We start from the raw sequence: 42,740 nt of genomic DNA, 5'->3' as shown, positions 1-42,740 counted from the left end.
GGGGTCAGTCGGGGTCGGCGGTGACGAGGGGGAGGCGGCGGCGGCCGCGGGAGAGGACCTCGGCGATGTCGAGGACCTCCAGGGAGCCGTCGGGGATGACGCCGTCCTGGACCTGGTCGGCGATGCCGTCGGTCAGCATGGTGACGCAGAACGGGCACCCGGTCGCGACGATGTCGGCACCGGTGTCGATGACCTCCTTGACCCGGTTGACATTCACCCGCTCGCCGATGTCCTCCTCCATGTACATCCGCGCGCCACCAGCCCCACAGCAGAACCCACTGGCCCGCGAGCGCTCCATCTCGACGGCGTCGATCCCCGGCACGGCCGCGACGACGGCCCGCGGCTCGTCATAGACCTCGTTGTGCCGGCCGAGGTAGCAGGGGTCGTGGTAGGTCACGCGCTGGTCGAGCGTCTCGGTGCCCTCCAGCCGTCCCTCCTCCACGAGGCGTGCCAGCAGCTGGCTGTGGTGGACGACCTCGAAGTGGCCGTCGAAGTCGGGGTACTCGTTCTTGATGGCGTTGAAGCAGTGCGCGCACCGGGTGATGATCGTCTTCTTGTCGGCCCCGACCGACTTCAGGTTCTCGACGTTGGCCTCGGCCAGCATCTGGAAGATGTACTCCATCCCCAGTCGCCGGGCCGGATCGCCCGTGCAGGTCTCGTTGTTGCCCAGGATCGCGAAGGACACGCCGGCGTCGTGGAGCAGCTCGGCGGTCGCGACGGTGATCTTCTTGGAGCGGTCGTCGACCGAGCCCGAGCAGCCGACCCACAGCAGGTGGGTGACGTCGTCGTCCAGGGTCGTGCCGGGCACGGCCCGCGGGATGTCGAAGTCGAGGCCGTCGGTCCAGTCCTCGCGCCGGGCCTGGCCGACCCCCCACGGGTCGCCCGAGTTCTCGACGTTGCGCAGCATCACCCCCGCCTCCTGCGGGAACGACGACTCCATCATCGCCTTGTAGCGACGCATGTCCATGATCGTGTCGACGTGCTGGATGTCGACCGGGCACTCCTCCACACACGCCCCACAGGTCGTGCACGACCACAGCACGTCGTAGTCGATGACGCCCTCGCCACCGGGGCTGTCCGACACCAACGGCAGCGACAGCAGGTCACCGGCCTCCTCGTCGGACTCCCGTCCCAGCAGCCAGTCGCCCTTGTCGTACATGTGGTCCCGCAGGTCCATGACCAGCATCTTCGGGCTCAGCGGCTTGCCGGTGTTCCACGCCGGGCACTGGCTCTGGCAGCGGCCGCACTCGGTGCAGGTCATGAAGTCCAGGAACTTGTCGAACGTGAACTGCTCGACCGCGCCGACGCCCAGCACGGTGTCCTCGTCCATCGCCTCCATGTCGATCGGGGTCGTCGACAGCTTGCCCAGGGCCTTGTCGCGCTCGGGGTCGCGGGACAGTTCCTGGAAGGGGATGGTGAGGATGTGGAGGTGCTTGGACCGCAGCGTGAAGTTGAGGAACCACAGGACGATGGCGAGGTGGACGACGAGGTTGACCGCGGCGACCCACTCGAGCGTGGTCGGGTCGATGCCGGCCAGGGCGTCGCCGAAGGCCGACGAGACGAAGGCGGCCTGGGTGGGGGCGTGGTCCTCGGCGAAGCGGATGCCGTGGGCGGTCCAGATGGTCCAGATGACCAGGAACTCCGCGGCCAGCACCCACCAGCCCTGGCGCAGGTTCGACCCGGCGAAGCGCGAGGAGCGCCCGGTCCGGCGGGGGTCCTGCGACCAGCGGATGACGGCGAAGATCGCGATGCCCAGCACCGACAGGACACCGAACGCGTCCTGGAGGAAGCCCAGGACGTCGTAGGCGCTGATCCCCGCGACCTGGATCGATGCCAGGAACGGGAGTTGGAAGCTGGGACCGACGAACAGTTCGCCGGCCGCCTCGAGCAGGGTGGTCTGGAGGACGAAGAAGGCCCACATCACCCAGAAGTGGGCGACGCCGGGCAGTGACCAGCGCAACAGCTTGCGGTTGCCGAAGATGTTGGTGACCGCGTTGCGGACGTTGGCCGAGAAGGCGTTGCGGATGCTGCGCTCCGGCGCGGGCGCGGCGGCCCGGGTCAGCTCGTACAGCTCCTGGCCGCGGCGCAGTGCGAGGGCCCCACCGACCCCGATCACCACCAGTCCCGCAACGATGCGAAGGATCACCAGCAGTGGTTCGGAGTCCATCCTCGCCTGGCCTTTCGATGTCCGGGTGGGCCCGCGGCCGGCTGCAGGCCGACGCCTGCGGGAGTCTAGTAGCGGCCCGGTCGGCGGTCGTCGGACCGGTGGGACGACGTCGTCAGCCGCCCAGTTCGGTGAGGCCGTGGTCGAGGCCGAGGCGTTCGCAGGCGTCGTCGAGGTCGCCGCCCAGCCGGCCGGGCTCACGCGGTGCGACGACCTCGGCCGACATCGCCCAGGTCGAGGGCTCCTCGTCGGCCAGCACCTGGCTGTCGAAGCCGATGATGGTGGCGCCGCTGTCCGCGACGGCGCGGGTCACCTCGGCCAGCAGGCCGGGCTGGTCCGGTCCGTACACGCTGAGCAGGTGGGTGGCGGGCGGGGTGGGTCCGCGACCGGAGGCGGGCGCGACGCTGACCGAGATGCCCAGCGGGGCCGTGGCCGTGTCCAGGTCGGCCTGCAGCGCTTCGGGCGTGTCGGGTGTCCGGACCTGGAAGACGACGGCGACGTGACCGGCCAGGGTCGTCATCGTGGCCTCGGAGACGTTGCTGCCGTGGTCGCGCAGCACCTCGGCGATGGCCGCGACGATGCCGGGGCGGTCCGTGCCGAGGGCGGTGACGGCGACGTCGGCCATGGCGGGCTCTCACAACGGGCCGGGGGCGGTCGGACGGGTCCCAGCCTAGTGCGCGGGTCGACGAGCGCACGGGGCCGCAGGACCCGCCAGGGCGTACGCTCACCGGGCAATGACCCGTTCCGCGCTCCGCCCCACCCGCTCCCTGGCCCTCGCCGCCACGGGGCTTGCCGTCGTGCTCGGGCTGTCGGCGTGTGACGGTGGGGTGTTCGGCAGCCCGGTCAGCCCGTCACCGACCGAACCGTTGGTGGCCGACGAGGGCCAGGTCGGCGACACCGCTGCGCCGAACGAGGCGGTCTCGGTCCCGCCCCTGCACGACTCGGTCGACGACTGGCCGACGGCCAGGGTGGTGGTCGACCCCGGCGACGGGGCGGACCTGGTCGCCGTCGACGTGCTGCTGGCCGAGACCCCGGAGCGGCGACGACACGGCCTGATGGAGGTCCCGGCCGTCCCGGACGACGTCGGGATGCTGTTCGTGTACGACGAGGACCAGGACGGGGCGTTCTGGATGAAGGGGACGCTGACCGAGCTCGACATCGCGTGGATCGACGACACCGGTCGGATCGTCGACGTCGCCACGATGCAGCCGTGCACGTCCGACCCGTGCGAGACCTGGGAGCCGTCCGGGGAGTACCGGACTGCCCTGGAGGTCCGGGCGGGCTGGCTCGCCGACAACGCCGTCGAGGTGGGCGACCGCGTCATGCGGGACCGGGCCGACGGCTCCTGACGGACGCCGCACGGCTGCCGTCCGGGGCGGCTCGGTCGGCTGGCGCCTGACGGCGAGGCCCCGCGCCGACGACGCAGTCCGTGAGAACTAGGCTGGGGGCCGTCCTCCTTCCGCGAACCGGGCACACGCGCTTGACGTCGGTCACCACCACCCCGCCCACGCCCGTCGTCGCGTTCATCACCGACAACGGCCACGGGATGGGCCACATCACGCGGCTGTACGCCATCGCGCGTCGGGCCCGTGGCCGGTTCACGCCGGTGTTCATCACGATGTCCGAGGGCTACCCCGTGCTGGCCGCCGACGGCATCCCACGGGAGTACCTGCCGTCCAAGGACAAGCTCGGCGTCGCCCAGTTCGAGTGGGTGGACGCGATGGCGCCGTGGATCCTCGACGGCCTCGCGGCGACGGCCGCCGCCGCCGTGGTCGTCGACCACGTCGCTGCGCCGAAGCTCGCCGCACCCCTGCAGCCGGTGATCGGCGACACCACGCTGGTCTGGTCGCGACGCGGCATGTGGAAGCCCGGACGCAACCTCGGCAACGCCAACGAGGGTCCGGGCGTGTTCGACTCGATCGTCGAGCCGCTGGACGTCACCAGCCCGCTCGATCGTGGTGCGAGCGCCAGCCATCGCGCCAGGGTCACGGCGGTCCCCCCGATCACCCTGGTGCACCCCTCGGAGTACCTGGATCGCGACGAGGCACGGGACGCCCTGGGCCTCGAGCGCGACAGCCTCGCGATCCTCATGCAGGTGACCGGGCCCGACGCCGAGCGGATCGAGGGCATGATCGGCCGGGTCGCCGGCATCCTGCAGGACCGCGGGAGCACGGCACCGATCCAGCTGTTCGCGCCCATCCACGTCCTGCACGACGACAACCTCGAGCCCAGTCGCCCGGTGGCCGAGGGCGTCACGACCGTGCGCCGCCGGGTCTACCCGATGGCCAGGTACCTCCAGGCGTTCGATGGCGTGATCTCCACCACCGGCTACAACTCCTTCCACGAGGTGTTGCAGAGCGGCGTCCCCGGGCTGTTCGTGCCCCGCGACTCCGACACGCTGGACGACCAGCCGGCCCGGTCGCGGGTCCCCGAGCTGATCGGTGCCGGCCTGCACGCCGAGCGGCTGGGCGATCCCGACGTGCCCGACAAGCTGACCCGGCTGCTGGACCCCGTCCTGGCGGCGGGCAGTCGAGCCGCCAGCCGGACCCTGTTCAAGCGCGACGGCGCGGCCGCCTTCGCCGACCACCTCGTCGCCCTGCTCGACCGTCGACCCGACGACCCGCAGCCACCGGGAAGCCTCCGGCCCGGCCGCCCCGTCCTGTCGGCGTTCCTGCCCGGGCTGTCGCTGGTGTCGGCACTGCACGTCGACGACGCGACCCTCGAGGAGCTGTGCCGGGTCCTCGAGGACCGGGTCCCGTCCGAACGACGTCACACCGTGTTCGTGCTGGTCAACGGTGGTGACGGCCGCTCGCTGCGCCGGGTCGGGGTCGCGCAGGTCCGCGTGATGGGCCCCGACGAGTGGGCCTCGCTGGACACCGTGCAGGACTACGAGGCCTACCTCGCTCGCCGGGCCGAGGTGCTGGACGCCTGCCTCGGCCCGGTGCGGGCCGTCGCGACCACCTCGCCGGACTGGATCGACGAACTGGCAACCTGGGAGTGGGACTGAGATGAACCTGTCCAAGATCCGCCTGCGAACGGTCGCCCCGCTCGCGTTCGGCGCCTTCGTAGTGGTCGCACTCGTGCTGTGGTTGCTGGGCGAGTACGAGCTCATGCTGCTGCTGGCCATCGGCGTCGTCGCGGTGCTGCAGTTGCTGGTCGTCTTCCTGCTGCGTCGGCTCACCCGCAAGGTCGGGACCGGCCGCCTGCTTGACGCGCTGAAGCGCACGGAGCGCGCCCTGGCCGACATCGAGTCACCTCCCGAGCACGCCGAGCGGCTGCTGTTGCTCCAGGAGGCGGGGCGCGAGGCCCTGATGGCCCAGCACCGCGAGCTGATGGCCGAGGCGCGCGACGAACAGCAGCGCATGATCGCCGACGGCCAGGACGCGGTCCGGGCCAGCATCGACGGTCAGCGTGAGACCCTCGACCGTCGGGTCGCCGAGCTGGAGCACGACCTCGAGATCGAGCACCGCAAGCTCGGGGCGGGCGTCGTGCGCCAGGTGCAGGGCGTGCTCGCGCTCTACGAGGACCTGCAGCCCGGACGAGGACTCCCCAAGACCCGCCCGTGGGCAGCCACGGCGGACCTGCTGCACACGATGGTGCGGCTGGTCGTGGATCGCCGGCCCACGACCGTCCTCGAGGTGGGGGGCGGCGACAGCACTGTCCTGTTGGCGCTCGCACTGCGCCACGTCGGCCACGGCCGGATCGTGTCGTTGGAGCACGACGAGCACTACCTGGGGCTCACCCGTGCGCTGGTCGACGACTGGGGCGTGGCCGACCTCGTCGACCTGCGCCATGCGCCCCTGGTCGACGTCCAGATCGGCGACGAGTCGTGGCAGTGGTACGACCCGGCGGCACTGCCGGACGGCCCGATCGACCTGCTGTTCGTCGACGGTCCGCCCGGGGGGCTGCAGGCCCAGTCGCGCTACCCGGCCGTCCCGTTGTCGTGGAACCGGCTCGCAGCGGGCGCCACGATCGTGCTGGACGACTACGCACGTGAGCATGAGCAGGCGTTGGTCGACCGGTGGTTGGGGGAGCATCCCGAACTGTCGTTGGTGGTCGAGCCCGACACCAAGCAGACCGCCATCCTCACCCGGGACGGGACGTTGTCCTGACCGGGGCGGTCAGGCCGGAGGGTCCGTCGCCCGGTCGTCGTCGAGCCGTTCCTCGATCGCCCGGAGGCGCTGCTCGAGGACGGCCAGTCCGAACAGGACGTCGCGCTCCGTTGGCCCCGTCGAGGATGCCGGAGCTCCGTCCTTGCCGAGGTTGCGACCCGCGCGGACGGCCCGACGTGCCACGCGGCGGGCACGCTGCCACGCGAAGCGCCCGGCCAGCTTCGCGGTCTTGCCCGCCCCGGAGTACTTCAGGTGGTAGCGGGCGCTCTCCAGCGGGTCGGTCGTGGCGCTCCCCGTGTCCAGGATCCGGTTGAACGACGCGACGTTGTCCTCGCGCACCGCCTTGACGAGCGCACGGGACAACCCGCCGGTCGAGCGCTCCTGGAAGGCCTGGTCCACGGTCGCCTGGTCGTACTGGGCGAAGACCCCGCGAAGGATGTCGAACAGTTCGCGACGCAGGTCAGGCGGTGTCTGGCGAGAGATCCAGCCCATCTGCGAGATGGCCCAGCCCAGCAGGGTCGTGCGGTACTGCTCCTCGACGTCGTGGTCGACGAGCCACTGGTGGATGGTGTCGTGGTGCTGGAAGATCCTCAGCAGCCGCGCGTCCACCGTGGCCCGGGTCTGGCCCACCCGCTCGACGCGGTGGTAGCACAGCACCTCGGGGACGACGACCAGGGACTCGGCGGTCAGCACGGTGAACCAGTGGAACGGGTTGTCCTCGTAGAAGTAGTCGCCCACGGGGAAGCGGATGGCCGCGTCGTCGAGCATGGACCGACGATAGATCTTGCGCCACGGCACCGCGATGAAGGACAGGAACTGTCGGGTCGTCTCGCGGTCGAGGCGGTGGACCCGTCCGGCCAGCTGTTCCCACTGGCGTTTCTCGGGGGCCTCGGCCGTCGAGCCGTCGGTGTCGTCCAGCAGGGCGTACTTGCACATCGCGAGGTCGGCGTCGGCCTCGACGGCGGCCTGCAGCAGCTTGCCGAACATCTCGGGGTCGTACAGGTCGTCACCGTCGGCGAACCCGACGTAGTCACCGGTCGCCCGGTCCAGCCCGGCGTTGGCCGCCGTCGCGACACCGCCGACCGAGTTCTCCTCGAGCAGCACCGGCACGATCCGGGGGTCTCGGGCGGCGTAGTCGGTGATGACCCCGGGGGAACCGTCCGACGACCCGTCGTCGACGACGATGATCTCGAGGTCGTCGAGGGACTGGCCGACGATCGTGTCGAGACAGTCCTCGAGGTAGCCCTCGATGTTGTAGCTGGTGACGATCACGGAGAGACGAGCCATGCGGGGGCGTCCTTCAGGTCAAGGCCCTGGAGAGGATGGAGTCGGCCAGTGCGGGGTCGTGCTTGCAGCGGATCCGCGTGTAGTCGCCCAGGTCGATCCGCAGCAGGTGGTCCTGCAACAGGGCGTCGAAGCGCACCCGATGGCCCGAGTCCAGGCGGCCGCTGGCCCAGTCGCTGACCCGCACGACGAGGCTCCAGTAGTGGTGTGCGTAGCGGCGCCGCAGGTCAGGATGGGCCTCGAGCAGGTCGTAGGTCTCGTCGAGCGCGGCGAACAGGGTCAGCCTGGCCTCGGACCGGTCGTTGCTGATGTTGGTGCCCGACGACTCCACGACGTGGGTGCAGACCTTCTCGTCCAGCAGCACGATCGAGTCGGCGAACAGCAGGGTGTACCAGTGGCCCAGGATGTCGTTGTGGACCGGGGTGGTTCCGAAGCGCAGGCCCGCCCGTCGGTAGGTCTCGGTGCGGAGCACCTTGTTCCAGGGGTAGTTGGAGAACCCCAGCAGTCGTGGGAAGGTGGCCAGCGTGCCGACCCGTCGTCGGGTCGTGCCGACGTAGAGGGCCCAGGTCTCGTGGTCGAAGGTGTTCATGCCCGTGCGGTCGGGCTGGTCCCCACGCCGGTAGTCGTAGGGCAGGACCACGAGGTCGGCGCCCGTGTCGTCGAGCGCGCGCACCGCAGCGCCCAGGGCGGCGGGGTGGACGATGTCGTCGGCGTCGAAGAACAGCGTGTAGCGACCCTCCGCGACGTCGAAGCCGGTGTTGCGGGCGACCCCGGCACCGGCGTTGGTGTCGTGGAACAGCGCGACCACGGCGTCCTCGCGCGAGGCGAGGTCGCGCAGGACCTCCGCCGTGTCGTCCGTGGAGGCATCGTCGACCAGCACGACCTGCACCCGCAGCCCGTCGGTTGCCAGCAGGGTCTGGGCCAGGTGCTCGATGGTCGAGCCGGCGTCGTGCACCGGGATCACCACGGACAGGTCCGGCGCGGACGCGGGGGGAGGCGACGTTGCCCCGGAGCCGGAGGGGTCGTTGGAGGTCATGGGTCACTTCGTGGTGATCGGGGAGGGGCCACGACGGGCACGGATGCGTGCGGCGACACCGGTGTGGACGTCCGACACCCGCACGACCGGCAGCAGCGTCCAACCTTATCGGCTGTCAGCAGGCGATCCATGGCCGGCGGTGCACCCGCTCGGGCAGGGCGACGCCTCCCCTCGGGGCCCGACAGCGTCGCTGCTACGCTCCCGCCCGTGCCGGGCACTCGTCGTCCCCGGCCGGTCGTGTCGTGTTCGTCGCCTCCACCGGGGTCATCCGTGAGCGAATCCAGGTCCGTGCGGGCCCGCCGCCGCCTCGGCACCCGGTACGGCGTGGTGGCTCTGGTGGTCGTCGGCAACCTCGCGACCCTGCCGCTGGTCGATCGTGGGGCGTCGTTCCTGCGGGAGCCGGACGCGAACTGGCAGGTGACCGAGCGCGCCGACACGGCCGACATCGTCGAGCTCGGCGAGCGTCTGGAGAACGTCGAACAGACCCACAACGTGTTCATGGCACTCGAGCCGGTGGCGGAGGGCGCCGACGTCCACGTCCTGGGCGAGGTCGACGAGCTCGACGTCGGGGGGAAGTACCGGGATCGGCTGGTGGGCTTCGTCCGACCGAGCTCGTTGACGTTCGACCGCGACCTCGACCCGTCCGTCGCGGAGTCCGTGGTGGCCCAGCTGGACGGCACCGACCACATGTCGCGCACCGGGACGATCTGGACCGACCCGACCGGCGAGGCGGACGGCAAGCCCGGCCACCGCTGGCGTCTGTACCTGGGCAGCGACGACGTCGACGAACTGTGGATCATGACCACCACGGAGGCCGACGGGCGCCCGACCATGCACGTGGTGGATGCCTCGCTCCTGCCCGCCGAGACCCGCGGCGAGGTGCGCGGATGGTGATCGAGCTCGCCGTCGTCCTGCTGCTGCTCGCCACGGGGGTCCTGCTGCTGCAGGCGGTCGGCTGGTCGGGCTGGGCGGTCCTGCCGCTGGGCTGGCTGGTGGGCCTGGCCGTCCACGTGGCCGTGATCCACGTCCAGGCCGTGCTGCGGATCCCGACCAGCGCGCTCTTCCCGTTGGCGCTGGTCACCGCCGTGGCGGCGCTCGCGTGGCTGTTCGGCCGCCGGTCCGGGCGCGCCGTCCCGTTCGACCCGCTCGTCGTGGCGGTCACCGTGGTCGCCGTGGCAGGCGTCGTCGTGGTGGCCTGGGAGGCCAACCTGGTCCGCTACCACTACGACTCGATCCGCTACCTCGTGGCCACCTCCGTGATCGCCCAGGGCGACATCGCCTCGCTGTCGGAGAACCTGTTCATGAAGCGGCTCAGCAGTGCGAGCCTGCTCAACACCTATGCGTTCCTCGGGGACGGGTTCTACCTGCGCTCACTGATCCCGCTGACCTCGCTGTCGACCCTGGCGACGCTGTACTGGGTGCTGCAGGTCGGGCTCCCGCGGGTGACCACGGTGCGTCGCGCCGCACCGGTCGCCGGGGTGCTCGGCATCGGGTTGCTGGTGTCCAACTACGGGTACCTCTGGCACAGCTTCTATATCAACGGCCACCTGTTGTTCGCGGCCTTCGCGCTGATGGCCACGGGGGCGGCCTGGCTGCTCGCCCTGGAGGTCGCGCCACCCCGGGTCGGCCTGGTCGTGATGATGCTGGCCGGGGTGGTGGGCGCGCTGCTGTCCCGGGAGGAGGCCCCCCTGCTGGTCGCGCTCGTGCTGGTCCCGGTGCTGCTGACGCCGGCCATCGACCTGCGGGTGCGGCGGCTGCTGGCGCTGACGGCCGGCGTGACGATCCTGCTCGAACAGGCGCTCCTGGCCACCCTGCTCGGTCGCATCGACCTGCCGGTCGAGTCCGAGGTGCAGTACCTCGCCGTGCTCGGCCTGGTGCTGGTGGTCGTGGCGCCCGTCCTCGGTGCGGGTTGGGTGCGCCGTTCCTCGCGACTGCTGGTGTGGATCGCCGAGGCGGGCCTGTGGGTGGCGCTGGGCATCTACGCGGTCGCGGACGACGACGTCCTGCGCGACAGTGCCGTCGCCGAGTGGACCAACTTCGTGCTCGGGGACGGCCTGTGGGGACTGGCGATCGTCACCACGGTTGCGCTCGTCGTGTGGGCGCTGGTGCGTCCGCCGTTCCCCCACCGATCCATCCTCCGCTTCCCGGTGTCGGCGTTCCTGCCGATGGCCTTCCTGCTGGCCTACCTCCGCGAGGGCGCCTTCCGCGCCGGCCCCTACGACTCCATGAACCGCATCGTGCTGCAGGTCGTCCCGCTCGCGGTGCTGTTCGTGATGGTGGCGGTGTCGGCCGAACGGGGCGCGCCCGCCGACGACGAGCGTGGCGACCTCGACCCCGCGCCCCGGGACGTCTCGAAGGTCACTGCCTGAGCCGACCGGGGTGCGACCGGGCGGACTCGCGCCGACCGACCGCACCAGGCGGGTCGTCGGCCCGGTGGCCAGTACCCTCGACCCACGTGCTCCCCGAGGGTCCGACTCGGCCACGCCGGCTCCGCGGGCCACGGTCCCGACATCGGCCCGTCCACGAGGTTCGAGATGAAGCTGGTCGTCCAGGTTCCCTGCCTGAACGAGGAGGCCACGCTCCCGCAGGTGCTGGGGACGATCCCCCGACAGATCGACGGCATCGACGAGATCGAGGTCGTCGTCATCGACGACGGCTCCAGCGACCGGACCGTCGAGGTCGCGTTCGAGCACGGCGCCGACCACGTGGTCCACCACGTCCGCAACATGGGGCTGGCGCGGTCGTTCCGGGACGGCATCGACCATGCCCTCGCGCGTGGCGCCGACATCGTCGTCAACACCGACGGTGACAACCAGTACCCGCAGGACCGGATCCCGGACCTGGTCCGCCCGATCATCGAGGGCACCGCCGACATCGTGATCGGCGATCGCCAGACCGCGACGATCGCGCACTTCTCGGGGTTCAAGAAGCTGATGCAGCGGGTCGGCAGCCGGGTCGTCAACCGTGCGGCGCGCACCGACCTGCCCGACGCCGCCAGCGGGTTCCGGGCCTACTCGCGTGCCGCGCTGATGCGACTCAACATCGTCACGCAGTTCAGCTACTGCATGGAGACGATCATCCAGGCCGGCAACCGCCGGATGCGCATCGCCAGCATCGAGATCGAGACCAACCCCAAGACCCGCGAGTCCCGGCTGTTCAAGAACATCTGGCACCACATGTTCAAGTCGGGCATCGCGATCGTGCGCAGCTACCTGATGTTCCGGCCCTACGTCCTGCTGTTCACGCTCGGCACGATCTTCGGCCTGCTCGGCCTGATCCCGTTCGTGCGGTTCGGGTTGTTGTTCTTCCTGGAGGAGTCCGGTGGGCACGTCCAGTCGCTGATCTTCGGCTCGTCGATGCTGGTGGCGTCCTTCGTGTGCCTGGCACTGCTGGTGCTGGCGGACCTGCAACGCACGAACCGGATCCTCCTCGAGGAGACGCTCGAGCGTCAGAAGCACCTCCAGTACGACCAGGTCGGGCGCCCCTTCGACCCCGCGATGAAGGTCCCTGCCGCCGACCGCGCGATCGCCCGGGACGAGGCCGACCTGCCTCCCGTGCGGGAGCGTGTCGGGCCCACGGGCTGACGACACGACGCGTGGGCCGGCCAGGCGTGCCGTCCCTCGGCCGGTCGGCTCAGCGGTGCCACCAGACGGCGTCGTAGTCGGACCCGGGCCGGTGGAAGAAGACGTCGTCGCCCCCGCTGCCGTCGAAGTCCCCGGTGAACACGCGGTACCGCGACGTGATGCGGGGCCGGGGCTGGGGCTCGGTGAACCCGTCGGCACGGCCCAGCCACAACGGGTCGACGGCGGAGCCCGGTGCGTTCCACAGCACGTCGGTCCGTCCGTCGGCGTCGAGGTCGCCGGTCGTCGGCTCGTAGGTGCCGCGCACCGAGATGTCCCGGTCCGCGAAGGATCCTCGTCCCCGGCCGTACCACAGTCCGTCCGGGTCGTCGCCCGGCCCGTACCAGAACACGTCGCCGTGGCCGTCGCCGTCGAAGTCACCGGGCAGCGGGACGAAGTCACCACCGACGGTCACGCGGACGTGGCTGGCGAAGCGTCGTCCGGATCGTCCGGGCCAGACGTAGTCGCGTCCGCCACCCGGGGCGTACCACAGGACGTCGTCGGCCCCGTCCGCGTCGAAGTCCCCGACGACCGGGTCGTACGTGCCGACGACCGAGGTGGCCACCGAGGCGAATCCGGTGCTGGTGCCGTACCACAGCCAGTCGGGGTCGGATCCGGGTCCGTACCAGAACACGTCGTCGCGACCGTCACCGTCGAAGTCCCCGACCCGTGGGTCGTAGGTGCCCACGACGTCGATGGGGACGTAGGTGAAGTCCCCCGAGTCGCCCCGCCACAGGGCGTCGTCGTCCGATCCCGGTCCGTACCACAGGACGTCGTCGGCGCCGTCGCCGTCGAAGTCACCGGAGAGCGGGACGTAGCCGCCCGACACGGCCGTGACCTCGAGGTCCATGCCGGGGGGTGGGAGCGGGTCGCATCGTCCGACGCCGCGGGTCAGGTCGCACAGCTCGGAGCCCGTGGCCCAGGCCAGGTCGCCGTTGCGCGAGTTGCGGCCCAGCGGCAGCGACGCCCGGATGTCCCGGGAGTACCCGGTGTCGCCGCGCAGCCAGTGGCGATGCTCGCGCTGGGAGTCGCGCCAGCCCAGGAACGGGGCGGTGACCGGCGACGGGCCGAACGCGGCCACGGCGAACCCGCGGTAGCCCTGTGCCCGGGCCGGGTCGACGTACCAGCACCGGAAGGTCGAGCTCGTCCCCAGCGTGCAGGTGTGGGCCTCCATCCCGCCACGCCGGGCCACGGACGAGTCGACGTCCACGCCGACCAGCCGTCCCGAGCCGTCCACGAGCTGGTCGTAGATGGTCTTGCAGGTGTTGTTCCGACAGGCGTACCAGGGTGCCCACACGGTCGAGAAGCTGGGGCTGGTGCACCAGCGTCGCGCGATGAACGCGGTGGTGAAGTCCGCGATGAACGACGCGTCGATGCGGTCCGAGGCCGAGAACCCCTGCAGCGAGGCGTCGTCCCAGGCCCAGGCCCCGATCCCCGGATGCCAGAAGGCCTTCTGCCAGGAGGTCCGGTCGCCGTAGGAGTACAGCGCCGACTGGTCGTCCCACCGGCTCAGCGTCATGGGGGCGGGCGCCTGCGTGGTGGGGGCGCCGGTCTCGGGGAAGGACGGGGCGAGCACCAGGGCCGCGAGCTCGCCCACGGTCAGGCGGTTCGCGGGCGTCGCGCAGTCGTCGTGGTAGGTGGCAGCCGCGTCGAGGACGACGTCCAGCGGCCCGTCGCCGAAGGTCTGGTCGGCGGCCGCGGGCGCCGCGGGCAGCAACGCCACCACGGCCGCGAGGACGAGCGCGACCGGGCCCAGCGCACGCAGGGACGACCTCGGGCTGGTCATGATCCGCTCGCCCACAGGACCAGGCGGGCGTCATCGAGCGCGGCCGGACCGGACGCGGCCACCAGGAAGTCCACGGTGGCACCGGGCCCCAGGTCGCCGGCCTGCAGCTCGGCGGTGGGGTCGACCGCCAGGACCCGGCCGTCGGCGTCGATCCAGGCGGCGGCGACCACCAGTCCCTCGACCGCCTCGGCGGCCCGGGCCGAGCCCAGGGCCACGGCGGGGTGGGGGCCGGTTTCCGGATCGGTGTACAGGTAGGTGTCGACCTGCTCGGGGTCGCTGACCCCACGCTGCCAGAAGGTGCCGAGGCGGAGACCACGGGCAGGCTCGCCGGACGCGTCCGCTGCCTCGACAGCGACCTCGACGTCCGCGTCGTCGGCGAGGTCCGCCACCTCGAGCAGGAACGGCGCCGGCTCGCCAGATCGCAGCACCGGGAGCGACACCGTGGCCGTCACCCCGGCTGCCGACACGGTGACGGGACCCACCGGCCCCGACCGGCCGTTGCGGACCAGTCCCTGGACGGTGCCGTCCCGGACCGTCACCGATTCCGCCAGGACGGTCACCTCGCCGTCCAGCAGCTCGGCCCAGTCGTCTCCGGTGTAGCCCGCCACCTCGGCCACGGGGTCGGGGCTGGTCGATGGCTCGGGCACCGATCCCTCGGCGGCCGGGGACGGCGAGGGCAGGACGATCCCGTCGTCGGCCTCCGGCAGTTGCTCGGGGAGGGTGGGTGCGGGCGGGGCGGGCGCCAGGGCCGTCCCGGGAGCGGTCGCCGGGGAGGCGCAGCCCGCCAGGGACGCCACGACGACGACGACGAGGAGCCGGGCGGCGTGCCGGTGGTCAGGCATCGGTGCACGGCTCCGGTCGGCGGTCGGTGGCGATGGGGTCAGTCACCCGACACCGGGACGTAGTCACCACGCACGGTCGTGGATGCGGGGGCGAAGCCACCGGACCGGCCGTAGTAGATCCAGTCGGCCGCGCCGTTGGGCCCGTACCAGAAGATGTCGTGGCGCCCGTCGTCGTCGAAGTCGCCGGCGAACGGACGGTAGGAACTGCCGGCGATCGGCTCGGAGATCGCGCCACGCAGGGTCCCGTTGTCCGCGCCCCGGAACCAGGCGTCGGCACGCGACCCCGGCCCGTAGATGAACACGTCGTCGTTGCCGTCGCCATCGAAGTCGCCCGTGACGGGGCGGCCGTCCAGGCGGATGTCGACCGGAGCGGCACGCTGGAAGCGGTAGTCGCCACGGCCGAGCCAGACCTCGTCGTAGCCGCCGCCCGGCCCGTACCAGAGGATGTCGTCGCGTCCGTTGCCGCTGAAGTCGGCGACGGCCGGGCGATACGTGCCCTTGACGTTGACGCTGGGACCCGGCCGGAACCCGGTCGGGTAGCCGAACCAGATGTAGTCGGGCATCGAGCCCGGCCCGTACCAGAAGATGTCGTCGACGCCGTTGCCGTTGAAGTCCCCGACCAGTGGCATGTAGTCGCCGTTGACCTCGACTCGTGACGAGGTGTCGAACCGCCCACGCGTGCGCGTGCCGTTCCAGCGGTAGTCGGGTGCCGTGCCCGGGCCGTACCAGACGATGTCGTCGCGACCGTCCCCGTCGAAGTCCCCGGCGATCGGGTAGTAGGTGCCGTTGACCTCGAGACGTGCGGACACGTCGAAGGCGCTGTCGCGCCCGTACCAGATGGTGTCGTAGTCGGAACCGGGGCCGTACCACAGGACGTCGCCGTGGCCGTCGCCGTCGAAGTCGGCGTCGATCCCGGAGTGCGTGGCCCCGACCTGGTCGATGGCCTGGCCGGCGACGGTGTCGTCGCCACCGCCACCACCGCCGCCTCGCCCGACGTCGCCCGTGCAGTCCGTGGCCTCCCAGAAGCTGGTCTGGCAGCGTGCGCCCGGCCAGGTCATCGAGAAGTGCACGTGGTCGGTGTGCGGGCTCGAGCCGGTGTAGTCCCGCCAGCCGTCCTCGACGGCCCACGAGTAGATGCTCTCGCGGTTCCAGATCATGTACATGATGCCCATGCGCCGCATGCCGGCGTGGTCGTTGCCCCACGGGTCGTCACCCAGGACCCACGACGTGAAGGTGTCGCCGATGGCGCGCTCGCCGCTGTCGTAGGAGTTGAGCATCCAGTCGACCGCGCGGCCCTCCTTGTGCTCCGAGCGACCGCCGACCGAGCAGTCACGCGAGATCCCGTACCTGGTGGTGCCGTAGGTCCGGGTCAGCAGGTCGGCGAGGGCCAGCGCACCCGGCTCCTCGTCCGGGTCACAGGTGTCCTGGGGGTCGGAGCCGGACAGGGCCTCGGCCGAGCTCGGCATCCCGCTGGGCCAGCTGGGGACCGGGGGCGCGGCACTGCTGGAGGCGCTGGACGAACTGGTGATGGCGGACGAGCCGTCCAGCAGGCCTTCGGCCGCCAGCGTGTCGGACGTGTCCAGGTCCTCGGTCGTCGCGAGGGACTCGACCCGCTTGGCGCCGTCGTCCTGCGTGTCGTCGTCCGCATGGTCGGCGTGCTCGTCCTGCTCGACCAGCGGCGAGACGAAGTGGACGGTCCAACCGTCGTCGTCGAGGAAGGCGTCGAACCCGGCGATCGCGGGCGAGTCCTGGGCGCAGCGCGCGATCCCGGTGGCGCGATCGGCCTCGGCCTCGGTCGGCTCGATGAGCGGCTCGACGTAGCCACCCACCTCGAACTCGTCGACGGGGACCGCCTCGAACGTCAGCTCGACGGCCTCGACCGGGCAGGACTCGTCCGTCTCGAGGTCCAGCGGAAGTCGTCCGTCCTCGACCGCGGCGACGGCGACGGCCTCGCGCAGGTCCGGGTGCGCGGCGTCGGCGTCACCGGGGGCCGGAGAGGTGGTCGGCTCGGACTCCTGTGCGACGGCCGGTACGGCGACCACGGCGACCAGGGCGGCGGCGGCCAGGGGACGGAGCAAACGCACGATGGGCATCCGAGTGACGGGGAACGAGGCACGGGTCCGGCAACCCGGGGTGACCCGGGGCCGGGGTGACGACGTGCCCCGGAAGTTTGGTGCCGCTGAGTTGCAAAGTCAAGTGAAGTGGCGCCTGTCACCTGTATGCCATCAGTGTGATTCAGATGGCCTTGTGCTCATACGTGGACCCAAGTCGACGCAGGTGGCCCGCCGTCGTTGACGAGTTGAGCAACACCACCGCCGCGATCGGGCGTGTCGGCCCGTCCGATCGGCCATCCGGCCACGCAGGGCCGCGGAGGAGCCGACCTCGACCGACGCTGCGTGCGAGGGACGCACGGGAACCGGGGCGGGTGCAACCGCAGCCGATGGTCAGTGGTGGTCGTCGGGGTCCGGCGCGGGGCGCGGCTGGGGACGCCACGGCCGGCGGCCGGGTCGTCCGCGCGAGCTGAGCCGCTCGCGACCCCAGAAGTCGACCATCAGGGTCAGCGGGACCACGACCAGGAAGGCCAGGACGATCCACTGCCACGGTGCCATGTTCGCCTCCGGGGTCGTTCGTCCGGCCTGGGGCCATCCTAGGACGATGGCACGGCCGGTGTCGCCCGGGCCCGGATGGCGTCGGGTGACGCGCATCGCGGTGCAACGGGATCTGCATCGCCACGGGGTTGGCGATTATCTGCGTGATGTACGCGCAAGTTTTCTGTTGCGCAGGGTGTCCGCAGGTTTGAGATGGAGGCGAGCCGACGTACAGTGGGGGTCGAGCGGCGTCGCCCGCACCCCAAGGTTTCCCCACAGCGCGTCCGAGAGGATCACGATCATGGCACGAGCAGTCGGAATCGACCTCGGCACCACGAACTCCGTGGTGGCCGTCCTGGAAGGTGGCGAGGGCGAAGTCATCGCCAACGCCGAAGGATCACGCACGACGCCGTCGGTCGTGGCGTTCAAGAACGGCGAGGTGCTCGTCGGCGAGGTCGCCAAGCGCCAGGCCGTCACCAACGCCGACAACACGATCCGGTCGGTCAAGCGCCACATGGGCCAGGACTACAAGGCCGAGGCCGAGGGCAAGACCTACACCGCCCAGGAGATCTCCGCCCGCATCCTGATGAAGCTCAAGCGTGATGCCGAGGCCTACCTGGGCGAGGACGTCACCGAGGCCGTCATCACGATCCCCGCCTACTTCGACGACGCCCAGCGTCAGGCCACCAAGGAGGCCGGCGAGATCGCGGGACTGGACGTGCTGCGCCTGGTCGCCGAACCGACCGCGGCCGCGCTGGCCTACGGGCTGGAGAAGGAGGACGACCAGACGATCCTCGTCTTCGACCTCGGCGGCGGCACCTTCGACGTCTCCGTGCTGGAGATCTCCGAGGGCGTGTTCGAGGTCAAGGCCACCCACGGCGACAGCCAGCTGGGCGGTGACGACTGGGACCAGGTCCTGATCGACTGGATGCTCAAGGCCCTCAAGGACAACAACGGGGTCGACCTGTCCAGCGACAAGATGGCCCTGCAGCGGCTCAAGGAGGCCGCCGAGAAGGCCAAGATCGAGCTGTCGTCGTCGCAGCAGACCTCCATCAACCTGCCGTTCCTGACCGCCACCGACGCCGGTCCGCTGCACTTCGAGGAGACCCTCACCCGGGCGAAGTTCAACGAGCTGACCTCCGACCTGCTCGACAAGCTCAAGGGCCCGTTCGTCCAGACCATCAAGGACGCCGGCATCGACGTCGAGGGCCTCGACCACGTGATCCTGGTCGGTGGCTCGACCCGCATCCCCGCGGTCAAGGACCTGGTGAAGGACCTGACCCACGGCAAGGAGCCGCACCAGGGCGTCAACCCCGACGAGGTCGTGGCCATCGGTGCCGCGCTGCAGGCCGGGGTGCTCAAGGGCGACGTCAAGGACGTGCTCCTGCTGGACGTCACGCCGCTGAGCCTGGGCATCGAGACCAAGGGCGGGGTGACCCACAAGCTGATCGAGCGCAACACGACCATCCCGACCAAGCGCTCCGAGGTGTTCACGACCGCGGACGACAACCAGCCCGAGGTCGAGATCAAGGTGCTGCAGGGCGAGCGCGAGTTCAGCTCGGACAACAAGCTGCTCGGCAAGTTCAACCTGACCGGCATCCCCCCGGCGCCGCGTGGCATGCCCCAGATCGAGGTCACCTTCGACATCGACGCCAACGGCATCGTCCACGTCAACGCCAAGGACCTGGGCACCGGCAAGGAGCAGTCGATGACCATCACCGGTGGCTCGGCGCTGCCCAAGGACGACATCGAGCAGATGATCAAGGACGCCGAGTCCCACGCCGCCGAGGACGCCAAGCGCCGCGAGTCGGTCGAGCTTCGCAACCAGGCCGACACGCTGGTCCACCAGACCACCAAGACGCTGTCCGAGCACGGCGACAAGGTCGACGAGTCGCTGCGGGCCGAGATCGAGCAGGCCAACAGCGACCTCAAGGCCGCCCTCGACGGTGACGACGACGACGCGGTCAAGGAGAAGATGGAGCAGTTGGCCAGCACGTCCCAGCAGCTGGCGCAGGCCATCTACTCCGCCGACAACGCCCAGTCGACGACGCCGCCCGCCGACGGTGCCGCCGGTGACGACGCCCCGATGGGCGACGACGCCGACGTGGTCGACGCCGAGATCATCGACGAGGGCGACGACCAGGAGTCCGCGGGCTGACCGCGGTCACCACCCCCCGGTGGGGCCGACCGGCCCCACCCACGCACGACCCAGACCCGCATCCGGGGAGGAGGAACACCATGGCAACCATCACCCGCTTCGATCCCTTCCGCACCGCCGGCCTCCACGACGAGGTCGAGCGCATGTTCCGCGAGGTCGCGGGGCTGCAGGGCGGCGACCGTGACGCCCCGGCCACCGCCGGTGCGTTCTCGCCGGCCCTGGACGTCCGCGAGCACGCCGACGAGTACACGCTCTACGTGGAGCTGCCGGGCGTCGACGCCGACGACGTCGAGATCACCCTCGAGGAGAACGTGCTGACCATCGCCGGTGAGCGCAGCTTCTACGACGACGTCGAGACCGACGAGTTCCGTCGGGTCGAGCGTCGCTTCGGCCGCTACCACCGCGCGGTCCGCCTGCCCGACCGGGTCGACGGCACCGCCGTGTCCGCTCGCTACCGCGACGGTGTGCTCACCATCCGCGTGCCGAAGGCCGAGGAGGCCAAGCCCCGTCGCATCGCGATCGAGGCCTGAACCGTCGCACACGTCACGGCGCACGCCGCGCTCCACGCCGGCCGGTCGGGTTCGCCCCGACCGGCCGGCCGTGAGCGATCACCACGCGCCGATCGACCCCGGCCCACGACGCCATCCCGGCCCACACCGACGACGACCGACCGGTCGACCCCCAGCCGGCCGACGCCGATCGTCCCGCGCCGCGGGCCGACCAGGACACGGACGATCCCGACGGCGGCAACCACCCGGATCCGGTCGTGGCCGACGAGACCGTCCCGGACTGGGACCGGCTGGCCGACGATGATGCCCGCACCCCCGGTCAGCTCCTGGCCGCGCTCGACGCCACCGAGCGCAGCCGCGACGACTACCTCGAGTCGCTCCAGCGCAAGCAGGCCGAGTTCGAGAACTTCCGCAAGCGGATGCAGGTCCAGGGCCAGGCCCAGCGGGTCGCCGGCCATGCCGACGTCGCCGGCCGGATCCTGGAGGTGCTCGATGACTTCGACCGCACGATCGCCTCGATCGCCGACGACGTGGACGACCCCGTCCTGACCGGCATCTCCCTGGTGCGCGACAAGCTCATGAAGGCCCTCGGCGAGGTCGGCCTCGAACGGGTCGACGACCGGGGGGCGCCGTTCGACCCCAACCGCCACGAGGCCGTCCAGCAGGTCCCCGGCGACGGGATCGTGGAGCCGGGTGGCGAGCCGGTCGTGGCCGAGGTCCTGCGACCGGGCTACGTGCTGGGACCCCGGGTCCTGCGCGCCGCCATGGTGGCGGTCGCCCAGTGACCACGCCCACGTCGCGGACGTGCCGGCCCGTGGCCGGCGCACGCCGTTCCTGACCTTCCCCACGACCATCCCCGACACCCGAAGGCGAGGTGACCGATGACCCCGAAGCGCGAGTGGCTCGACACCGACTACTACGCCGTCCTCGGCGTGTCGGAGGACGCCGACCAGGACACGATCAAGAAGGCCTACCGCAAGCTCGCGCGGGCCCACCACCCCGACTCCAACCCCGACGACCCCAACGCCGAGCAGAAGTTCAAGGAGGTCGGCGAGGCCTACGCCGTCGTGGGTGACGCCGACACGCGCACCGAGTACGACGAGCTCCGCCGCCTCGGTGCCGCGGGCCTGGGTGGCCTCGGCGGGGCGGGCCGTCCCGGGGCCGGTGGGTTCGGCGGGGGTGCCGGCGACCTCAACGACCTGCTCCAGGGCCTGTTCCAGCAGGGACGCGCCGAGGGCGGCTTCCCGTCCGGCATGGGTGGGTTCGGTGGTGCGCCCCGCCGGCAGCGTCGCCAGAAGGGCCGTGACTTCGAGGCGACGGTCCAGGTCTCGTTCGGTGACGCCTTGGCCGGGGCCCGGACCCGGCTGCGCATCAACGGCGACGGACCCTGCGACACCTGCCACGGCTCCGGCGCGGCCCCCGGGACCAGCCCCACCACCTGCCCGACCTGCCACGGCAGTGGCCAGGTCACGGTCGACCAGGGGCCGTTCTCGTTCGCCCAGCCCTGTGGCACCTGCGGGGGCAACGGCCAGGTCATCGCCGACCCGTGCGCCACCTGCAGTGGCACCGGACGGGTCGTCAAGCCCCGCGAGCTGACCGTCCGGATCCCCGCCGGTGTCCGTGACGGCGCGGTGATCCGCGTCGCCGGGCGTGGTGGTCCCGGGAGCAACGGGGGACCGGCCGGCGACGTCCTCGTCACCGTCGAGGTCGAGCCCGACGACCTGTTCGGCCGCCGCGGTGACGACGTCACCCTGCGCGTCCCGCTGACCTTCGCCGAGGCCGCCCTGGGCACCAAGCTGACCGTGCCGACGCCGCAGGACGAGCAGCGCACCATCCGGATCCCGGCGGGCACCGCGTCCGGGCGCACGTTCCGCATCCGTGGGCAGGGTGCACCGCGCGGGGGCAGGAAGAGCGGCCATGGTGACCTGCTCGTCACCGTCGACGTCGAGGTGCCCGAGGAGCTCACCCGGGAACAGACCGACCTGCTCGAGCAGTTGCACCAGTTGGACGACACCAGCACCCGCGACGCACGCCTCGGTCGTGGCGCACCGACCTGACCACCGTCCCGATCCACCACGCCCCCGTCCCCCCGTCACGACCCAGCCGCCACCACCGCACGACCCGACCACCGCCCGCGCACGACGCGAAGGAGCCACCATGGCGACCCAGGAGTACATCGATTCCCAGGGGACGCCGGCCGACGAGTCCTCGTCGTCGGTGGCCCCGGCGCGCCCGTCCGGCGGGTTCGGCCAGCGCGGTCCCGACTACGACGAGCCGGTCTTCGTGATCTCGGTCGCGGCCGAGCTCGCGGACATGCATCCCCAGACCCTGCGCTCCTACGAGCGCGAGGGCCTGATCGAGCCCGCCCGCACGGCCGGCAACACGCGTCGCTACGCCCAGCGCGACATCGACCGGCTCCGGTTCATCCGTCACCTGACCCAGGACGAGGGGCTCAACCTCGCGGGGGTCCGGGTGGTGCTGGACCTGGGCGAGAAGCTCGAGGAGGCGCGACGCAAGAACCGCGAGCTCGAGGAGATGGTGCGGACCCTGGCGGCCCGCGTCCAGGGCCAGGAGCCGCCGGCGCCCCGCCACGACGTCGTGCCGGTGTCGGCCCGCGAGGTCGAGGTGCATCCCACGATGCGCCGGCGTCCGCCGCGCCAGCGGGCCGGCGCTCGCTGATCACGCGGCCTCGTCCGGACGTCGTGACGAGCGTGTCGCCCCCGGTGGCCACCGGCCGACCGGCTGGTCGGCGAGGTTTGGCCGGCACCCTTGCCTGACGTACACTTCTGGCTCCAGCACGGGTCTCCGTGCGCCGGGGCGGACAGCCACGCGGTGTCGTCGCCTCGCCCTCCCTTCTCGTCGAAGTCACCACCGTGATGCGCATCGTCGTCGCCGGCCTCGCCGGCCTGCTGGCGCTGGGTGCAGCCAGCGCCGACGTGGTGACGCGCACGGCCAGCCTGCTGATCCCGGACATGGCGCTGACGGCGCTGGGCTCGACCGACCACCCCGACGAGGCAGTCCCGGTCGCCGAGCAGCCCGTGGCCGATGGCCCGCTGCCAACCACGGTGCCCAGTGACGTCCCCGAGGTCACCGAGGTCCAGGACATCCTGCTGGTCGGCGTGGACTCGCGCGAGGGTCTGACCCACGACCAGATGGCCGAGATGGAGGCCTTCGACCACGGTGGTGCGCTGACCGACACGATCCTGTGGGTGCAGTACCTCCCCCAGACCCAGGCCGTGCGGATGCTCGCCTTCCCCCGCGACATCGCGGTGGAGACCGAGGACCACGGGCTGCAGAAGATCAATGCCCTGCACCCGCTCGACGGTGCCAACGCCCTGGTCGAGGCGGTCGAGGAGCTGGTCGGTGACGACCTCGACCACTACGTCGAGGTCGACCTCGCCGGCCTGGTGACCCTGACCGACGCGGTCGGTGGGGTCGAGGTGTGCCTCGACGAGCCCATGGACGACCCGACGGTCGGGACGATCGACGAGGGCTGCAGCGTCCTGGACGGCATCGACGCCGGCCGGTTCGTGCGTGCCCGCAAGGTCAGTGACTCGTTCGGGGCCGGCACGCTCGGTCGAGCGGCCCGCCAGCAGTACTTCCTGCGCCAGGCACTGGGCGAGGTGCTGACCGCCGGAACCCTGGCGAACCCCGCCAAGCTGCGTGCCCTGGTCGGCGTGGCGTCGCGCTCGGTCGTCGTCGACGACGGGCTGACCCTCGGCCAGATGTACGGGCTCGCGGACGTGTTCCGGTCCATCGAGCCCGAGCAGATCGAGTCCGCGATCGTGCCGGTGGTCGCCTTCAGCTCGGACGGCCTCTACTACGAGCGGCTCGACGACGGGGCCGAGGACGTCTTCGACGCCATCCGCTTCCACACCCCGTTCCCGGACGACGTGCTCAGCGACGACGCGGCCGAGACCAACGACGACGTCGAGGGTGACCTGGACGGCTTCGGCTCGTCCGGCCCGGTCACGGTTCCGTCCGACGGTGCGTCCGAGCCCGTCGGGTCGACGAGCGAGGACCCGACGTCCTCGTCGGGCGCCGACGGCGACTTCCTGCCCTGAGGCCGGCGCGCCCGAGCGATGCGATCGCGGGTGGAGGCGAACGAACTCAGGCGCGTTCCAGGACCACCCGGCCGGCCGCGACGTCGGCCTCCGCGACCCGGACGTCGATCCGGGTGCCCGGCTCGAGGCCCTGGCCGTGCACGCGCGCCCGCACGGCCGGCTCGGGGACCAGCACCAGCCCGCGGTCCCCGTCCTCGTCGACGTCGACGACCGTGGCGGAGAAGACCTGGCCCACCCGGTCCGACAACAGGGCCGCCTCGACGACGTCGACCGTGGCGCGCTCGTAGGCCGAGGCGCGCCGCGTGGTCTCGGCCATGATCTCGGGCAGGTCGTACAGCGAGGCCCGGACCCACTCGGGGACCTCCTCGCCGGCGTCCAGCGCGACACAGCAGGCCAAGCCCCAGCGGTCGACCAGGCGACGCAGCGGTGCGGTGACGTGGGCGTAGTCGGCCGCGATGCCCGCATGCTCCGCGTCCGACGGTCGTGAGCCGTCGAAGGCGCGGTAGCCAGCGCCGCGGAACGACACGGTGGCCTCGTCGAGGAACGCGGCGTGGGTCGCGACCGCCGGGTCGAGGTCGCGGACGAGGTCCGGGAACGACGTCTGGCCGGGCCAGTCCAGGTCCAGCGCGGCAGCCGCTGCCCGCAGTCGGCGGTGGGTCCGGTCGTCCGCCGGAGGGAGGGTGCGCTGGATCCCGACCCGCCCGGCGCGCATGATCCCGGCCGCCGCCATCCCGGTCAGCAGGGACAGTTGCGCGTTGTCCTCCTCGACGGGTCGGGAGCGGCGGAACTCCAGCCGGTAGCGGTCCCCGACGCGCTCGATCTCCTGGTCGGGGATCGGCAGCGCGATGCCGCCGCGGTCGCGCTCGACGTCGCGTCGCGTCGCGCCGACCAGCGGCAGCAGCGAGAGCATGTCCCCAGCCGTGCCCGCGTCGAGCTCGGCCTGGACCTGCTCGTAGGACAGCTTGGCCCGGCTGCGCACGAGTGCCCGTCGCACGCTCGTCGCCACCAGCACCCCGGCGCCGTCGAGGTCCAGTCGCCACACGATCGCGGGGCGGTCCCCGTCGGGGAGCAGGCTCGCCGCGTCCTCGCCCAGGGCGGGCGGGTGCAGGGGACTGTGGTGGTCGGGCCCGTAGTGCGTGACCCCGCGACGGCGGACCTCGTCGTCGAGGTCCGAGCCGGGTCGGACGAACGCGGGCACGTCGGCGATGGCGTAGTGGATGCGGAAGCCCTCGTCGCGTCGGGCGAGGTGGAGGGCCTGGTCGAGGTCGCGGGACTCGGGCGGGTCGATCGTCACCAGCGGCAGGTCGCGCAGGTCGTCGGGGGGCCGGGGCGGATCGGTCGCCGCCGCTTCGGCGTCGGCCAGGGCGGGGTCCGGGAACGGTCCCGGGACGTCGAGCCGCGTGCGGATCGCGGCGAAGACGTCGGCCAGGTCGGCCGCGGACGTGGTGAGGACGAGCGGTCTGCGAGGCATGTCGGCGCAGCATAGGACGCGCAGGCACCGGCACCGGTGGCCACCCGGCCGCCCGCGGCTCCCCCGTCGATCCTGCCCCGCCGAGCGTGATGGATCAGTGCGACAGTCCGCAACGGTCGGTCACGCTCGCCGGGGGTCTGGGAGGCGCAGGTTGGTGACGCGGGGCGGGCTCAGGGTTGTGCAGTGGGGAGCTGTCAGGAACGACGAATCGCTGTTCTCGTGGGCCTAGAATGGTGTTCGTTGCCGAATCGCCCCGGGTGCATTTCCCCTGGCCATCGCCGTGTCGTGGCCGCCGGGGCGTTCGGGAGGAGGATCCCATGGACATCGAGCGCTTCACGAGGATGAGCCAGCAGGCCCTGCAGCGAGCCGGGGTGCTGGCGCGTGACCGCCACCACCCCGAGATCGCCCCGGGCCACCTGCTCGCTGCCCTGCTGGAGCAGTCCGAGGGGATCGTGCTGCCGATCACCCAACGGCTGGGCGTCACCCCCACGGCGCTGCGTGCCGCCGTCAACGAGCTGCTGGACGGCATGACCGCCGCCTACGGCTCGTCCGGTGACGTCCGCCTGGGCACGAACACGGTGAAGGTGCTCGACGCCGCCGAGTCCGAGATGGACACCCTCGGCGACGAGTACGTCTCCACCGAGCACCTGCTGCTGGCGCTGGCCACCGTTCCGGGCCGGGTCGCGCACCTGCTCCAGGGTCGTGGCATCACCCACGACGCCATCCTGGCTGCCCTCCGGCAGGTCCGGGGTGCGCAGCGCGTGACCTCCCAGGACCCCGAGTCGACCTTCCAGGCCCTGGAGAAGTACGGCCGTGACCTCACCCAGATGGCACGCGACGGCAAGCTCGACCCGGTGATCGGCCGGGACGAGGAGATCCGCCGGATCATCCAGGTCCTGGTCCGGCGCACCAAGAACAACCCGGTCCTGATCGGCGAGCCGGGCGTCGGCAAGACCGCGATCGTCGAGGGCCTCGCCCGACGCATCGTCGAGGGTGACGTGCCGACGCTGTTGGCCGACAAGACCCTGGTCCAGCTCGACCTCACCGCCATGGTCGCCGGTGCCAAGTTCCGGGGCGAGTTCGAGGAGCGGCTGAAGGCCGTCATGAAGGAGATCGAGTCCTCCGACGGCCAGATGATCACCTTCATCGACGAGCTCCACACGATCGTTGGTGCCGGTCGAGCCGAGGGCTCGATGGACGCCGGCAACATCCTCAAGCCGATGCTGGCCCGGGGCCAGCTGCGCATGGTCGGCGCCACGACCCTGGACGAGTACCGCGAGATCGAGAAGGACGCGGCGCTGGAGCGACGCTTCCAGCCGGTCCGGGTCGACGAGCCCTCCGTGGCCGACACGGTCGGGATCCTGCGTGGCCTCAAGGAGCGCTACGAGGTCCACCACGGGGTCCAGGTCACCGACGACGCCCTGGTCGCCGCGGCTGCGCTGTCGGACCGCTACCTGACCGAGCGGTTCCTGCCGGACAAGGCCATCGACCTGCTCGACGAGGCCTCGGCACGACTGCGGATCGCGATCGACTCGATGCCGCCCGAGATCGACGAGGTCGACCGCCGGATCCGCCAGCTCGAGATCGAGCGGGTCAGCCTGGCGGCCGACGAGTCCGAGTCCGCCCGCGCCCGGCTGGAGGACCTGGACCGGGAGCTGGCCGAGCTGCGTGAGCAGATGGACGGCCTGACCGCCCGCTGGCAGGGCGAGAAGGACGTCATCGACCGGCTCAACGCCGCCAAGGGCGAGTTGGAGGAGGTCCGCGAGCAGACCGCGATCGCCGAGCGTGACGGTGACCTCGAGCGAGCCGCCGAGCTGCGCTACGGCCGCACCGGTGCGCTCGAGGCCGAGGTCGCCGCTGCGCAGGCCGACCTGGACGCCCTGCGGGCCGAGGGCGGGACCATGCTCGAAGAGCGGGTCACCGACACCGAGATCGCCGATGTCGTCGCCAAGTGGACCGGGATCCCGGCCGGCAGGCTGCTGGCCGAGGACGCCGAACGCCTCGTGCGACTCGAAGACCATCTCCACGAGCGCGTCATCGGCCAGGACGAGGCCGTCGAGGCGGTCGCCGACGCCGTGCGCCGGTCCCGGGCGGGGATCGCCGACCCCGACCGCCCGACCGGGTCGTTCCTGTTCCTCGGGCCGACCGGGGTCGGCAAGACCGAGCTGGCGCGGGCCTTGGCCGAGTTCCTGTTCGACGACGAGCGTGCGATGCTGCGCATCGACATGGGCGAGTACCAGGAGAAGCACACCGTCGCCCGACTGATCGGCGCGCCGCCCGGCTACGTCGGCTACGACCAGGGCGGCCAGCTGACCGAGGCCGTGCGCCGCCGTCCCTATTCGGTGGTGCTGCTCGACGAGGTCGAGAAGGCCCACGCCGACGTGTTCAACGTGCTGCTCCAGGTGCTCGACGACGGGCGCCTGACCGACGGGCAGGGACGCACGGTCGACTTCCGCAACACCGTCGTGATCATGACGTCCAACCTCGGCAGCCAGCACATCCTCGACGTGACCCTGGAGCCCGAGGACCTGCGCGAGCGGGTGATGGCCGACGTCCGCCGTCACTTCAAGCCGGAGTTCCTCAACCGGGTCGACGACATCGTCATCTTCGACCGGCTGGGCCGTGACGACCTCGCCGCGATCGTGGACATCCAGCTGGACCGGCTGCTGCGACGGCTGGCTGCCCGTGAGCTGTCCCTGCGGGTGACCGAGTCCGCGAAGGCCCGGCTCGCCGACCTGGGCTACGACCCGGTCTACGGGGCACGGCCGCTCAAGCGGGTGATCCGCAGCGAGGTCGAGGACCGGCTGGCGCGGCTGATCCTGGCCGGTGAGGTCCCCGACGGTTCCACCGTCACCGTCGACGTCGACCCCGGCGACGACCTGGTCGTGTCCGCTTCCTAGACTCGGCGCCACGGGTCGAGAGGAGTCCGACATGTGGGCGCGGGTGCGGTGGGGACGATTGGTGCTGGTCGTGCTGGTCGGGCTGGTCGTCGGGTACTACGGCGGAGGATGGGGACTGGCGTTCTCGATCGCGCTGGGCTTCCTGATCGGCGCGCTGGTCTTCGAGCTGTGGTTCTGGCCGTGGCAGCAGGCTCGGCTGGACCGGCGCTTCGACGAGGAGGAGCAGCGCAACCAACGCTGACCCCTCGATCGCCTACTCGACCCAGCGACGGACGCTGGCGCGCTGGCCACGGACCGTGGTGTCACCCATCGCCTCCACGACGTGGGCCACCGACGAGGCCGGGATCCCGACCCGGCTGTGGTGCTGGGCGATCTTGATCGGCCCGATCTGTGCACCCGACAGGCCACCCTCGTTGGCGATGGCCCCGACCAGGTCGGCCGGGCGGACCCCCTCGACCCGGCCCAGGCTGACGTGGACCCATCCGGTGTCGCCGTCGTCGTGGCGCCGGTCGGACGACCCCTTCGTCGTGCGCTTCTTCTTCGCGGCCCGGTCGGCCTTCGCGGCCGTGAACGCATCGGGGATCTCGTCGGTGTCGGCCGACGATCCTCGCGCGTCGTGCAGCAGCCCGAGCGCGGCCAGCACGATGTCGTGGGGTTCGTGGTCGTCGTCCAGCAGGATCGCCAGCACCTCCTCGGCGCCGTCGGCCGGGTCCTCGGCCAGCGCCTCGGCCACGTCCTGGGCGGTCAACTCGACCTGGCGGGCGTGCAGGTCCTCGACCGAGGGCACCTCGACCACGGGCAGCTTGCGACCCAGGAGCCGTTCGATGAACCCGATGTTGCGCTTCTGGCGTGGCTCGGCCAGGGTGATGGCGACGCCCCGCCGACCGGCGCGACCGACCCGGCCGATCCGGTGGACGTAGGCCTCGGCCTGGCTCGGGACGTCGAGGTTGAACACGTGGGTCAGGGTGTCGACGTCCAGTCCGCGCGCGGCCACGTCGGTGGCCAGCAGCAGGGTGGCGGACCCGTCGCGCAGCCGGCGCATGACCGCGTCGCGCTGGCGCTGGTCCATGCCACCGTGGAGCGCCTCGGCGCGGTGCCCGCGGGCGTTCATCGTCGCAGTGAGGGCGTCGACCTCGACCCGGGTGCGACAGAACACGATCGCCGCCTCCGGGGTCTCCATGTCCAGGAACCGGCCCAGCGCCGCCGCCTTGTCGGTCTTTCGCACCCAGGCGACCCGTTGCTCGACCAGGGGCGCGCCGCTGTCGGTGGTCGGACGGGCGATGACGATCCGGACCGGGTCGTCGAGGTGCTGGGCGGCGAGGTGGTCGATCCGGGCCGGGACCGTGGCCGAGAACAGCACGGTCTGGCGCTGGTCCGGTGCCGCGTCGAGGATCGCGTCGAGGTCCTCCGCGAAGCCCATGTCGAGCATCTCGTCGGCCTCGTCGAGCACGACGGTGTCCACCGACGACAGGTCGAGCGCACCCCGTCCGATCAGGTCGACGGCGCGGCCCGGGGTGGCGACCACGACGTGCACCCCGCGGGTGAGCGCCTTGACCTGGCGATGGGCGGGCTGGCCACCGACGACCGCGACCGTGCGGATCCCGAGGTGGGTGCCGTACCCGGCGATGGCGGCGTCGACCTGCAGCGCGAGCTCGCGGGTCGGGGCGATGACCAGGGCCCGGGGCGTGGTGGCGCGGACCCTGCCGATCGCGTGGAGGATCGGCAGGGCGAACGCCGCGGTCTTGCCGGTGCCGGTCGCCGCCTGGCCCAGCAGGTCCCGCCCGGCCAGCAGGTGCGGGATCGCCTCGCGCTGGATCGGGGTGGGGGTGTCGTACCCGGTCTCGGACAGTCGTCGCAGGAGCTGGTTGCGCAGGCCCAGGCGCTTGAAGTCCACCTCGTCCAGTGACGCGATCGCGTCGTCGCCACCGGTCGAGGCGTCGTCGTCCCGCTCGTCCGCGTCGTCGGACGGGTCGCGCGGCTCGTCGGACGGGTCGTGCGCGTCGGTCGGGGGTGTCATGGCACGGCTGTCCGTCGGCGAGACGCCAGCGTACGGACCGGGGGTGGGTGGCTACATGACGCCGCGGAGCCACCACTGGCTGCCGAGCCAGGCCAGGACCAGCAGCACCAGGGCGGCGGCGACCCACTGCCAGGTGATCTCGACCTCCACGATCTCGGGCTCACCGATCAGCTCCTCGAGCTGGCCGGAGATCTGGTCGTAGGCCGCGGACAGTCCCTCGCTGCTGCCGGCCGCCGTGAAGGTGGCGCCGGTGGTCTCGGCGATGGCCTGGAGCTCGCCCTCGGCGACCGGCACGGGCACGATCTGGCCCGACAGCGGGTCGAGGATCTGGCCGGACTCGGTGCCGAAGGCGATGGTGAACACGGGGATGCCGGCCTCGGCGGCCTCGTCGGCCGCGACCTGGGGATCGATCCCCACGGTGGTCTCGCCGTCAGACAGCAGCACGATCGCCCCGGGGAAGGCGTCGTCGGTGGTCGACAGCTCGTCGATCGCCGCGCGCAACCCCTCCCCGACCGCGGTCGACTCGCCCAGGTCCAGCGCGTCGATGGCGGCGGTGACCTGGTCGTGGTCGGTGGTCAGCCCGACGTCGCGAGTCACCCGGCCGTTGAACGACACCAGCCCGACCTCGACACCGGCGTCGACCTCGTCGACGAAGTCGGTCGCCTCGTCCTTGGCCGCTGCCAGTCGGCTGGGATCGACGTCGGTGGCCTCCATCGACAGGGAGGTGTCCATCAGCACCACGATGCGACCCCGGATCGTGTCCGAGACCTCCTCGGTGCGGGCGGGCTGGGCCAGCGAGGCCGTCGAGACGCCGATGCCGGTGAGGAACAGCGCCGTGACGACCCAGCGCTGCCAGGTCGGCCGCCGGGGGGCGACCTCGTCGAGCAGGTCCATCCCGGTGAACCGGACCAGGGCTCGGCGACGACGGCGCACGGCCCAGATCGCGACGGCGACCAGTGGGAGCAGGCCCAGCAGCAGCCAGAGCCGCTCGGGGGCGAGGAACAGGGTGGGCATCATGCTCGGCCACCCCCGGTGGTGACCCGGCGGCGGCGACGCATGCGGTGGTGCACGTGGCGGGCCACGGTGGTGAGCCAGTCCTGTCCGGTGGTGAGCACGAGGTGGTCGGCCCCGGCGGCGCGGACGGCCCGATGCACCTGGTCGCGGTGTACGGCTACGCGGGCCGCGTAGGCGTCGCGCACCTGCGGGGTCACGACGACCTCGCGGTGGGTGCCCGTGGCGGGGTCGACGAGGTCGATCAGCCCCACGTCGGGCAGCTCGACGTCCCGGGGGTCGGTCACCTCGACTACCAGCACGTCGTGGTGCTGGGCGACGACCGCCAGGTCGCCGGGCACGCCGCCGACCCGTGCGCCCGTGTCGTCCACGCCGCCACGCAGGTCCGAGACCAGCACGACGAGTCCCCGGTGCGTGGCGAGCCTGGCCACGCGGTGGAGCGCGGCGTCGAGGTCGTTGTGGCCACTGCCGTCGCTGGCCCGCTCGGCCAGCACCTCGCGCAGGACGGCGCGGACCTGGCGACGGCCGCCGCGCGGGGGCAGCACGCGCTGGCGTCCACCGCGGAGCAGGATGGCGCCGAGCCGGTTGGCGTCACGCGCGTTGAGGAACCCGATCGCGGCCACGGCCGCCGCGGCGACGTCGGCCTTGCGGTCGCGGTCGGTGCCGAACTGCATGTTGGCGTCGAGGTCGACGACCAGCCACGTGGTCAGGTCCCGCTCGGCGATCAGCTCGCGGACGTGCACGACGTTGGTGCGCGCGGTGACGTTCCAGTCGATGCGGCGCACCTCGTCACCCGGCACGTACTGGCGCGACTCGCCGATCTCGGTGCCGTGTCCCGGGGTCAGGCCTTCGTGGCGACCGTGCAGGAGGGTGTCCAGCCGACGGTCGACCTGCAGTTCGAGGTCGCGGACGCGGCGCGCGACGTCGTCGGGCGTGGGGCCGTCCGGCCAGGCAGCGGACTCAGCCATCGGCGGGCGACCCCCAGGAGCCGGCGTCCGACCCGACCGGGGCTGCGCCGTCGACGCCGGGGGAGGTCGGCCCGCTGCGAGGCGCGTCGGCGAGGTTGCGGGGGGTCAGCGGCTGGGCCGGCACGGTGGCCAGCACCCGGGCGATGACGTGGTCGGGGTCGATCTCGCGTGCCAGGGCCTCGTAGGTCAGCAGGAGCCGGTGGCGCAGGACCTCGGGTGCGATGTCGTAGACGTCCTGGGCGGTGGCGAACGACCGGCCCCGCATCAGCGCCAGGGCGCGCGCGCCCCGGACCAGCCCGAGGCTCGCGCGGGGACTGGCACCCAGCTCGACCAGGTCGTCGAGGTCGCCCAGCCCGAAGGCTCCCGGGTCGCGGGTGGCCTGCACGACGTCGACGGCGTAGGCCTTCACGGTCGCGTCGACGTAGATGCCGTCGGCCACGGCCTGCAGGTCGCGCACGACCTGCGGGTCCAGCACCTGGTTGGGGACCGGGATGGACACGCCGACCCGGTCGACGATCTCCAGCTCCTCCTCGCGGTTCGGGTGGTGCATGACCACCTTCATCATGAACCGGTCGCGCTGGGCCTCCGGGAGGTTGTAGACCCCCTCGGACTCGATCGGGTTCTGGGTCGCCACGACGAAGAACGGGTCCGGGACCTCGAAGGTGCGACCACCGATCGACACCTGGTGTTCGGCCATCACCTCCAGCAGGGCGGACTGGACCTTCGCGGGGGCGCGGTTGATCTCGTCGGCGAGCAGGATGTTGGTGAACACCGGGCCCAGCTCGATGTCGAAGTCCTCGTGGCTGGGCCGGTAGATCCGCGTGCCCATCACGTCCGAGGGCAGCAGGTCCGGGGTGAACTGGATCCGGGCGAAGTCCCCGCCCATGATCCGTGCGAGCGACTCGGCCGCCAGCGTCTTGGCCAGCCCGGGGACGGACTCCAGCAGGCAGTGCCCACGGCTGAGCAGGCAGACCAGCAGGCGTTCCTGCATGCGGGACTGGCCCACGAGGACGCGGCGGAGTTCCACCAGCACGTCGTCGAGTCGGTCGGTGGGTGTCGACACGTGGCCCTCCCGGGTCGGCGGTGCCGCGTCGTCGGCCGGCGGCGATGCCTGGTCTGGTGTGGTGGTCGTGGTCATGGTGCCCCGCTCGGACGGTGTGTGTCGGGCAGTGTCCCGCAGGTTCCTGAGAACGAGCCAAGCCGACCGGCTCGGGGGCTGGGGTGGCTGGATCTACACTCGTTGGCGCGGTCGAGGTGCGACCCCGCACCCCACCGGCCTCCGCCAGACGACGGGAACAGGACCCACCGTGCCCGACGCGAACGAGGACCGCGGCACCGACCTCGACCACGACGGGGTCGCCGTGCCGACCTCGGGTGCGCGTGCCTGGGCGGTCGCGGGTGCCGTCGGGGCCGTCGCGGCGATCTGGTTCGTCCTGCCGGGGGTGCTCGGCATGGTCGCGGGCTCGGTCGCCCACCTCAAGGGCGATCGCTGGGGCATGCCCGTCGCCGTCGTCTCGGCGGTGACCACGATCGCCGGCATGGCACTGGTCTTCTGGGTCCGCGGCTGATCGTGCTCCGACCGGATCGTCGGGCACCCGACGTCCTATCCTCGACCGTTCGAACCCGTCCGCACCGAACCCCAGCGAGAGGCACCTGCCGTGGCCGTGATCAAGACCATCGACCTGGTCGGCGTGTCGGACGTGTCGTGGGAGGACGCCGCCGCCCAGGCCCTCCGCGAGGCGACCTCGACCCTGCGCAACGTCGAGGGGCTGTCGGTGCTGGAGCAGACCGGCGTCGTGGCCGACGGTGCGATCACCGAGTACCACACCGCCGTGCGGATCCGGTTCCGCCTCGCCCGCGCCTGACGGCCCGGCGCGCTCGCCGAGCCGGGTGTGCCCCGGGGGCGGCCGTCAGCCCTGGTCGAGGGCTCCACCCGGGTGCGCGGCCACGACGAGTCGCACCAGGGTCGCGCCGGTCAGGACGGCGACGGTGGCACCCATGGCGACGGCCGACACCACGCCCACGGCGAGGTGTCCCGCCGCGGGCCAGTCGTTCGGGACGACCGACAGTGCCGTGACGGGGATTGCGACGCCGACCAGCCAGGCCCCGGCGGAGACCCAGATCCAGCGCGATGCGCGCGCGACCACCCGGCGCAGGACCAGCCACTGGGCGTACCCCATCGCCAGCAGGCCCGCGAACCATGCGGGGACCACGGCCACCAGCACCAGCGCCGCGTGGTCGTCCGCCGCCCCGAGGACTGCCGAGCCGCCCATGCCCAGGAACCACGCCAGGCCCGCGGCGAGGGCGGTCGCCACCACCCAGTCGACGCGGTCGACGTCGGGGAGGTGACGGGCCAGGACCCGGGCACCGAAGACGCCGATCGCGACCCCCTCGACCACGCCGGCGACGGTGAGGCCGACCACGAGCCAGGAGTCGGCCACGCCGGCGGTGGCGAGCGTCGCGCCCGCCAGTGCCGGGGGCACGAACCCGATCGCCTCGCCGACGCTGAGGGCGACGACCCAGTCGTGGAACAGCCCCTGGCCGGTCATGGTCGGTGCTGCGGTCTCGGTGGTCATGACGAGGTCAGTCGACCGGGACGGCCGGTCGGCGCAGCTCGGCCACGACCTCGCGGGTCCAGGCTGCCACGTGGTCCGGGTCGCGCCAGTCCCCGGTGTTGTCACGGGCCATCGCCGCAGCCGGGAAGCCGGTCGCGTCCGCCGGCATCCTCCCACCGAAGGTCACGTGCCCGCGCGCCCCGATCCGGCGCATGGCGGCCGCCACCCCGCGGACCGGGTCGATGTCCTCGGCGCTCGCGGAGTCGTCCAGCGGGCCGCTGCTGAACAGCCACACCGGCATCGTGGACAGATCCTCCCGGTGTCGTCGCACGAACCTGCGGGCGTCCTTGTGCCAGCGGAACGCGTACAGCGCCCCGCCCACGACGACGGCGTCGAAGCCGGTCACGTCGCGGATCTCGTCCGCCGCTGCGACGACCGCGTCCACCCCTTCCTCCTCCAGCGTGTGGCCCACCATCTCCGCCAGGCCGCGCGTCCCACCCATCTTGGTCGCGTACACCACCAGCACACGCATGTCGCCTCCCGCATCGGGGTTCCCGGTCCCGCGCGGCGATTCCGCCTGCGGGTCATGGTGCGATGGTCGCTCGCGGGCTGGCCTGCGGACAGTGCCAACGGTCCCGGGGGAGGACGGTCGCCCGGCTCCGGGGGCCGGCGACGGGTCGGGGCGGCGCGTCGGCGCCCACCGCCTGCCGGCGGCCGAGGAGGATCAGGTCGGGGTCGGAGCGTCGGTGGGACTCGAGGTCAGCGAGCGGGTCTGGGCCCACCGCAGCCGGGAGCTCTCCAGGAACGCCATCGAGGCCGATCCTTCCGCCAGGGCCTCCTGGAACGCCTCCCCGGGCAGGCGGTACAGCCGGACGTCCGTCGTGGCGTCGACGCTGGCCGTCCGGGGCACCTCCTCGAGCAGGCCGATCTCGCCGAAGTAGTCGCCGGGGCCCATGGCGGCGAGGTGGCGCTCGGTGGTGCCCTCGCCGCGGCCGACGATCTCCACCCGACCGTCGGCCACGACGTAGAAGGCGTCGGCGGGCTCTCCCTCCGTCACGATCCGGTGACCGGCCGGCAGGTCGACCTCCTCCGCCCGGGCCGCCAGCGCCTCCAGCGTCGGCCGGGACGCGGCCGCGAACAGCCCGACCGAGTCGAAGGCCGCGATGCGTGGGGCCAGTGCGGCCAGTCGGCTCGTCGTCTCGCGGTCCACCCGTCGTGTCCACGGGTAGGCCAGGACGACCAGGACCACGACCCCGACCGAGAACACCTCCAGGGTCACGTCGAGCGTGGTGGCCCGGAGGAGGATGGGCGTCACCAGCGCGCCCAGCGAGATGCCGGCGAGCACCAGGGCGGTGAAGACCCCGAAGACGCGCGCGAGCAGGTCCGGGGCGAGCGATCGTTGCAGGGCCGTCACGGCCAGCACGTCGACGACCAGTGTCCCGGCGCCCCGCACGACCTGGACGGCGAACGCCGCGGCGGGTTGGTCGATCCACACCAGCAGCAGGGTGGGCAGGGTGTAGACCACCATCCCCAGCGAGATGACGGTCGCGAGGCGTCGTGATCCGGCGAGCCGGTCGACCAGTGGTGCCATGGCGACCCCGCCCACGCCCACGCCGGCCAGCAGGAGTCCGAACCCGTCGGGGCCGATGCCCAATCGCTCCTCGGAGTACACCACGAACAGCACCGTGTCGGTCCCGTACATGAACGACGCCGCGACGCACATGGCCACCAGGACCGCGGCCGTGGTCGACGACCCGATCGCACGGAACCCGACGCCGACCTGGCGCAGCACCCCGGCACTGCCACCCTCGGTGACGTCCGTCGGCTGGCTCCGTGTCCGGATCCGCGACGAGCACCATGCGGAGACCAGGAAGGTGGCGGCGTTGAGGAACAGGGCCACCTCGACGTTGGAGACGGCGAGCACCGCGGCACCCAGGGCGGGTCCGGCGATCGTGGAGACGTTCTCGACCAGGCTCTCGAAGGAGTTGGCCGCGGCCAGGTCGCGCTCGCCGACGATCTGGGGTGTCAGGGCCGCGGTGGCCGGGTAGTACACGGTCCCGATCACCGACGTCACCGAGGCCAGGGTGATGGCAACCAGGGCGCCCAGGTCCAGCCCGGTCACGATGGCCAGGCCGATCATCACGACCGTTGACGTCAGGTCGAGCAGGATCAGCAGCCGTCGTCGCTCGATCCGTTCGGCCACGACCCCGCCGTAGCTGGACAGCAGCATCGACGGGACGAAGCGCCCGATCGTGACGGCCGCGGCCCACCCGGCCGACTGGGTCGTCTCGTAGACGTAGACGTACAGCGCGACGTTGTACGCCCAGCTGCCGATGGACGAGATCGCCAGCCCGATGACCAGCCAGCGGTAGTCCGGAATGGCCAGCACCGCGCGGAACCCCCGCCGCTCGGCGGCGACGGCGCTCACGTCCGTGCCCACGGGGGCGGTCGGGTGCTCGTCGCGTGCACACGTGCCGGCATGACCAGGGCATGGCCCATGGGTCGTTCCCCCAGCCCGGTTCGGGCCCCCAGGCCCGAACACCTGCGCGAATCCTAGCCCGGGTGCGGCCGCCCGGGGCAGAGACAGGACGATGCCGGTCGGATGGGCGGGAATCCGACGTCGGGGACCGACAGGCCGTCGGTGAGCGGTGGCTACAGGAGGTGGCGGTTGGCCGCCCAGGCCGTCAGCTCGTGGCGGTTGGACAGTTGCAGCTTGCGCAGCACGTTGGAGACGTGGGTCTCGACCGTCTTGATCGAGATGTGCAGGCGGTTCGCGGTCTCGCGGTAGGTGTAGCCCCGTGCGATGTGGCGCATGACCTCCTTCTCGCGGGCGGTGAGCTGGTCCAACTCCTCGTCCACCACGTCGAGGTCGTCGGGCAGTGACCCGGCGAAGGCGTCCAGCACGAAGCCGGCCAGTCGGGGCGAGAACACCGCGTCGCCCTCGTGGACCCGACGGATGGCGTCCACGAGGTCGTCGGGTCCGATGGTCTTGGTGACGTAGCCCCGCGCGCCCGCACGGATGACGCCGATGACGTCGTCGGCCGCGTCGGACACGCTCAGCGCGAGGAACTTCGTGTCGTGGAGGCCGGCCTCGGTCGCGCCCTGGATGACCTCGCGCCCACCGCCACCCGGCATGTGCACGTCCAGGAGCACCACGTCGGGCTTCGTGCGGCGCAGTCCCGCGATCGCGGTGTCGATCTCGCCGGCCTCGCCGACCACGTGCACGCGGGTGCCGATCTCGGCACGGACCCCGGTCCGGAACAGCCGGTGGTCGTCGACCAGGAAGACGGTGATGTGTGCGGTCATGGCGTTGCCTCGGTCGCGACGTCGGTGTGGTGGAGGGGTCTGGGATCGGACGGGTCGACGGCGACGTCGGCGTCGGCCGCCTCCGTCGCGTCCCCGTCGTGGTCCCCGTCGTGGTCCTCGGGGAGCGGCACCCAGCACTCGACCTCGGTGCCGTCGGGCGAGGTGGTGACCCGCGCACCGCCACCGTGACGCTGGAGACGTGCGTGGATCGAGTGCCGCAGGCCGTGGCGGTCGTCGCCGACCGACACCGGGTCGAACCCCCGGCCGCGGTCCCGGACGAAGGCGGTGACCCGGTCGTCCTCCACCTCGACGTACAGGCTGGCGTGGTCCACGCCCGCGTGCTTCGCCACGTTGACCAGCGCCTCGCGCGTGGCCTTCAGCAGCGCCGGCAGGTGGGGATCGGCATCGACGTCGGCGACGGTGCCCACGACGACGTGGTCGACGTCGATCGCGTACCCGGTCTCGACGTCGACGAGCAGGTCGTCCACGGCCGCCGCGAGGCTGCGGCCGGGGCCATTCAGCTCGCGGTCGCCGTACAGCCAGGCCCGCAGTTCGCGTTCCTGGGTACGGGCCAGGGTCACGGCCCGGCGGTGCTCCGGCGAGCGCTGGATCAGGGCCAGGGTCTGCAGGACCGAGTCGTGCAGGTGGGCGGCGACCTCGTCCCGGGCGGCCTGGCGGGCCCGCTGGGAACGCTCGGCCTCGAGGTTGCGCCAGATCCGGGCCAGCAGTGGGGTGACCAGCAGGCCGCCGCCGACGAGGATCCCGGCCAGGGGCACGACCACCCGGCGCGGGTCCGGCACGATCAGCCAGAACGACACCAGCCCGGCGAAGGTCAGGACCGCCGCGAGCACCATCCGTGCGGGCGTCGACTCGGTGAGCCGACCCCGGGACCCCTGGTCGGGTCCGGAACGGGTCCAGATGACGGCCGACACCGTCCCGGCGATCAGTGCGGGCCAGACCAGGGCGTCGGAGAACCACAGGCCCGCCCCGCGCAGGAGCAGGGTCAACCCCAGGGCCACGAGTCCCACGGCGGCGGCCTGGCGCAGGTCCAGGGTGGCGGGCTCGGAGGGGGCGGTCCCCGGCGGGGCGTCCTCCGACAGCACCCAGCCCAGGCCGTAGACCACCAGGCCGGCGCCACCGGCGAGGGTCAGCACCACCAGCGCGATCCGGATCACCAGGGGGTCCACGCCGATCCGCTGGCCGATCCCCCCGGCGACGCCCAGCAGGAGCCGGTCGTCGGTGGCCCGACGGAACCGCCACGGGCTGGCGGCCACGGGTGGGGGCAGGGTCGGTCGGGGGCCGGTGCCCGGTGCGGGCGACGGTCCCGGGGGCCGATCGGCGTGGCCGGGCCAGGAGGGCGGGTCGGTTGGCATGTCCCCATGATGCCGGACCTCGCCCCCGAGGGCCTCGGGGTTGTCCCCACGACTCGCCCCGGGATCCCCGGTGGTCTCAGGGGGGCCCGGGGGGCTCCCCTGACCAGGCGGAGGCGATCGGACCGGCACCTTGGTGCCACCAGCTCGACGAGGACCCCATGAGCCCGACCGACCTCCCGCCACCCCCGCCCACCGCCACGGACCGGGCCGCCGACACCGGCGACGGCACCGTCCCGCCCCCACCGGGCCGCCCGGTGCGTCGCTCCGGTGACCGCGTGGTCGCCGGGGTCGCGGCCGGCCTGGGTCGTCACTTCGGGATCGACCCCGTCCTCGTGCGGGTGCTGTTCGTGGTCACGACGTTCGCCGCCGGCTTCGGGGCGCTGGCCTACGTCATCCTGTGGATCGTCCTGCCGAAGGTCGAGGGCCCGGCGCCGCGCGAGGCGACGACCGCCGAACGAGGGACCGGGTTCTGGGTCGGTGTCGCCGCCGTGACGGTCGGCGGGATCATCGCGCTGTCCAACCTGCCCGCGCCCCGCCTGTTCGTCCCGCTCGCCCTGATCGCCATCGGCGCCGCCCTGTGGCAGCGTCCGGGCGGTGCCGCGGGTGGTCCGACGGCGGCCGGTGCCACCGGCGCCACGACCGTGGCAGCGACGTCCACGGCCGCGGTGGGCGCGCGCCAGCAGACCGGGGCGACCGGTGCGCTCGGCGTGGGCGCTGCCGAGGGTTCGGCGGGCTCGGCCACGACGCCCCTCGCCGACGACGCCGGGGCGGGCTCGTGGGCACCGGTGTCGGAGGTGCGATGGTGGGTGCCGCCTGCCCCGCGGCCACGTCCCTCGTGGCTCGGGCCGATCGTGGTGGCGGTGGCCCTGGTCGTGACCGGGATCGTGGCGGCGCTCGGCGTGGCCGACGTGCTGACGGTCCGTGGCTCCGACCTCGTCGCCGTGGCACTGCTGGTGCTCGCGGGAGGACTGCTCGTGGGCACGGCCTGGGGCAGGGCCAAGTGGCTGTCGCTGCCGGCCATGGCCCTGGCCGGCGTCCTCGTCGTGATGCAGCTGGCCGGCTCGTTCGGCGTGCACCTCGTCCCGACCATCGGGGAGCGGCGGGTCTCCGCGACCACGTTGGACGGGACGCTGGAGGCCCGTCACGGGATCGGTGAGCTCGAGGTCGACCTCGCGGACGCCACGCTCGGCCCGGACGCCGCGGTGGACCTGGACATCGGGATCGGTCGCGCCCTCGTCGTGGTGCCCGAGGACGTGACCGTCGAGATCACCGGCCAGGTCGGCATCGGCGCCCTCAACGTCCACGTTGCCAGCGGCACCGACCCGCAGACCGGCGAGCCCATCGTGACGCGCCGGGAACTGGCCGAGGGCACGCGACTGCGGCTGGACGAGGTCGTGGCATCCGCCGCACCGGACGCGGACGTGCTGCGCCTGGACGTCGCGGCGGGCATCGCCGGCATCGACCTGTACCGCGGTCGGGACGCCTTCGAGGCCGACCAGTTCGGGTGGAACGGCGAGGACGTCGGGGGCCTGTCCGACGAGTGGTCCGGGACCGACCTCGAGACCCGGCTCGACCGGTTCTTCGTCGAGGAGCTGTGCGCCGGCGGCGCGAGCCCGGACACCGACATGGTGGAGTGCTGGTCGCGGGTGGTCGACGACCCGGCGGTGGTCGACGAACTGGCGGCCGAGGACGACTTCTTCGCCGACTTCTGCCTCGACCCGCTCCTCGTCGCCTCCGAGCCCGGGCTCACGGCTGACTGCCTCGACCTGCTGGACGTCGACGGGGCCGACCTGCGCCCCGACGGGAGCAACTGATGCGACACGACATCGACGGACTGTCCCTGGTGCTGGGCCTGGTGTTCGCGGCCGTGGCCGTGGCCGGGCTGAACGGCTGGATCACCCCCGACCTCCTGCGGGTCGAGTGGCTGCTGCCCGGCGCCCTGGTGGTGCTCGGCCTCGTGCTGCTGGGGGTCCTCCTTCCACGCCTGGCACGACGTGATCCCGACGGGCCCGAGGCCGGGGACGCCCAGCCCGGTGCACCGGACTCGGCGGCCTGACCCCGCGTTGCCCCGGTCACGAGCCCGGTGGTAGTGTCGAGTCACGGTGTTGGCGGGCCTCGTCGACACCGGACTCGCGTCCGCCGCTCCTGCCTCCGCCGCGTCCCGGCACTGTGACGGATGTCGTGTCAGCGCCGCGGGGCAGCGCCGCCAAGGATCTCCCAGCCATGCCAGCCACCATCATCGTGGGCGCCCAGTGGGGCGACGAGGGCAAGGGCAAGGCCACCGACCTGTTGGCCGACTCCACCGACCTGGTCGTCCGCTACCAGGGCGGCAACAACGCCGGCCACACGGTCATCGTCGGTGACGACGTCTTCAAGCTCCACCTCATCCCGTCCGGGATCCTGTACCCGCACGTGACCCCGGTCATCGCCGACGGGGTCGTGATCGACCCGAAGGTGCTGTTGGAGGAGCTCGACGGGCTGGAGCCCAAGGGCCTCGAGCCGTTCGACCGCATCAAGGTGTCGGGCAACGCCCACCTGATCATGCCCTACCACCGCGAGCTCGACATGCTCATCGAGCGGCGCCTCGGCAAGGCCAAGCTGGGCACCACCAAGCGGGGGATCGGGCCGGCCTACGCCGACAAGGCGTCCCGGGTCGGGCTGCGCTTCCAGGACCTGTTCGACGAGAAGATCTTCCGCCAGAAGCTGGACGCGGCGCTGGACCACAAGAACGAGCTGCTGTCGAAGGTCTACAACCGGCTGCCGATGGACGCCGACGAGATCGCCGAGGAGTACCTCGGGTACGCGCAGCGTCTCGCGCCGCTGCACGCCGAGACCTCCGGGCTGATCCACGAATCGCTCGAGGCTGGGCGCCACATCATCATGGAGGGTGCCCAGGGCACCCTGCTGGACCTCGACCACGGCACCTACCCGTTCGTGACCTCGTCCAACCCGGTCGCGGGTGGAGCCCTGACCGGT

The 42,740-nt window shown here is 72.0% G+C and carries 37 protein-coding genes (1 of these 37 only partly in view); 19 read left to right on the top strand and 18 right to left on the bottom strand.

Annotated features, from left to right (window positions below; all coding sequences use genetic code 11):
• Nucleotides 1-4 precede the first annotated feature (4 nt).
• Together KR546_RS01805 and KR546_RS01800 are read right to left on the bottom strand one after the other, a co-directional pair.
• On the bottom strand, nt 5-2,167 hold the full coding sequence (locus KR546_RS01805; protein ID WP_238442976.1) for a (Fe-S)-binding protein: 2,163 nt from the start codon (nt 2,165-2,167) through the stop codon (nt 5-7).
• Between the two features lie 112 nt (nt 2,168-2,279).
• On the bottom strand, nt 2,280-2,789 hold the full coding sequence (locus KR546_RS01800; RefSeq protein WP_238442975.1) for a glycine cleavage system transcriptional repressor: 510 nt from the start codon (nt 2,787-2,789) through the stop codon (nt 2,280-2,282).
• Between the two features lie 109 nt (nt 2,790-2,898).
• Here KR546_RS01800 and KR546_RS01795 point away from each other — a divergent pair, with 109 nt between their 5' ends.
• From KR546_RS01795 to KR546_RS01785, 3 genes are all read left to right on the top strand, one after another.
• Nucleotides 2,899-3,513 (top strand): DUF192 domain-containing protein, encoded by a 615-nt coding sequence (locus tag KR546_RS01795; RefSeq protein ID WP_238442974.1) that lies wholly within the window; start codon nt 2,899-2,901, stop codon nt 3,511-3,513.
• Nucleotides 3,514-3,644: 131 nt separating this feature from the next.
• Entirely contained in the window at nt 3,645-5,171 is a 1,527-nt protein-coding gene (locus KR546_RS01790) for a glycosyltransferase family 28 protein (protein WP_238442973.1), read from the top strand.
• A gap of 1 nt (nt 5,172) precedes the next feature.
• On the top strand, nt 5,173-6,276 hold the full coding sequence (locus KR546_RS01785; protein WP_238442972.1) for a class I SAM-dependent methyltransferase: 1,104 nt from the start codon (nt 5,173-5,175) through the stop codon (nt 6,274-6,276).
• 9 nt (nt 6,277-6,285) lie between these two features.
• Here the strand turns inward: KR546_RS01785 and KR546_RS01780 are convergent, their stop codons facing one another.
• A complete protein-coding gene (locus KR546_RS01780; RefSeq protein ID WP_238442971.1) occupies nt 6,286-7,563 on the bottom strand; it encodes a glycosyltransferase family 2 protein in 1,278 nt (425 codons plus the stop codon).
• 13 nt (nt 7,564-7,576) lie between these two features.
• On the bottom strand, nt 7,577-8,596 hold the full coding sequence (locus KR546_RS01775) for a glycosyltransferase family 2 protein (protein ID WP_238442970.1): 1,020 nt from the start codon (nt 8,594-8,596) through the stop codon (nt 7,577-7,579).
• A 270-nt stretch (nt 8,597-8,866) separates the two neighbouring features.
• Here KR546_RS01775 and KR546_RS01770 point away from each other — a divergent pair, with 270 nt between their 5' ends.
• The 3 genes from KR546_RS01770 to KR546_RS01760 all read left to right on the top strand — a co-directional run bounded on the left by KR546_RS01770 (nt 8,867) and on the right by KR546_RS01760 (nt 12,180).
• Nucleotides 8,867-9,490 (top strand): hypothetical protein, encoded by a 624-nt coding sequence (locus KR546_RS01770; RefSeq protein ID WP_238442969.1) that lies wholly within the window; start codon nt 8,867-8,869, stop codon nt 9,488-9,490.
• Nucleotides 9,484-10,965, top strand: a complete 1,482-nt coding sequence (locus KR546_RS01765) for a hypothetical protein (protein WP_238442968.1) — start codon at nt 9,484-9,486, stop codon at nt 10,963-10,965. Before KR546_RS01770 ends, KR546_RS01765 begins: the two co-directional genes overlap by 7 nt.
• Nucleotides 10,966-11,130: 165 nt before the next feature.
• Nucleotides 11,131-12,180, top strand: coding sequence for a glycosyltransferase family 2 protein (locus KR546_RS01760; protein WP_238442967.1), 1,050 nt, complete (start codon nt 11,131-11,133; stop codon nt 12,178-12,180).
• A gap of 49 nt (nt 12,181-12,229) precedes the next feature.
• Here KR546_RS01760 and KR546_RS01755 read toward each other — a convergent pair whose 3' ends face one another.
• The 4 genes from KR546_RS01755 to KR546_RS01740 all read right to left on the bottom strand — a co-directional run bounded on the left by KR546_RS01755 (nt 12,230) and on the right by KR546_RS01740 (nt 17,453).
• Nucleotides 12,230-14,002, bottom strand: coding sequence for an FG-GAP-like repeat-containing protein (locus tag KR546_RS01755; protein ID WP_238442966.1), 1,773 nt, complete (start codon nt 14,000-14,002; stop codon nt 12,230-12,232).
• Nucleotides 13,999-14,844 carry a hypothetical protein gene (locus KR546_RS01750; RefSeq protein WP_238442965.1) on the bottom strand — a complete coding sequence of 282 codons (846 nt, stop codon included), beginning with the start codon at nt 14,842-14,844 and terminating at the stop codon, nt 13,999-14,001. Before KR546_RS01750 ends, KR546_RS01755 begins: the two co-directional genes overlap by 4 nt.
• A gap of 38 nt (nt 14,845-14,882) precedes the next feature.
• On the bottom strand, nt 14,883-16,928 hold the full coding sequence (locus KR546_RS01745; RefSeq protein ID WP_238442964.1) for an FG-GAP repeat domain-containing protein: 2,046 nt from the start codon (nt 16,926-16,928) through the stop codon (nt 14,883-14,885).
• A gap of 360 nt (nt 16,929-17,288) precedes the next feature.
• Nucleotides 17,289-17,453, bottom strand: a complete 165-nt coding sequence (locus KR546_RS01740) for a hypothetical protein (RefSeq protein ID WP_238442963.1) — start codon at nt 17,451-17,453, stop codon at nt 17,289-17,291.
• A 280-nt stretch (nt 17,454-17,733) separates the two neighbouring features.
• Between KR546_RS01740 and dnaK the strand changes: the two genes are divergently transcribed.
• The 6 genes from dnaK (at nt 17,734) to KR546_RS01710 (ending at nt 24,163) form a co-directional block, all read left to right on the top strand.
• Nucleotides 17,734-19,590: a molecular chaperone DnaK gene (dnaK, locus tag KR546_RS01735; RefSeq protein WP_238442962.1), complete on the top strand. Its 1,857-nt coding sequence runs from the start codon at nt 17,734-17,736 to the stop codon at nt 19,588-19,590.
• Between the two features lie 80 nt (nt 19,591-19,670).
• A complete protein-coding gene (locus tag KR546_RS01730) occupies nt 19,671-20,120 on the top strand; it encodes an Hsp20/alpha crystallin family protein (protein ID WP_238442961.1) in 450 nt (149 codons plus the stop codon).
• A 236-nt stretch (nt 20,121-20,356) separates the two neighbouring features.
• Nucleotides 20,357-20,884: a nucleotide exchange factor GrpE gene (locus KR546_RS01725; RefSeq protein WP_238442960.1), complete on the top strand. Its 528-nt coding sequence runs from the start codon at nt 20,357-20,359 to the stop codon at nt 20,882-20,884.
• Nucleotides 20,885-20,980: 96 nt separating this feature from the next.
• Nucleotides 20,981-22,156: a molecular chaperone DnaJ gene (gene dnaJ / locus KR546_RS01720; RefSeq protein WP_238442959.1), complete on the top strand. Its 1,176-nt coding sequence runs from the start codon at nt 20,981-20,983 to the stop codon at nt 22,154-22,156.
• A gap of 100 nt (nt 22,157-22,256) precedes the next feature.
• Nucleotides 22,257-22,778, top strand: a complete 522-nt coding sequence (locus tag KR546_RS18920; protein WP_274387400.1) for a heat shock protein transcriptional repressor HspR — start codon at nt 22,257-22,259, stop codon at nt 22,776-22,778.
• 197 nt (nt 22,779-22,975) lie between these two features.
• Entirely contained in the window at nt 22,976-24,163 is a 1,188-nt protein-coding gene (locus KR546_RS01710; protein WP_238442993.1) for an LCP family protein, read from the top strand.
• 46 nt (nt 24,164-24,209) lie between these two features.
• On the opposite strand, the gene KR546_RS01705 is transcribed toward KR546_RS01710, so the two are convergent.
• Nucleotides 24,210-25,634 carry an RNB domain-containing ribonuclease gene (locus KR546_RS01705; RefSeq protein WP_238442958.1) on the bottom strand — a complete coding sequence of 475 codons (1,425 nt, stop codon included), beginning with the start codon at nt 25,632-25,634 and terminating at the stop codon, nt 24,210-24,212.
• 317 nt (nt 25,635-25,951) lie between these two features.
• Here KR546_RS01705 and clpB point away from each other — a divergent pair, with 317 nt between their 5' ends.
• Nucleotides 25,952-28,534, top strand: a complete 2,583-nt coding sequence (gene clpB / locus KR546_RS01700; RefSeq protein WP_238442957.1) for an ATP-dependent chaperone ClpB — start codon at nt 25,952-25,954, stop codon at nt 28,532-28,534.
• 31 nt (nt 28,535-28,565) lie between these two features.
• The gene (locus KR546_RS01695) at nt 28,566-28,775 is read left to right on the top strand and encodes a hypothetical protein (RefSeq protein ID WP_238442956.1); all 210 of its coding nucleotides are present in this window, start codon (nt 28,566-28,568) and stop codon (nt 28,773-28,775) included.
• Between the two features lie 12 nt (nt 28,776-28,787).
• Here KR546_RS01695 and KR546_RS01690 read toward each other — a convergent pair whose 3' ends face one another.
• Genes KR546_RS01690 through KR546_RS01675 form a run of 4 tightly spaced genes read right to left on the bottom strand, consistent with a single transcriptional unit; the run spans nt 28,788 to nt 33,668 of the window.
• A complete protein-coding gene (locus KR546_RS01690; RefSeq protein WP_238442955.1) occupies nt 28,788-30,551 on the bottom strand; it encodes a DEAD/DEAH box helicase in 1,764 nt (587 codons plus the stop codon).
• Nucleotides 30,552-30,602: 51 nt separating this feature from the next.
• Nucleotides 30,603-31,568, bottom strand: coding sequence for a VWA domain-containing protein (locus KR546_RS01685; protein WP_238442954.1), 966 nt, complete (start codon nt 31,566-31,568; stop codon nt 30,603-30,605).
• Entirely contained in the window at nt 31,565-32,530 is a 966-nt protein-coding gene (locus KR546_RS01680; RefSeq protein WP_238442953.1) for a DUF58 domain-containing protein, read from the bottom strand. Before KR546_RS01680 ends, KR546_RS01685 begins: the two co-directional genes overlap by 4 nt.
• On the bottom strand, nt 32,523-33,668 hold the full coding sequence (locus KR546_RS01675; RefSeq protein WP_238442952.1) for an AAA family ATPase: 1,146 nt from the start codon (nt 33,666-33,668) through the stop codon (nt 32,523-32,525). Before KR546_RS01675 ends, KR546_RS01680 begins: the two co-directional genes overlap by 8 nt.
• A gap of 169 nt (nt 33,669-33,837) precedes the next feature.
• On the opposite strand from KR546_RS01675, the gene KR546_RS01670 reads away from it, so the two are divergent.
• Nucleotides 33,838-34,098: a hypothetical protein gene (locus KR546_RS01670; protein ID WP_238442951.1), complete on the top strand. Its 261-nt coding sequence runs from the start codon at nt 33,838-33,840 to the stop codon at nt 34,096-34,098.
• Nucleotides 34,099-34,188: 90 nt separating this feature from the next.
• Nucleotides 34,189-34,395: a dodecin family protein gene (locus KR546_RS01665; RefSeq protein ID WP_238442950.1), complete on the top strand. Its 207-nt coding sequence runs from the start codon at nt 34,189-34,191 to the stop codon at nt 34,393-34,395.
• A gap of 45 nt (nt 34,396-34,440) precedes the next feature.
• Here KR546_RS01665 and KR546_RS01660 read toward each other — a convergent pair whose 3' ends face one another.
• The 5 genes from KR546_RS01660 to KR546_RS01640 all read right to left on the bottom strand — a co-directional run bounded on the left by KR546_RS01660 (nt 34,441) and on the right by KR546_RS01640 (nt 39,665).
• On the bottom strand, nt 34,441-35,106 hold the full coding sequence (locus KR546_RS01660) for a hypothetical protein (protein ID WP_238442949.1): 666 nt from the start codon (nt 35,104-35,106) through the stop codon (nt 34,441-34,443).
• 7 nt (nt 35,107-35,113) lie between these two features.
• Nucleotides 35,114-35,617 carry a flavodoxin domain-containing protein gene (locus tag KR546_RS01655; RefSeq protein WP_238442948.1) on the bottom strand — a complete coding sequence of 168 codons (504 nt, stop codon included), beginning with the start codon at nt 35,615-35,617 and terminating at the stop codon, nt 35,114-35,116.
• A gap of 192 nt (nt 35,618-35,809) precedes the next feature.
• Nucleotides 35,810-37,513: an MFS transporter gene (locus tag KR546_RS01650; RefSeq protein WP_238442947.1), complete on the bottom strand. Its 1,704-nt coding sequence runs from the start codon at nt 37,511-37,513 to the stop codon at nt 35,810-35,812.
• A gap of 224 nt (nt 37,514-37,737) precedes the next feature.
• Nucleotides 37,738-38,391 carry a response regulator gene (locus KR546_RS01645; RefSeq protein ID WP_238442946.1) on the bottom strand — a complete coding sequence of 218 codons (654 nt, stop codon included), beginning with the start codon at nt 38,389-38,391 and terminating at the stop codon, nt 37,738-37,740.
• Nucleotides 38,388-39,665: an ATP-binding protein gene (locus KR546_RS01640; RefSeq protein WP_238442945.1), complete on the bottom strand. Its 1,278-nt coding sequence runs from the start codon at nt 39,663-39,665 to the stop codon at nt 38,388-38,390. The genes KR546_RS01645 and KR546_RS01640 overlap by 4 nt, the downstream gene beginning before the upstream one ends.
• Before the next feature lie 257 nt (nt 39,666-39,922).
• Here KR546_RS01640 and KR546_RS01635 point away from each other — a divergent pair, with 257 nt between their 5' ends.
• From KR546_RS01635 to KR546_RS01625, 3 genes are all read left to right on the top strand, one after another.
• Entirely contained in the window at nt 39,923-41,578 is a 1,656-nt protein-coding gene (locus KR546_RS01635; RefSeq protein ID WP_238442944.1) for a PspC domain-containing protein, read from the top strand.
• Nucleotides 41,578-41,820 carry a hypothetical protein gene (locus KR546_RS01630; RefSeq protein ID WP_238442943.1) on the top strand — a complete coding sequence of 81 codons (243 nt, stop codon included), beginning with the start codon at nt 41,578-41,580 and terminating at the stop codon, nt 41,818-41,820. Before KR546_RS01635 ends, KR546_RS01630 begins: the two co-directional genes overlap by 1 nt.
• A 167-nt stretch (nt 41,821-41,987) precedes the next feature.
• Nucleotides 41,988-42,740, top strand: the 5' portion of a protein-coding gene (locus KR546_RS01625) for an adenylosuccinate synthase (protein ID WP_238442942.1). The gene runs 543 nt beyond the window's last position; only the first 753 of its 1,296 coding nucleotides appear in the window; its start codon is at nt 41,988-41,990; the stop codon falls past the right edge of the window.

Source organism: Salsipaludibacter albus (assembly GCF_019798055.1).
GTDB lineage: Bacteria > Actinomycetota > Nitriliruptoria > Nitriliruptorales > Nitriliruptoraceae > Salsipaludibacter > Salsipaludibacter albus.
The sequence above is the reverse complement of the archived record's forward strand: the minus strand, read 5'-3'. Positions and strand labels throughout refer to the sequence as shown.

Excerpts from the sequence above, each read along its gene's own strand:
- KR546_RS01805 (WP_238442976.1), bottom strand. The coding sequence starts at position 2,167 with ATGGACTCCGAACCACTGCTGGTGATCCTTCGCATCGTTGCGGGACTG.
- KR546_RS01800 (WP_238442975.1), bottom strand. The coding sequence starts at position 2,789 with ATGGCCGACGTCGCCGTCACCGCCCTCGGCACGGACCGCCCCGGCATC.
- KR546_RS01795 (WP_238442974.1), top strand. The coding sequence starts at position 2,899 with ATGACCCGTTCCGCGCTCCGCCCCACCCGCTCCCTGGCCCTCGCCGCC.
- KR546_RS01785 (WP_238442972.1), top strand. The coding sequence starts at position 5,173 with ATGAACCTGTCCAAGATCCGCCTGCGAACGGTCGCCCCGCTCGCGTTC.
- KR546_RS01780 (WP_238442971.1), bottom strand. The coding sequence starts at position 7,563 with ATGGCTCGTCTCTCCGTGATCGTCACCAGCTACAACATCGAGGGCTAC.
- KR546_RS01775 (WP_238442970.1), bottom strand. The coding sequence starts at position 8,596 with ATGACCTCCAACGACCCCTCCGGCTCCGGGGCAACGTCGCCTCCCCCC.
- KR546_RS01765 (WP_238442968.1), top strand. The coding sequence starts at position 9,484 with ATGGTGATCGAGCTCGCCGTCGTCCTGCTGCTGCTCGCCACGGGGGTC.
- KR546_RS01760 (WP_238442967.1), top strand. The coding sequence starts at position 11,131 with ATGAAGCTGGTCGTCCAGGTTCCCTGCCTGAACGAGGAGGCCACGCTC.
- KR546_RS01755 (WP_238442966.1), bottom strand. The coding sequence starts at position 14,002 with ATGACCAGCCCGAGGTCGTCCCTGCGTGCGCTGGGCCCGGTCGCGCTC.
- KR546_RS01750 (WP_238442965.1), bottom strand. The coding sequence starts at position 14,844 with ATGCCTGACCACCGGCACGCCGCCCGGCTCCTCGTCGTCGTCGTCGTG.
- KR546_RS01740 (WP_238442963.1), bottom strand. The coding sequence starts at position 17,453 with ATGGCACCGTGGCAGTGGATCGTCCTGGCCTTCCTGGTCGTGGTCCCG.
- dnaK (WP_238442962.1), top strand. The coding sequence starts at position 17,734 with ATGGCACGAGCAGTCGGAATCGACCTCGGCACCACGAACTCCGTGGTG.
- KR546_RS01730 (WP_238442961.1), top strand. The coding sequence starts at position 19,671 with ATGGCAACCATCACCCGCTTCGATCCCTTCCGCACCGCCGGCCTCCAC.
- dnaJ (WP_238442959.1), top strand. The coding sequence starts at position 20,981 with ATGACCCCGAAGCGCGAGTGGCTCGACACCGACTACTACGCCGTCCTC.
- KR546_RS18920 (WP_274387400.1), top strand. The coding sequence starts at position 22,257 with ATGGCGACCCAGGAGTACATCGATTCCCAGGGGACGCCGGCCGACGAG.
- KR546_RS01710 (WP_238442993.1), top strand. The coding sequence starts at position 22,976 with ATGCGCATCGTCGTCGCCGGCCTCGCCGGCCTGCTGGCGCTGGGTGCA.
- KR546_RS01705 (WP_238442958.1), bottom strand. The coding sequence starts at position 25,634 with ATGCCTCGCAGACCGCTCGTCCTCACCACGTCCGCGGCCGACCTGGCC.
- clpB (WP_238442957.1), top strand. The coding sequence starts at position 25,952 with ATGGACATCGAGCGCTTCACGAGGATGAGCCAGCAGGCCCTGCAGCGA.
- KR546_RS01695 (WP_238442956.1), top strand. The coding sequence starts at position 28,566 with ATGTGGGCGCGGGTGCGGTGGGGACGATTGGTGCTGGTCGTGCTGGTC.
- KR546_RS01690 (WP_238442955.1), bottom strand. The coding sequence starts at position 30,551 with ATGACACCCCCGACCGACGCGCACGACCCGTCCGACGAGCCGCGCGAC.
- KR546_RS01685 (WP_238442954.1), bottom strand. The coding sequence starts at position 31,568 with ATGATGCCCACCCTGTTCCTCGCCCCCGAGCGGCTCTGGCTGCTGCTG.
- KR546_RS01680 (WP_238442953.1), bottom strand. The coding sequence starts at position 32,530 with ATGGCTGAGTCCGCTGCCTGGCCGGACGGCCCCACGCCCGACGACGTC.
- KR546_RS01675 (WP_238442952.1), bottom strand. The coding sequence starts at position 33,668 with ATGACCACGACCACCACACCAGACCAGGCATCGCCGCCGGCCGACGAC.
- KR546_RS01660 (WP_238442949.1), bottom strand. The coding sequence starts at position 35,106 with ATGACCACCGAGACCGCAGCACCGACCATGACCGGCCAGGGGCTGTTC.
- KR546_RS01655 (WP_238442948.1), bottom strand. The coding sequence starts at position 35,617 with ATGCGTGTGCTGGTGGTGTACGCGACCAAGATGGGTGGGACGCGCGGC.
- KR546_RS01645 (WP_238442946.1), bottom strand. The coding sequence starts at position 38,391 with ATGACCGCACACATCACCGTCTTCCTGGTCGACGACCACCGGCTGTTC.
- KR546_RS01635 (WP_238442944.1), top strand. The coding sequence starts at position 39,923 with ATGAGCCCGACCGACCTCCCGCCACCCCCGCCCACCGCCACGGACCGG.
- KR546_RS01630 (WP_238442943.1), top strand. The coding sequence starts at position 41,578 with ATGCGACACGACATCGACGGACTGTCCCTGGTGCTGGGCCTGGTGTTC.